Raw genomic sequence first — 57,671 nt, 5'->3', positions numbered from 1 at the left:
GCTGCAGTGGCGATACTACAAGAAGGTAATCGTCAGCGTGCATACTCTATTGGCGACAAGCTGGAGAGCAACTCACGTGTCAAGGTGGTCGCCATTCAGGCTGACCGCGTTGTATTGGATCAGGATGGTCAACGGCAGTATGTAGAGTTGGAACCGATTAACGCTACAGTGTGGTTAGCGCCCGCAGCGCCAGAAGTATCCTCCATCGCTGAATTACCGCAAAGAATCAGCCTGGACAGGCCGAATATTACTTCCCTGATAGGAAAGGACCTAGTTAGTTTCGTTAGCGACTCATCTACCTTCGAACGGTTCGCTCAGTTACAACCCAACGTTGTGAATGGTAGGCTTAACGGCTATCGGCTGCTTCCAGGGAGTGATACGCGACTGTTCAAGCAATTGGGCCTGAAGTCAGGTGATCTGATTACACATGTAGCCGGTATTGATATATCCGATCCGCAGAATATGCCTCGATTAGTTGCTCTGGTGCAGACGGAACGCTGGATAAAGGTTGGCATCAGCCGGGGAAGTTTGGTCAAGGATATCGAGGTCGATCTCGGTGCACTTTAATACTGGTTGATCGCTTAGCAATAGGTAGCAAGGATGGCTTGGAAAAGATGGGGTATTCTGGTGTTTCTGTTCATGCTGATGGGCTGTACACCGGGCGGTATAAAACAGGCAGGATTACATTCCTCCTCTGATGATCAGCAATTGTACCAGCAGGGGCGTGAATTGATGGAGGCAGAAGATTATCCGCAGGCGGCGGTGCGCCTATTGGCACTTCTGCGTCAGTATCCGCTGAGTCCCTTACGTCAGGATACACAGCTTGCTCTCGCCTTTAGCCAACTGCAACTAGGGCAGTCGAGAGAAGCATTCGAGCTGGCCCGTGAGGTGATAAAGAACAGCAATGATTCACAACAGCTGGCCTATGCCTACTACCTGCGTGCGAATGCGCGTTTGGCAGTGAGCCCAGCACCTTCAGCCCAACAAGTCGAGAAGGCAACATTAGATCTGACTCAGGTAACCGATCGGCTCGGAGAAAATATTTATCGTTCGGCTGCAAAGGAATTAAGGAACAAACTCTATCACGCGTCTGCCGCCCGTGAATTTATGGCTGCGAAACAGTCATTTCGGCGCCAAGAGCCGGTATCTGTCTTAAATCGCTGTCGCTATTTGATCGAGCATTACCCGCAGAGCGACGAGGTAGTAAAGGCGTTGGCACTGATGGTGGATGCTTATCGCCAGTTAGGTCTGGATGATTTGGCTAGTAGCACGGACGCTATTCTCCAGCAACGTAAGGCCCTTTCGTCAGCGACCAGCAATAGATTTTAAACTGCACGCTGGTTAACATGGGTTAAGAACTTAAAACTATTACATGGATGTGATTGTGTTTGTACTCTTTTGGTTCCGCCTCCTCCGTTACCTTCCTATCTCGCTTTTTCTATTCCTGAGTATCTCTGTGCAGGCGCAAGAGTACAGTCTTGATATGCGTGATACCGATATTGTGGAATTTATTGCCACCGTCAGTAAGCTTACGGGCAAAACCATCATTACCGACCCAAGAGTCAAGGGTAAGGTTACGATCCGCAGTCCTAATTCAATCAGTGCCGAAGAGCTGTATGAAATCTTTCTGGTGCAGCTCGGCGTCAACGGTTATGCAGTGGTTAGTGTCGGCGACAATCTACTGAAAGTGGTACCTCAACCGGCCGTTAAACTAGAGGGTATAGAGGTACAGGGCGACAGCAGCGAAGCACCGAAGGCCAGCGAGAACATCGTGACGCGGGTTGTGCAGGTCAATAACGTAGATGTGGGAGCGCTGGTCCCCGTGCTGCGTCCGCTAGTGGATAACCAGACCGGTATTATTGCGCCCTATCCGGCCTCAAACGTGATTTTGATTACCGACCGGGAATCCAATGTGCGCCGTCTGCTTGAGATTATCGCGAGAGTCGATAAGACCGAAACTGAGGATACTGAGATTATCCAGCTTAAGAATGCCTCGGCCAGGGAAGTCAGCCAAACACTGACCACGCTAATACGTGAACAGATGAAAAGTGGGGAAGGTTCCCGTGCGGCGCCGATGATTGCGGCTGATACTAGAACCAACAGTTTGCTGATACGGGCCGACGAAGCGGGCCGGAATTATTTGCAGCGTATTATCAGACAACTTGACAACGAGGTGAAAACCGATAGCAACACCCGTGTTTACTACCTGAAATATGCCAAGGCTACCGATCTGGTCACAGTATTGGAAAGCATTGGTAACTCCATTATCGAGGGAGATAATCCGCAAGATCAAAGAAGCTCAGCGAATCGCGAAAACATCCATATCAAGGCGCACGAAGCGACCAACAGTATTGTAATGTCCGGTAGCCCCCGGGTAATCATCAGTTTGAATCAGGTTATTGAACAGCTGGATATCCGGCGTGCTCAAGTAATGGTCGAAGCGATAATCGTCGAGATGTCGGAAACGCGAGCCAAGGAATTGGGGATTCAGTGGCTGCTGGGTGGGGAGGATAACGGACGCTTTGGCGCCGCCGGCACCAACTTCAGCAACTTGGGCAACAGTTTGAACGCGCTGACAGCAGAAGCGTTAGATGATACCAGTGGTTTGGCTTCTGCTTTGTCCGGGGTTGAGGGGGTCTCATTCGGAGTGGGACGAGTAGATTCATCAGGGCTCAGCTTCGCAGTGCTGTTGAAAGCGCTGCAGAACGATAGCGACTCTAATATCCTGTCCACACCCAGTTTGGTGACCATGGACAATGAGGAAGCGTCGATCCTGGTAGGACGCGAGGTTCCGATCGTAACGGGGCAGACTATTGGTGATAATAACAGCAATCCTTTCCAGACCATTAGTCGAGAAGATGTAGGGATCAAACTAAAGGTGACGCCCCAGGTAAACGATGGTAGTGCGGTGCAGCTCAAAATCGAGCAAGAGGTCTCCTCGCTGACCGGTATTACTGCGTCCGACATCATCACTGATAAGCGTGAGATCAAGACGGCAGTAATGGTGGACGATGGCGCCACTATTGTCCTGGGCGGGCTCATCGATGACGATGTTCAGGAAGTCAGTGACAAGGTTCCTGGGCTGGGAAACGTTCCCGTTGTCGGCCGTCTATTCCGCTCCGATTCCAGCCAGATCAGCCGCCGTAACCTGATGGTTTTTATCCGCCCTACTATTATCCGTGACCGGCGAAATATGACGGAGGTCACGAGCAGCAAATATAGTTATCTTCGTGCACGTCAGCTACTGGACAATGATCGTTCCATTCAGCTATTCCCCGGTGAATCGCCGACGGTACTGCCAGAATGGGCAGGTATGGGTCCCAGTTCAATCGATATACTTCCCCCTCCTAAGCGGTAGCGACAATGTCGGAAGCGATTGATTTCAATGACGTAGATGGGAGTGCAGAGTTGCCGCTGAAACGGCAACTGCCTTTCTCATTTGCCAATAAATATCGGGTGTTGGTGGAGGATAAGCATGATGGGCAGCCTTTGTGCCTTATTACCGATCAGACCCCGCTGGCTGCTATTTTAGAGGTGCGCCGTTATCTGAATATTGAGCTGCCGCTTGAGCAGGTGAGTAGCGAACATTTGGAGCAAAGGCTGGGGCAGCACTACCAGCAGAGCTCTCAAGCCAATATACAGTTGATGGAGCAGCTCGGAGAGGAGGCCGATCTGTTTAAACTGATTGAAGAGCTGCCGGAAAGTGAAGATCTTCTTGCCGCTGAAGGCGATGCCCCGATAATCCGCCTGATTAATGCCCTGCTCAGTGAGGCGATCAAGGAGGAAGCGTCGGATATCCATATCGAACCGTACGATAAATGCCTCTCCGTGCGGCTGCGGGTCGACGGCGTATTGCGAGAAATTCTATCGCCAAACTACAAACTGGCGCCGTTGCTGATTTCGCGTATCAAGGTGATGGCAAAACTGGATATCGCAGAGAAACGTGTGCCTCAGGATGGCCGTACCGCACTGAGGATTGCCGGACGAGCTCTCGATGTACGTGTCTCCACTCTACCGTCCAGCTACGGGGAACGGGTGGTGATGCGTCTGCTGGACAAGAGAACGGCTCGACTTAGCCTGGGTGATCTCGGAATGCCTATCGATATCTATAGACACTTCAAGCAGTTACTACTGCAGCCCAATGGCATCATTCTGGTTACGGGACCGACCGGGTCGGGAAAAACCACCTCCTTATACGCTGGTATCGGCCTGCTCAATGAGCGCTCGCGTAATATTCTGACCGTTGAGGATCCCATCGAATATGCTATCGATGGTGTGGGCCAGACTCAGGTCAATCAGCGCGCAGGAATGACCTTTGCGAAAGGATTGCGAGCGATGCTGCGCCAAGATCCTGATGTGTTGATGATAGGTGAGATTCGTGATTTAGAGACGGCCGAGGTTGCCATACAAGCCAGTCTCACTGGCCATCTGGTGCTGTCCACCCTGCATACCAATAGTGCAGCTGGGGCAATCACCAGGCTTCGCGATATCGGCCTTGACGCTTACTTGGTTGCATCCAGTCTTAAGGGAGTAATGGCGCAGCGTCTTGTTCGGCGGTTGTGTCATCACTGCCGTGAGCTTGGGGTGATCAGCAATGACGAAGCTGCATTGTTGAATGCCCCCAGTCTCGAAGGTGAGAGTTGCTTTCATAGCCGGGGCTGCAAACAGTGTAACGGAACCGGTTACCGTGGTCGGGTAGGTGTTTATGAGCTAGTGATGATGGACGGTCGCCTAGCTGAGTTGATTAACCAACAGGCCGGCGAAGTGCAAGTTCGTCAGTATCTTTCCGGTCGTATGCGTTCTCTTATGGATGAAGCCCATCCCATGATACAGCAGGGAATCACATCAGTCGCAGAGGTACTGCGCACCATACACACCGAGTCGTTATGACAGCTTTCAACTATCGTGCACTAACTCGTGAAGGGAAAACCAGTAAGGGGCTGGTCGAGGCCGACTCGCCCCGCCAGGCACGGACACTGTTACGCGACAGGGGATTAATGCCTACTTTGGTGGAGGAGGTGGGGCGAGGCCAGACCGGTAGCGGGCTTACTTTCCGCCTAGAGCGGCAGTTAGCAGGACGGGATGTGGCCCTCTTTACTCGGCAACTAGCGACGTTGCTCGACTCTGGTTTACCATTGGAGGAAGCACTGTACGCCATTACCCGTCAGACCGATAACGCCCGGCTGAAAAGCATAGTATTGTCCGTACGTGGGCGGATACTCGAAGGGCATAACTTAGCCTCGGCATTGTCAGAGTATCCCCGGAGCTTTAGCGAACTGTATCGCGCGATGGTGACCGCAGGTGAGGAATCGGGACACCTTAACGAGGTCTTGTTGCGGCTGGCTGAGTATGGGGAACGCTTACAGGTGATCCGAGGCAAGATGCAGGTCGCTCTGATATACCCGGTGATACTGACACTGGTAGCTATCGGTGTTATCGCATTGCTGATGACATATGTGGTTCCTAAGGTTGTAGAGCAATTCACCTATGCCGAGCAAACCCTGCCTTTGCTGACGCGAATTTTGATTGTGATCAGTGACGGACTGCAACAATGGGGGGCAGTTATCTTGGCCGCGTTGGTTGGCATGGCACTGTTCTGTTACTGGTGGCTGAGCAATACGAAACGGCGATCGGCATGGCACCGTCTGCAGATGAAACTCCCCGTTATTCGTACGTTCGTGAACGGACAACAGTCACTTCAGTTCGCCCGCACTCTGGCGATACTGGTTGGTAGTGGCCTGGATTTGCTGCAGGGTCTCAAAGTGGCAGCTGGGCCTATGACCAATCTGTATCTGAAACAGGCGGTTAAAAAAGCCTCCCGACTGGTACGTGAGGGGTGTTCTTTATCCAGAGCGCTCGAGCAATCGGGGCCATTTCCTCCTCTACTGGTCTACATGATTGCCAACGGCGAGCAGAGTGGCGAGTTGGAGAGAATGCTAGAGAAGGCGGCGGAAGCGCAAGAAACCGAGTTTGAGACGAGAATATCCTGGTTGCTTGGATTATTCGAGCCTGTATTGATCTTGGTAATGGGGGTGATTGTTCTGGGTATCGTACTGGCTATCCTGCTGCCGATCCTTGAACTTAACAATCTGACGGCTTTATAGGTGGGATTATTTTGAAAAGGAAATTCAAACATAGTGGCCAGCAAGGCTTTACCCTGCTGGAGATTATGGTCGTAATTGTCATCATGGGATTGCTGGTCGCTGTTGTCGCACCCAATGTACTGCAGAATCAGGACAAGGCGATGGTGGAGAAGGTGCGTACGGATGTGATGCTTATGGAACAGGCTCTAGATATGTATAAAATGGACAACTTTGTTTATCCCACCACTGACCAGGGATTGGACTCGCTGGTTGCTAAACCGGAAAGTGATCCGATACCCAAACGTTATAACGCAGACGGTTATATAAAGCGGCTGCCTAAAGATCCTTGGGGTAATCCATACCAGTATTTACAGCCGGGGCAGCACTCTAAGGTAGATATCTATTCTCTGGGCGCTGATGGAGAGCTAGGTGGAAAGGGCATTGCCGCCGATATTGGTAACTGGTGATCAACAGGGATTTACGTTGCTGGAGCTGATGCTAGTGGTACTGATCATCGGTCTAGTAGCCGTAAGCGTATCGTTGGCACTTCCAGATACAGCCGCGAAAAGGTTGCAGCAGGATGCCCGCCGGTTAGAAGCCCAAATCGCTTTAGCCACCGAAGAAGCGATCTATCGGAATAGCGACTACGGGTTGTTATTTGGTGAACGTAATTACCGCTTTCTGCACAGACGCCAGAACAGTTGGAGTGAGGTTGAGCCAGATTCCCGGTTGCAAGGAGGGGCTCTGGATAGCGAGACCGAACTGGAGCTGATTGTCGGTGGTGTACACGTCAATAGGGCAAATGAACCCCAGATTTTGATTCTGAGCGATGGCCAATTGACCCCTTTTGAGTTGATGCTATGGCATGTCGGCCTTGATCATGGCTATCGTATTTCAGCCAGCTTCGGCGGTGATGTGCGACGGTTTGAAGTGCCCGCCGAATGACTCGAATAAGGCAGCGTGGTGTCACTTTGTTAGAACTCCTGGTCGCGCTTTTCATATTTGCCGTTGCAGTTGGCGCCTTACTGAAAGTGTTGGGGGAACAAGCACGTATCGTGGAGACGTTGGAACAGCGCTACTTTGCGCAACTAGTGGCTCACAATCACCTCGCTGAATTACGCCTGCAGCAAACATGGCCCGCTTTGGGCCAGCGTAATCAAAAACGGAGTTTGGCTGGGTTGGATCTCAGGTTGGTAGAGGATGTAACGGAAACTGACGATCCAGCTTTGCGTCGGGTGGCTACCCGTGTCTATTCCGCTGATGCAGATCTCTCCAATGAGTCGCCCCCGCTGGCTGAGATACAGGCTTTTATGGGAGCCACCCCATGAATAGACAGTCATGAGGTACCAACATGGGTTCACTCTATTGGAAATGCTGGTGTCAGTAGCGTTGCTGGCACTTCTGGGACTGGCTGCGATGCTTACTCTCGGTGCTGGAGTGAAAAGTGAACAGGCTGTTGGGGATAGTATTGACTCCCTTCAGCGGCTTCAAAGTACTCAGCAGTGGCTGAGACGCGACCTTGAGCAGATAGTGTTTCGTGCAGGGCGTACCGATCTTGGGGAACATCGCCGACAGCCTCTTATCGCAAACTTGGACGACGAAGGTGAATCTGAAGGCGTGTTACTCGATTTCTATAGGACGGGACGACGCATTTTAAGTTACCAGGTTCCAGTCTCCCAATTGGAGAGAGTTCGTTACAGGTTTTCGGAAGGGCGGTTGTATCGTGACAGTTCTCCCTATCTGGAAGCCCCAGCTCACGAGCGTTGGAATGAAGCGGTACTTATGGAGAATGTGAAGGATCTGAAACTGAGATTTTATTATGGTCAGAACTGGCATGACGGCTGGGCGGGCGGGATGAGCAATGGAATCTTCGCTTCTGAGCTACCGAAAGCCGTCGAAATCTTGATTGATACCGAGCGCTATGGCGCGGTGTCACAGACGCTGCTGCTACCCGAGGGACTTTGATGGCGGTGACACGGCATCATCAGGAAGGTGCGGCCCTGATAGTTGTTCTCCTTATACTGGCGTTGATTACTGTTATCGCGGCTAATCTCGGCTCCAGTTTGCAACTTAGTATCCGACGGGCCGAAAACCAGCAGGAGTACCAGCAAGCCTACTGGTATGCTCAAGGAGGGGAGCGGCTGGCACGGGAGCTGATAGAGTCTGCTCTGACGAATGATGGACGTATACATTTGGGTCAAGCTTGGGCGAGTTCGATGCTCAGATACCCCGTAGAGGGAGGGCTGATTCGGCTCAGCATTAAGGATCGACGGACCTGTTTCAACCTCAATGGGTTGGCGTCACTCAATACCCCACACAGTGCGGATTCTGAAGCGAACGAAGGTGGAGCAAGCCGCCATTTGTCGGCTCTACTGAGTCTAATGGAGTTCGAGCCGAGAGAGGTTGAAGCTATGGTGGAGCCGTTACGTGATTGGCTAGACAGCGATACACTGCCGACGGGCTTTCATGGCGCAGAGGATCTTTACTATACGAGTCGAAAGCCTCCCTATCTACCGGCAAATAGCCCGCTAGTCTCGATGAGCGAACTTAACTATATCAAGGGTTTTTCCAGTGCGGGAAAAAGTTTAAACGACGACGAACTGGAGCGGCTCTCAATATTGGGGCAAATGCTTTGTGCAGTACCGAGTGACCGAGTTACTATTAATTTAAATACGCTCCAGCCTGAAAATGCCGCTGTGTTGGCTGCTCTATTTAAGGATAAAGTTTTGTTAGAAGATATAGATGAATGGCTGGCGCACCGTCCGAGCGGAGGGGTTGGAAACGTAGAGGAGTTCTGGAGCATGCTAACTGAGGGAAAGAACGATGTTAAGGATCTTGATGTGGCTGTCAAAGAGCACCTCAGCGTAAGTTCGGACTTCTTTTTTGCCAGAGTAGAGGTGAATTACCGCAACACCCGGTTGTTAATGTATTCCAATATCCACGTTCGTGATGGAAAGACCTATGTCTATCAACGTCAGTATGGCGAGTTGGAGAGGTGGCCAGATGGCAATTCTGGCAGCAAGCGAGCTAAAGGAGCTGGTTGGTGGCCAGGAATGAGATAATGCTGATGTGGGGCAAGGGCTATCCAAATCAACCGATTGATTGGTTGATTTGGAGTAGGGCTGGCGCTCGCCAACTAGACAGCGGACGGCTGCAGAGTGGGAGTGAGCTAACCAGTCTGCGGAATTTAGCGCTTTTGTACCCCTGCTATCTGCTGCTGCCGCAGGAACAGATACTCTCTACTTCGGTTTCTCTGCCTGTAAATAGTCGCGCTGCACGTCGAGCCATCCCCTTTCAATTAGAAGAGCAGCTTTGTGAAGACCCGGATCAACTGCACTTTGCCCAGGACTCCAGTCCAAGAGAGGGGCATTACGCGGTACAGGTGGTATCGCGTTCCCTGATCCAGGGTTGGCACGAACTGATTTCGTCCACGAACATGCCTATTAAGGGTGTTTTTGCCGATGCACAATCGCTTGAAGGCAAGGCCAAGCAGTGGTCTAAGCTAGAATTAGAAGACCGAGTGTTATTGAAGTTCGATCAATGCCAGGGAGTTGCACTGACGCGAGATGGACTGCATCAGTTGGTCCCAATGCTGGAACGGGCTGCTCCTATACAGACGTTAGACGTGAATCAGGATGAGTCACCTCTGGCATCTATGGCACGCTACCTGAACCTGGAACAGGCCATAAATCTGATGCAGGGAGATTACAAGTTACGAGATCCTGTGCGTGAGCTGATTAGCCATTGGCGTATACCCGCACTACTAATGATGCTGCTTGTCTTGATCAGCTTTGCGCAGTTAGCAGTGGATAACTATAGGCTATCCCGTGAGAAGGAATCTTTCGATCAACAAGTTGAAGCCCTTTATCGCGAGACCTTCCCTGATGCTCAACGGATAGTGAATCCTCGTGTCCAGATGGAAAGACGGTTAGAGCAGTTAAGGCGTAAGCAAATGGGGTCACCCCTTCTGCAAGTTTTGGATACAAGTGTACCCGCGTTTCAGCAATATCAGGATGTACGGATGGACATGCTCCACTACGATGCCGAGGGTAGGCGCATAGCACTTGAAGTGAAAAGTGATAATGCGGGAAGTATCCAGCAGCTTAACGAGCGCCTCAATGTAGAGGGTGTGAATAGTCAGTTAGGGCAGTTTTCAAGTTCTGCAAAGACAACTAAAGGGCGTATTACGGTCACGGAGGTTCGTTAATGTTTAGCGCTTATTACCAGAGCCTAGAGGAAAGGGAGAAGCTGGTGTTGTGGCTAGGGGGCGTGTGTGCCTTGGTATTGCTCGCTTACCTAATATGGCGGCCTTTGTCTGAGAGTAATGAGCATTTGCTGCAACAAGTCGCTGAAAAACGCGCCCTTGCCGCATGGATGGAAAGGGCAGCAGAAGAGGTTCTACATCTGCAAGTAAATGGTACTTATGTTCAGCATTCAAATGTACCGTTACAGCGACTAATTACACACAAAACCAACGAACTAAACCTGAAACCGGCCCGGATGCAAAGCAAAGGTGAAAGCGAGGTTCAGCTATCATTTGATAAAGCCAACTTTAATATGGTTTTGACTATGATCGACAGATTACACGTAGATGGGGTTATCTTGAAACAGGCCAATGTACGTGCGACAGATATGCCTGGTCGGGTGAAGGCTCAGCTCACCTTTGGCCGTTAGGGCTGAAAGGAATTCAGTCCTCGATCCCTGTACTCACTATTGGTGTTGCCAATTTATTTTGTAATGGTAGTATCGCTTGAAGGCTTTCAAACCTCGCAAAGGATTGTGAATTTTGTTGGAGTGTCTAGTTTTTATATTAGACTCTCTATTCTTATTGTTCGGCGACGAATAAGGATGTTCAGATGAAGCTGGAAATATCATACGTTAGTGGCAGCCCTAGCCCCATTTCGAATATATCATCTCAACCGAATACCTGGCTCAGATCGCATTCTTCAATATACTTACTCCATGCCGGTTTAGTGTTGCGCTCTATCGATCAAAGCTTTCAACAACAAAATCCAGATTCCGGGAAGCAAGCAAAGAGCCTTGCCTACTGATATTTAATGCCTCTTACATGGCGGGTGTTAAGTCTTCTGGTCAGCTAATCTTGGCTGACCGGTAGTATAAATATAAGGTCATGAACTCATTTAGATAAAAATGGGCATATCGACTCATAAATCACACAATACTGGATTGAAGGAACCTAACCACTTTCTATAGGTGCATTGGGTGGAGCGTGATTTATATAACGCGTTAATACTTTAAAAGGATTTAATGATGAGCAAAATGCTTCGAATTGCATCGGTCACAGGGCTCCTGCTTGCAGGGCAAGGCTTTTCGTCGATCGCCAATGCGGCATGTACGCTACAGTTTACATCACCCAGTGATGGTACAACCGTCAGGTCATCTACTATCACCGTTTATGGTCAAGGTGGTGCAGATGCTCAGCATGGTGACTATGGTACCGTTACCGCCACCCTAAACGGCACCCCATTTTTCAATTACTCAGGATCTTTTACAGCTGCCGTCAGTTTCCTGGAAACGCGTGGAGTGTCCGTTAACCTGAAAGAAGGTAACAATTTCTTTTCAGTATCAGGAAGTGCCGGCGGATGCAGTGCAACGGATAGCATGCTCCTGTTCTACGACCCTGAGGTCACTCTAGGGAAGAATAAAGGTGAGCCCGAGACCCTGGCCTGTGATGCCCCCAGTAGCTCACGGGGGAATCCCATCAACACTGCAATCGGTAACAAATTCCAGAGGGAAGAAGACTATCGTGCGAATGGGCCGTATCCGCTGTTCTTTGCTCGGCATTACAACAGTGTGGATGGTTACTGGAGACACAACTATTCCACACGCCTGAACATCACGAGTGGACTCATCACATTAGTCCTCGCTGATGGTCGTGAGTCGGCATTTACTGTTACTGGCAGCACGATCACTCCCAGCCCGGCAGAGTTGGGAACCTTGGAACAAACCGGAACTGGGTGGCGATATACCTCTTCCAGGCAGGACGTTTTCGACTTCGATAGTCAGGGGCGTCTCACTCGGATGGCCAATATCAACGGACAATTTCATGTGCTGACCTATGGTGCAACTGATGTACTGGTAGAAGATACATTTGGTCACCAGTTGACGTTCACTCAGGATGAACACTTCCAACCGCTTTCGTTGGCCACTAGCTCTTTATCGACCACTTACACCTACAATTCGTCACGCCTGACTCAGGTTACTACCCTGGCGGGTGGTCAGACGCTCGAGCGCATATTTCACTACGAGAACGCTACTTACCCGCAATTCCTGACGGGTATTACCGATGAGCGGGGGGTACGTTATGTCACCTGGGAATACGATTCATCGGGACGTGCTACTAAAAGTGTTCATGCAGACGGCGCTGATGAGACCAGCATCGTTTATAACACCGATGGTTCGGTGACTGTCACGAATGCGCTTGGTCGTGAAGTGACCTACCACTACGTCGTCATTGACGGTGTGAAGCGTATAGCATCGATAGATGGCGAGCCAACGCCTAATTGCCCTGCCAGTAACTCCAGCTACAGCTATGACACCAGGGGTTTACTGACAAGCAAAACAGATGAACGCGGGATTGTAACCGTTTATCAATACAACAGTCGCGGACTGGAAACGAGTAAAACGGAAGCAAGCGGTACCCCTGAGGCACGGACAATCACAACCCAGTGGCACCCGACTTTGCAGCTACCGGTCATGATTACCGAGCCGCAGCGAGTCACTGAGATGACGTATGACGCTACCGGGCGACTATTGAGTCAGGTGGTGACGCCGCAGCCCTGATAGTTTTCAAACCTGAACACTATCGGAGCTGCCATCCAGGGTGGATATGGCATACAAGGACAATACGTGAGGAATGACACTATGATGAAGCATTTGGGCACGCGCCTGCTGGGCGGCGTTTTATTACTGGCGCTAGGTGTCAACACGGCGCACGCAAATCGCAGCTGGACTTACACCTATCATCCCGATACTGCCGGGACAAATGGCCCGATTCCCGGCCAGATGGCAACAGCTGATGGCCCCCGTACTGATGTGCAAGATGTCACCAGTTACGACTACGATGGGCAAGGCAACTTGATCCAGGTGACCAATGCTCTTGGCCAGGTGAGTGAGATCACTGCGCATGATGCCGATGGACGCCCTCTGACATTGGTTGACCCCAACGGGGTATTAACGACGCTGGCCTATGATGGCCTTGGCCGACTGATTACTCGCACCACCGCCGGCGCCACCACCGGTTTTACATATGATGCTATCGGTAATCTGACCGGTATCACCTTGCCCGACCAAACGACACTTACCTACCTCTACGATGATACCGGTCGTGTGAGTGCCATTGCTGACTCGCTTGGCAACCGTATCGAGTATGTTTTAGACGCCGCAGGTAATCGAGTCGAAGAGCGTATTCTGGATGCAAATGAAAGTCTGCGTTATACCCGTGCTCAAGTATATGACGAACTCTCGCGTCTCCTTGAGGTGGTGGGGCTCAATGGCAGTCAGCAACGGCAATATGACTTAAATGGCAATCTGGTCCAAGCCATCGACGGGGAAGCCAACACGACTGCGCATGCTTTTGATGCCCTTAACCGGCTTACACAGACAACAGACGCCTTGCAAGGGCAGACATTGTATTCATATGACAGTCTGAACCAGCTGACATCCGTGTCTGATCCAAATGGCCACACCACCCAGTATGTTTACAATGGCTACGGTGACAGGGTGCAGCAAATCAGCCCTGATACGGGGACAACGAGCTACACCTATGATTCCGCCGGCAACCTGACAGGAGAGACTGATGCTAACGGACAGCAAACCCATTACGCGTACGATGCACTCAATCGTCTGACCGAGATCGAAGACCCTTATGATCCGAGTCAGACGATAACCCTGACTTACGATGACCCCAACGCAAGTTATGGTATTGGTCAACTCACCAATATCACAGGGCCGAACACAAATATCAGTTACGATTATACAGCGCGAGGATTGAAAGCCAGCGTTACCCACGTACTGGGTGGTATTGCCCAGACCATTGGGTATGGATACAACGACGCCGACGTCTTGTCTTCAATCACCTACCCGAGTGGACGGGTCGTACTGTTTCAGCGAGACGCTGTGGGGAATATTGAGTCTATCTCCACAGTCCAGGGCGGTGTGACGACAACGCTGGCCAACAGCATTACCCATGCCCCCTTCGGGCCCGTCAGTGGGTTGACCTACGGCAACGGGCTGACGCTAACCAACACATACGACATCCAATACCGGCTCACCGATACTCAGGTCGGCCAGTTACTCGACCGGAATTACAGCTTTAATGGCAACGATGATATTACGGGTGTCAATCGGGAGGTCAGTGGTCAGTTAGTCTTTGATTATGACCCTCTGCGTCGGCTGGAATATGCGCAAACACCCTCCACTATCCTAAGCTGGACTTACGACAGCAACGGAAACCGCTTGAGTGAAACAGCTGGCCAGTCGGTGGATACGTACTACGTCGACAGCTGGAGCAACCGTCTGCTCGAGATCAGTGGTTCAACGCAAAGTATTTACACGTACGACGCGAATGGCAATGTACTGAGTAAAGGTGGCCTGAGCTTCAGCTACGACCGCTACAACAGTCTCACCAGTGTGAGCGGCACGGTAAGTGCAACCTACACGTACAATGCTAATCGTCAGCGTACAAGCAAGACTGTTAATGGCCAGACCACCTACTATCTGTACAATCAATCTGGGCAGCTGCTGGCCGAGCTTGATCATAGCGGGCAAACAAAAGTGGAATATGTCTGGTTGGGCACACAACCACTGGCGGTGATTCATTCAGGCCCCGCTTCAGCCGTCGTATACTACATACACACTGATCATCTCAATACACCACAGGTCGTGAGTGATAATCAGGGAACGGTGGTCTGGCGGGCGGACTATGATGCATTTGGGCAAGCATCTGTTGCCCCTGGGAGTATCCTGACATTCAACCTCCGCTTTCCTGGCCAATATTTTGACAGTGAAACGGGGCTACATTACAACTACTATCGGGATTACGACCCCAGTACGGGGCGGTATATTCAGAGTGATCCGATTGGGCTTGAAGGCGGGCTGAATACTTATGCCTATGTTGGGGGCAATCCACTATCTTATGTTGATCCTGAGGGGCTTCGAGGGCTACCGAATAGTGCTGGGAGAGTAGGAGGTGGGGCATCCCCAATTTTCGGCGGTGGGGCTGCTGGTGCCTTACCTTCTCCAAATGGCTCGTCATATGACGATTATGACTTCTACAACTGCTCTTCGAGCCCCTATACGGACAGGAGTTCGCCAAGGACAGGTCGGACATATTCACCAAGGGTTAATAGAAATGGAAACTTAGTATTCTCGGAAGGTGGATCTGGGGCTCATGATGATCGAGTGCCAACTTCTGAAGCCCCGTACCCCAATAATCCTGATAACTCTGATTTTGACCGAATCAATGGTGGGAAGGGCGCAAAGCTGAACCCGGAGGATGGTTCCGTTTGGGAGCGCGATAAGTCACAGCATGGTAGCCGTCAAGGTGACGGGTCTCAGTGGAAGCGATGGCCAAATAAAAGATCGTGGGAAAAAGGTGAAAAGCCAAACAGTATCTGGCCTGATGGGAGAATTAGAAAATGAGTAAAGCCGATTCTGAACTTTTCTTTAGCGTGCTGCTTGAGAGAGTCCTTCATTGTTGGCCGGAATCTATTGATGTGAAGCAGTTGCACGTAGATGAAAGTCGCCCGGATTTGTATGTAGTGAATGGTTTGGGAGCTATGGGGGATTCAATAGCTGAAGGGCTTGATGGCGAGATTGACGCGGTGCTCGTGACTGTGCTTTGTGATGCAGTTACCTCAACCGTCCGTTCTGCAGCACTATATTGCACGGAAATTGAGCCAGCACTGTTGCGGCCAGATAAAGTGCGTGAAAACTTTGAAAAGCGACTACATCGAGCTGAAACTGATTCCGATCTTGGGTGGAAAGAGGAGGATATATTGCTGATAAAGCGCTATTTCTTTTTGAATAATAAACGGGGCCAATAAGATAAATGGGGCCAGAATAATTTTTTCATTCTGGCCATCGGAGCCTGCACACCTTTCCGGTTTCGGTGTACATGCTTGGCCAGCTCAGAAGGTGTGGGAGCCGATGAAAGTGACAGCCTCTCCTGATCTGGCGTTAACGGCTGTGCCAAATTGCGGTGCGGCCGGGGGAGATTGCCCCACCAGTTGATTCTTCAACTATTTACCTCCCTGTCAATTCTCGAAGTGAATTAGCTGGGCTACTCTGTCCAGCAGCTCATCCAAGTGTTAGAGGGGGGGCAAAACTCTGTACCAGCCAGCCTCATAGGCTGATGTGGAGACCTTTTGGCGCAAAAACGTGATAAATCTACGCAGGAAACTGTGGGGTGGTACGATGCGAATGGCAATGTACTGAGTAAAGGTGGCCTGAGCTTCAGCTACGACCGCTACAACAGTCTCACCAGTGTGAGCGGCACGGTAAGCGCAACCTACACGTACAATGCTCATCGTCAGCGTACAAGCAAGACTGTTAATGGCCAGACCACCTACTATCTGTACAATCAATCTGGGCAGCTGCTGGCCGAGCTTGATCATAGCGGGCAAACAAAAGTGGAATATGTCTGGTTGGGCACACAGCCACTGGCGGTAATTCATTCAGGCCCCGCTTCAGCCGTTGTGTACTACATACACACCGACCACCTCAATACACCGCAGGTCGTGAGTGATAATCAGGGAACGGTGGTCTGGCGGGCGGACTATGATGCATTTGGGCAAGCCGCTGTTGCCCCTGGGAGTATCCTGACATTCAACCTCCGCTTTCCTGGCCAATATTTTGACAGTGAAACGGGGCTACATTACAACTACTATCGGGATTACGACCCCAGTACGGGGCGGTATATTCAGAGTGATCCGATTGGGCTCGACGGTGGATTGAACACGTATGGTTATGTAGAAAATAATCCGTTGATTTATAGTGATCCGTTCGGGCTTCTACGTTGGAGAGGAACAGCGACAAGTGTTGGTGTAGTTGGTGGAGTAGGAGCTACAGCGACACGCTATCAAATGACTTCAGATTGGGTAGACGGAAAGAGAGCGACTGTTACCGCTATCGGAGTTGGACCAGCTCTAGGTGTGAATGCTAAACACGTTGTTCACGCAGTTTCGGTATTCGAGACATCGGCGGTAGATTTCCGATACTGCAATGAGGGCGCTGTTTGTTGTAGCGATTAATCTGTATTAGTTCAGACTTGATCTGACACCTGCCCTTGAAGAAGGGAGGGTTACCGACTTTGATGAAAGTGACCAAACAAGCATCGAAGTCGAAGAGGTAACCCTCATGATTCAGAGTAACGAACGTATCATCAAACACAAGCTCGGATTGCTCAATCTCGCTGAGGAGCTGGGCAATGTGTCGAGAGCCTGCAAGGTCATGGGGCTGTCCCGTGACACCTTCTATCGCTACAAGGCTGCGGTCGAGGAAGGTGGTGTCGATTCCTTGTTCGATAAAACACGGCGTAAGCCCAATCTGAAGAACCGTGTTGATGAGCAAGTCGAAGCGGCGGTTGTCGCCTATGCAGTCGAACAACCTGCACACGGACAGGTACGAGTCAGCAATGAACTGCGTAAGCATGGCGTATTCGTCTCAGCCAGCGGTGTGCGCAGTATCTGGATTCGACACGGCTTGGCCAACTTCAAACAGCGCCTGGCGGCTCTGGAGGCCGAAGCCGCTGAGAAAGGACTCGTACTGACGGAACCCCAGGTTGCTGCTCTGGAACGCAAGAAACACGACGATGAAGCTTCTGGTGAGACCGGGACCGCTCACCTTGGCTATTTTGGCTCACAGGACACTTTCTACGTCGGCACGCTGAAGGGTGTCGGACGTGTCTATCAACAGACCTTCGTGGATACCTACTCAAAAGTAGCGTGTGCGAAGCTCTATACCACCAAGACGCCGATCACCGCCGCAGACTTGCTGAATGATCGTGTGCTGCCATTGTTCGAGTCACACGAGTTGCCTCTGCTGCGTATCCTGACCGACAGGGGAACCGAGTACTGCGGCAAAGCGGAGCAGCATGATTTCCAGCTCTATCTGGCGATCAACGACATTGAACACACGCGGACAAAGGCCAAATCACCGCAGACCAACGGCATCTGTGAACGCTTTCACAAGACGATCTTGCAGGAGTTCTACCAGGTCACATTCAGGCGTAAGCTGTATGACAGTATCGAAGCGCTCCAGACTGACCTGGACGAATGGATCAAGTACTACAACACTGAGCGTACCCACCAGGGCAAGATGTGCTGTGGACGCACCCCAATGGAAACCCTGCTGGATGGAAAATCGGTTTGGTTGGAGAAGAAACTGAACTGATTTTGACCTGACAGTCACTGCCTGAAAAGTCGGTAACTGTCAGATCGAGTCTGGATTACTACAATTAATCCAATCCGTCAGCGCCCAGGCTCTTGAGATGTCGTTTGCGTAGGGCACTGCATACGCCCACTCTCGGATCATGGTTTGTATAAAGCGCTCCGCCTTGCCGTTCGTTCTAGGTGTATAAGGACGCGTATATACATGCTTGATGCCTTCTCGCTGCAACACCGCATTGAAGCGACGAGATCGATAGGCCGGGCCGTTGTCGGCCATCAAGCGTTTTACCTCAACACCGATATCACGATAGGCCGCGAGAGCGTTTTCAAGAAAACGGGCTGTGGTACCTTGCTGTTCATCGGGTAAAACCCGTGCAAAGGCCCAGCGACTATGACCGTCGATACAAATATGGACGCACTCATAACCGGCGCCTCGCGTGTTTTGGCGACGGTTGTTCGTCACGCGGTGCCCGGGCTTGTCGAAGCGAGGTAGCTTCTTGATATCCATATGCAACATGTCACCCGGCTTGGGGTGCTCGTAGCGCTGCACAGGTTGCACCGGCTCCAGGTGTGACGCGCGATTTAGCTTCAGCCGACGCAAGACCGCTGTCACGGTGGAGTACGCCAGATTCAGTGCCTGTGCGATCTGCTTGGCGGTCCACTTGAGTGTCAGGCGCATTTTCCGAATCAGTTCAATCCACGGCTCAGGAATTTGTGCGGGTGAAGAGCGTGGCCGGCTGGATGCTGACTCCAACCCTGCTACTTCCGACTCTCGATAACGAGCAAGCCATTTGTACACGGTGTGCGTGCTGATACCAAAAGTGCTGGCAATGTCTCGCACCGGCTGCAGCTGACGGAGGGCTCGATAAACGATCAGGGCTCGAATATAAGGCATTTTTGTGAGGGTTGTTCATGTCGGTTGGTCTGTGCTGTTTGTTTGGCGATATAGCATCTCGAACTTAACCGGCGTGAACAACCTCCTTAGCGCCCACAGCTAGCGGTCAGCAGCAGGAACCAGCTAACCGAGTGATCGGTTGGCACCCTGTAAAGGGAATCCTATTTCTGAGTCGCGAAGCTCGAAGGGAGGGAAGGAAGTCAAAATTTCACTTTCGAATATGGGCTGACTGAGTCCGAAGCCTATGGATTTGCGCCCAATGACTGACGCGGAGATAGCCGAGCGATTGGATTTGGATGCTGTGGCAAAGCACCTGGAATCAGAGCAAGTGCCGGGTGCGGCTAGAGGACCTGGAGCGCCCAAGTAACCCGTCTACATCAGTATTCAGGCAGTTATTGTGAAAGAGGTAGTTGCCCAACCAGCTACCTCTTTTTACTTAGAAATCGAGATCGTCAAAGTCGTGAAGCTTCTCGGACACAGCCCTTCGATTTCTCCTTTTCTCCGCCAGCAGGCGCATTTCAGCAAGCTCTATATCCAGCACGTCCGGGTGCTTCTCTTTAATAAATGTGATCAGCAGGCCTGTCGGATTACCGATCGTATCGGGCTTGGCATCCATGCTGCATTGAACCAGGTGCACGCATTTTTCAATGTGCTCAAAGCTGTAGCCTTTAGCCAGTGCCGGTATCGCCTTCTTGCTGACGCCATACTGGAGCAACATGTCGGTAGATTTGGCAATCTCTTCTTCTGAAGGAAGGTCTTTCACTGCTGCAGGTGAATTTTGAAGCTTCTTCGGCAGGGCCTTAATACATACAGTGCCTTTGTTTCGCTCATTCTTTGAACGAGGTTCTAAATGTATCTCCAGCCGACAATCCAGCATATCGACCACAATGTCCCCACCTTCAAACGATGTCCACGTCTCCCAGTCCTTATTGCTATCCTTGCTGAACAGCCCCAGAAACTTCTGCAGCATGCGATTGAACTGTGTCCGGGATCTGGCATACACCCGGTTCCATTCAGCTGCAGACATGCCTGGCTTTCTAAGCGGAAACTCAAAATCGAACACCTGGCTGAGTCCTTCCCAAAGCTCAAATGACCAACCGCCCACCCTTCTGAAATTACGAGCCCACGTCCAGAAGAAGTGATTCAGTGCGATCGCAAAAGAATCACTCATGAGTGTTCGGCTCGAGTTTTGGATCAGAAATGCGGCCAGATTCTCGATGCGCTTTTCGTCAGCGTCACTATTCGCCCTGCGCTCCAAGTCTTTTTGTACGTCAGGAGTGAGCTTGAAGCGTATTGCCGTAATCCTTCGCCCTTTCCTGGTTTCCTTGTAGGTTGCCTGGTGTTGAGAGAACTGAGTCATGGTGTCTTGCGCCAGGTACCGAGCAAATTCACCTGGTGCTTCCTCGGTTTCCATGATCAAGGCTTCTGCTGTCACTTGGGTATCGCGCCAGCGCTCAATCATGCGGGACATGTCATAGACCTGCGAGGAGAGATCGGTAAAGCCAAGATGCTCTGCGAGTGCTTCGGGCGTCAGTACAAACCAGTCATCAAGTGGTGCGCCTATACGCTTACGAGCACGGATTTCGATCAGGCACCAACCCAGCAGTATGGAAAACTTGAGATCGTCCTGCTTGGACATAACGGGGGTATCAGTGCCCTCGAATGTACGTGCCGTCATTTCAACAGTCGTAACTTCACCGCTCGGTGTGCGTACTTCGGTCGTGCGCGAGTACACGGTTATAGGGCGGCCGTCGGCATGGTGTGACGCGTGTGGGCGACTTCGGTGCAGTGCCTGGCGCCTCATATCCACCAATCGCAACTCACGATCAGCTTCAGCTGCCTTCGCCATAGGGCGGTGCCCTGACATATCGATAACAGCATTAACGCGAACGGGCTCAGTAACAGGCTTATCTGGCGTGAAGGGGTAATCAATAACATTGATCTTCGGCTTTGCTCCACGGCGAGGTACAAGGGTGCGCATAAGGCCATACCCCTCTAACTCCTGAACGACCCTGGAAAACACGGCCGTGTTGTGTACTGTGCCTCTGCGGATCACCTCTTGCCGGGTGACAAAACGATAGTCTTTGATCTCTTGCTCGTTCTCTTCCGGGTCACACAGCGCCTGAAAGACCTTACCAACGGGCTCTACTCCGCGGGCAAACCGCTTATCGAAACTATCGATCATGTTGGCAATCGTGCGGACCTCTGCTGAAAAGTCCGGGTTCTTTAGCGCATCAACCAGTGTATTCGAGTACACGAAAATAGTGCCTTGCTTCACTGGCACATAGAGATTTGCTCTTGCTGATAGAGAGACTTGTTCGGTGCCCTGGGAATCGATCGACCTGGAAACCAGTTCGTAAAAGTCATCGCCCAATAAGTCACTCATTCTCGCACTTCCGTTATTGGCTAAATCAGGATCACCCTCACTGACCGCCGCAAGAGGCTGTTCTGAGAGGGTTTTGTCTTGTTAACCCTGAACTTTAGCACCATTTTAGTTATGTGCACCAGATTGCCTGTACAAATTGACACTTAAGCACACCAACTCTACCTATACACCTTGGCCGTATTGCGCACCGTACTTACCTATACAACACGGCCATATAGTGCACCAGTTTTACCTACACATACCGGCCCTGCTGTGCACCACAGCCGCCTACACATTTCGGCAGTTACGCGCACCGAAACCGCCTATACACGTCTACCAAGCAGTGCACCAGCATTGCCTATACAGATCGGCTTAACTGTGCACCATAACTACCTGTACGAATTGGCTTTTATGTGCACCAGATCTGCCTGCACAGTTAGACAATGGAGTGCACCAGTACTGCCTATACATATTGGCAGAACCCTGCACCAACGATGCCTATACAGAGTGACCAAACAGCGCACCGCTCGCGCCTATACATCCCGGCTGAGAAGCGCACCAGCTTTACCTATACAAACCAACCTTGAGTAGATCATCAGCCCTCAGGTACAGACAGGTACCAGCACTGAAATACCCTTCACACAAACGCCTCCACAATGCGAAAGGCCCCTATCTATAAGGCTTTCAGCTTGATCACCCGTTTTGATATGCCTCATGTCTTCCTTGTGCACCATGTTTAAAAAGATGGTGCGCTACAGGCGGAAGAAAGTGGTGCGCTACAGACACATCAACATAAGAAAGCAGGCAATGTGGTGCGCTTAAGGTGCATGCGAGGTGGTGCGCTGTAGGTGGTAGTTGGTGCGCTACACACAGACCCTGGTGCGCTACAGCTGTTTGGCGGTGTGCAACGAGTACGGAGTGGTGCGCTATAAGTGGCAGGTGGTGCACTAAAGGCAAATAGTCCAGAGGGCCCGTATCTACAAGGTTTCTACTACTATCAACCATATAACCAACTAACCATGAAACCACTTAACAGATATAACCAACACCATAGCTCATCGCTTAGTGCTGACACCCAAGAGGCGCTGAATGTTGATTTATTCTTTAGGTTGGATTTCTTCAGACCTCCAGACTAGACCCTGGAGCATCACACTGTTGATCACCCGGAATGGTACGAGCGCGAAACCCGACCTCACTCCCGTAAACAAAAGTGGTGCGCTACAGGCACTATCTAAAAGTGGTGCACTACAGGGGGGAAAGGGTGTGGTGCACATAAGGCAAGCGGTAGCATTGAAAGAGTGGTGCACATAAGGCAAGCGGTAGCATTGAAAGAGTGGTGCACTAAAGGCACTGGCTAGCATGCCATCCAGCAGGCTTATTCATCATGACGTGGTGCGCTGAAGGCATGAACGAGTCGAGTCGTGTAAAAAATGGTGCGCTGAAGGTGCCTGGTGGTGCGCTGAAAGCAACAGCTGGTGCGCAAGGAGCTGGTGGTGGTCCGCTGTAGATGAAGAGTGGTGCACTAAAGGCAAACACCCTCCAGCATCTATGAATACAGGGATCTTACCCTAAGCAACCATTAAACCAGACAACCACATAACTTTTCTAACCAACATGCAGAAGTGAAGACTTTGAGACGCCTTAGAGAGGCAAGATACCGAAGGCCTAAGTCGTTACAGGGTAACCGTCCGGTAACCACACCTTGACTACCCTGAGCCATCAGTACTTGATCCAGCGCAAGTTGATGCTCAACAGGTGTGCAGATGTTCACGATTATCCGTATGGTCAGTACCTGACAGAGGGCCATGGAGTGCCAGTGCTCTCAGGATGAGAGCCTCTGTCACCTTTCAAGGATGTGTCGGAGGCTGCAAGGACGCAGCGGAACTCCCCGTCTTTTCATGCACCAGGTGACCAGTGCTGCGGCAGCAGCTCGTGGATCGCACTGGCTTTCTGGGTTGGCAGTCGTTCCAAGATGTCCTTTAGATAAGCATAGGGCTCATGGCCATTGAGCTTGGCTGACTGGATCAGACTCATTATCGCGGCAGCCCGCCGGCCACTGCGCAAGGAACCTGCGAACAGCCAGTTCTTCCGACCCAGCGCCCAGGGCCGGATCAGGTTCTCCACCCGGTTGTTATCGATCGGCACCGCCCCATCATCAAGGTAACGCGTCAGGGCAGCCCAGCGCTTCAGACTGTAGTCCAGCGCCTTGGCGGTCGCTGTTCCGCTGGGCACTTTCGTGCGCTGCGCCTGCATCCACTGATGGAGCCCGTCCAGTATCGGTTTGGATCGGCTTTGCCGGACCCTGTGCCGCATCTCGCTTGAGAGCGACGCGGCTTCACGTTCGATCTCATAGAGTTGCCGGATCTGTTCGACGGCCTGGCCGGCGATCTGACTTTTACCGCTGACTTCCAGTTCCACGAACTTGCGCCGGGCATGGGCCATACAGCCGATCTCGGTAACCCCTTTGGCGAAGCTGGCCTTATATCCGCTGTAGTCATCACAGACCAGCTTGCCGCTCCACTCACCGAGCATATCGCGGGCGTGCTGTCCGCCCCGTCCAGGCGTGAAGTGGTAGATCACCGCGTTCAGGTCAGAGAACGCGGTGCTGGCGTAGGCCCAGATATAGGCTTTATGAGTTTTCTTCTTGCCGGGCGACAGCATGGGTACCGGTGTCTCATCCGCATGCAACACCGCTTCCGTGAGGAGCGTATCGCGCAACGCATCGACCAGGGGCTGTAGCTGTACGCCGCAGACACCGATCCATTCGGCCAGGGTAGAGCGCGGCAGTGCGACGCCGGCACGGGTAAAGATCTGTTCCTGTCGATACAGCGGCAAGTGATCAGCGTACTTGGCGATCAGCACCTGGGCGAGCAAACCTGAGGTCGGGATACCCTTGTCGATGATCTGTGCCGGCATCGGCGCCTGGATCAGCGTCTCGCACTGATCACAGACCCACTTGCCCCGGATGTGTTGTTCAACGGTGAACACGCCGGGCGTGTAGTCGAGCTTCTCACTGACGTCTTCGCCGATGCGCTTGAGCTGGCAGCCGCAGGCACAAGCCGTATTGTCCGGCTCATGATGGATCTCGGTACGAGGCAGCCCTGGCGGTAAAGGTAAGCGCAGTGTGGGCGAGCCTCACCGAACACGTTAATGACCCGAGCCAGGGCTGTATCCGGTCCCGCCCGCATATCCATGGGTTCGGTGGCTAACCAGATCTCATCAATACGGATCATCGCAGCAGATCCTGCAACCAGCGCAGACAGCGATCACCGTCAGCCAGAGGCCAGTTTACGACGACACTGCCATTGGCTCGTGGGATCTCGATACGGATACTGTCGCCGGTACCCGTTGATGGCGGCAGTGCTGAAGGAGCTGGTAAGGGAATCGGTAAAAAGGCAGGCGGTGCCAGTTCCGAGTGCTGCTGCCGAGCGGCGTGGATCCATTTATGGACCAGGTTGGCGTTGAGGTTATGCTTCAGAGCGATCCGGGCAACCGAAGCATTGGGTTGCTGGCAGTCAGCAACGATCCGGGCTTTGAACTCGGCGGTGTAGCGGCGACGCTTATTGGGGGCTTCCGATACGCTTGGCAGTGTCATAACAGGTGTCCACTTAAAAATAGGTGGACACTATCGCCAGTGGACGACCGGTGGCTCAAGATGGGTTCGCCAGACGCTTACGTTACAGGTTAACGATACGCCAAAGGTAGACTTACCTGACAACAGGAATATCGCTCCACCGGGTTGTATAGGCAGGTGATAGATAATCCCGCTTCATTGACCACTCCTTCCGAGTACCCTGACCAGCAAGGAATACTTTGCCTTTACCACTACAGTTAATCTGGTCGATCACTGACATCAGAGCCTTCGAATTGGGCCTGGAGCTGGATTGATCGAACAGGCCTGGCTGGTAAACGTTAGGCTCATAGAAGTCGGATAGCATGATGCCCCCCTTCATGTATCGGTATCCATCACGCCAAGACGCTTTCAACAACCGTATAGCCGCTTCGACTAAGTCCCGAGTATCGTCAGTTGGTATTGGTATATCCTTGTAGCTGGACGATCGTGCATGGGCGGCCGTCTACGGTTGCCAGGTTGACGTCTTCTCCTCCTATCTGTTTCACCTTCCATTCAAATACGCAGAATGAATTCCCATTGAGTACTCGGGTTGACTGACACGCATTATTACTAATAATGAGTCGTGTTCCCCTTTATCAACACTACACCTTTTTTTGTGTGTTGGTTCAGCCCCCATAAAAGGAACTACAACCTATGAGTGGAAATTTTTCCCACAAACCTGCCATGACTACGCTTTGTATCCTTACCGGGCTTACCGGATCACTTGCTGTGCTGTGCTCCTCTTCTCTACACGCCAGCTCAGACTCACTTGCGGGTACCTGGGCGGGTTCATATAAATGTGGGCAGGGCCTTACAGCTGCCACTCTAAAGGTTGTTGGCTTTAATGGCTTGTCTGGCAATGCTGAGTTTAGCTTTGGCAACCTTCCCGGTAAGCACAATGCTGCTCAAGGTAGCTATACACTTAAGATTTCAAAGACATCTGAATTGTCCTATCAACTTACCCCTATAGCTTGGCTTGAGCGCCCTAATGGCTATTCAATGGTTGGCTTTAGGGTTCAAATGAATGGTCCCGGAACCGAGTTATCCGGCACAGTTGATACACCACAATGCACAGAGATCAATCTTTCCAGTGTTGCCAGTGGCAACACATTTTCAGGCAGTTCCACTGCCCAGCCCAATCAGAAGCATTCAGTTTTTTCATCAGCTTCGAGCAATAAAGCCGTTTTGCTCACCGCTACCAATGAGGCTGAAGGGGTGTGGCTTGCGTCAGTGCCTTCAACAGATGGTCCCTTTCAACGAAAGGTACCACTTGAGCTAACTCTCACGGAAATGGGTGGCAAGCTGGAAACTCATGGCGCAATGAATACCTGTGCGTGGGTGATTTCCCCCACCACACCTAAAGGCGCTCAGTCATTTGATGCGTTCGCTTACAGAGGCAAGTGTCGTGACGGAAGTGTTAAATTAGGTCTTTCAGAAGGAAGACTTTTGCTCAAAGGTGATATTGAGAATTTACCTAATACAATTAGCTTTAACAGGTCTATTGGGGCTGAGAAAGTCACTCCTGCCAATACGAGCCCAATCAAAGTACTCGGTGTCGGGTTAGGTGATTCTATAAATAATCTTCTGCAACTTTCAGATGCTCCCCTGAAGCTGTATTCAGCTTCAAATGAGTCACAAAGTACTGCACCCAGATTTGCTCTTCCGGTCATGCCATTAGAAGGTACAGTGCAAGTCGTCGCTTGGCCGGCAGAAAATTATCCTGAGGCTCATGAAGATGTATTGGCTGCTTACACAGGTACCTCTGATCGCGATTCAATCATCGCCATGCAACGGTCATTTAGACCTGCACCAGGTAAAGCTCCGTTGGTGGATACCTATACCCGAGCCATTCTTGACAGTCTGGGTGAGCCATCCTCCGAGCAACTTAAAGGGCGCTCTCAAACATTGACATGGCATTTCGATTCAGATGGCTTGCTCATGCCAGATACTATGCTGAATCGCTGTAAGCCGAAAACGCTTCCGGGTATTGAGCCCTTCGGGGCAAGCATTGAGGCACATTATAATTGGTTTGATAATCGATCAGCACAAGGCCTGCTCTCTGATCAGAAGATCACTCAAAACCTCTTTCCCTCAATTATGTGTTACCAGTCAATTTCGTACTCAATATCATCTAACGATGACGGCACGATCAGACGAATGACAGTACAGACATTTGATCATCAATCTCTGGCAGCCCATGTATGGGAGAAGCAAAAGTCTTATGCCAGCAAAGTCATTCGCCGTGAGCTTGAGCAAGCTAAACACGCACGATCGGCTAAGCCGAGATTGTGAACGAACAGCTAATTGATTCATATGGAAGGATGTCAGGATGACCAGGTTCGGAATAATTGTTTCGATGTGTTTGATCAGCGTTGGCTGTGTAGAAGTTACCTCAATTCCAGCGGCTTCCCAAGCCAATACCTCCTCCTCGTCTACCATTGATCAGTCGGTACTCGATGACCTCGAAAGAGATATTAGGTCGATGGTAAAGACGATTCATGAGAGCCGTATCAAAGACCGAGTTACTAGTGGTAATCAGCTGGACAAGTTTAGGTTAGAAGGGCGACTAATTGACTTTAATGACGAGATCAGAGATCCCTATACTGGAGAACTTTATGATTGCAGCGAGGTTGTCGTTCATTACCGGTTCAACGTTCATAGCAGCAAGTATCTTCACGGGAACCAATGGGAACATACAAGAAACGTGGATACATACTCCCGCACTGATGAAATATGCACGTATAGCGAGTCTGGTAGAAACACCTATCGTCCTGGCCGCGCCATTAAGCGAAAAATGTGAAGCGATAGCATCGCATAGCAAACAGTAGGCACTGAGACCACTTGTTGTATTAGCGGTTGACTGTCAGGTGAATACCGTCACAACACAGATCATGACTAGTTGTAGGTGCTAAAGAGGTTGTTCACGCCGGTTAAGTTCGAGATGCTGGTTATAGCCAAACAAACAGCATAGAACAATCGATATGAACAACCCTCACAAGAATACCCGGACTACGCCTCGTATTCGAGCCCTGACCGTTGATCGAGCCCTCCGTAAGCAGCAGCCGGTGCGAGACATTGCCAGCACTTTTGGTATCACACGCACACCGTATACAAGTGGCTTGCTCGTTATCGAGAGGCTGGTGAGGCTGGTCTTGAGTCAGCATCCAGCCGTCCCCATGCCTCACCGAGGCAGATGCCGAAACAGTGGATTGAGTTGATTCAAAAACAGCTGTACTGCGATAAATATACAGTTTGAAGTGTACTCAATGAATTGGGGATCTGCAAAACCCCTTGTGTTGAAGTTGGTATGTTATGGTTGCAAATAAATGACTATGTGGTAAGGGACATTGCTGTAGGAAAGCTTTTCTTCACTTACCGGGGCTTTTTTGTAAAAACTGAAATTTGAAAATATTTTCTACATATTGAAAAAGGATAGGGGCGTAGGTGTCCCGTGACTCGGTTCCTGGGACACCTCATTATCTATCGTGGCGATATAGAAGCTGAATTCATCGGTTGATATAAACCTTCTATTTCTTTTTTCATCTCCAAGCGAGCTTCCATCACCTTCTGCAGACCTGACTGAAACTGCTGGCTGGATATGGAAGTCGGAGCAAATGACAGCAGGTTCGCCAAACCTTTTAAGTTTTGCCCCAAATTATGCTCGAAACGGGTCATCGTATGGGACACAGCCTGTCCTGAAATGGGCGCATTCTTCACGATATGGCGCGCCAGGCTGCCAATACGGTTCACCTCTGAAGCCATTTGATGAAGCTGTTCAGCCGTTTGCGGCTGGCGCATATAATCCTGCAACTGGTTTCTCGCAAGCTTCGCCAGTCGATCCTCGACGCTGCCAGGATCTGAGGCCACGAGCGCATCTTTGAGCAACTGAACCATGGGCAAGCCTGATGAGTGCTTAGCGGACAAGCTTGTGTTCGCCAGCACATGTTCCATGAATTGCTTCATGGCTTGAAGCTTCTCTTCGTTACTGGCGCCTGCCGGCAATGAGTGACCAGCCAGACTCTTTGCATTACTAAATCGATCCTGCAGGTCGGGCGTGAAGCGGACTGATGAGATGTTCACAGCAACAGATGATCGCTCGATACCAGCTGCATTGGCGAAATGAGTACGCACCTGGTCTGAGAGTTGAGCAAGCTTTTCTGTTCCAAGCGATTCACTTACGGTGACTTCAATATTGGGTGACGGGATGAGGTTGATACCAGTCAGTTGCTGGAATCGGGCAATCAAGTCATCTTTGAATAAACAGGGCGGTACCTGGTTAACCAGCTCCGAAAACTCAGCTGCTACAGACACCAGTCCTTCACGGTCGTTTGTCTTAACACCATCCATGAGTGTTCGGAACACGAATTGACTCAGAGGCATGGAAGTTTCCAAACGATTCGCGAAAGCCTCCGTTCCTTGGCTGCGAATGAGTGTATCGGGATCTTGATCGTTATCGAGTAGGCAAAATCGGAACCGGCGTTGGTCGTTGATGAAGGGTAGGGCGACTTCCAGAGCACGTTTAGCTGCTGTAATGCCAGCCTTATCGCCATCAAAACAAAAAACGACTTCATCGGTATGCCTAAGCACCTTCGCCAGTTGCGTATCCGTGATAGCGGTACCCATAGGTGCTACCGAATAGGGTAGTTCTGCCTGGTGCATGGCGATCACATCCATGTAGCCTTCAACGATGGCGATGCGATCAGGGGAGCGGTTAACCTGCAGTGTTTCATACAACCCGTACAATGTATGACTCTTGTGAAACAGGGCTGTGTCAGGTCCGTTCAAGTATTTGGGCTTCATTCCATCCGGAGCCCTTCGTGCGAAGGTAACAGTTTGCCCCCGCTCATCACGTACCGGGAACACCAAACCATTGCGGAAGAAATCGTATAGTTTGGCTTTTTCAGTATCCGTTTTGGGACTGTAGACCACCAAGCCAGCATCACTCATGAGCCTTGCTCGCGCATATCCTCCGAAGCGATCGGCCAGATCTCGCCACTCATCCTTGGCCACTCCAATGCCAAATGTACTCAAAGTCGAAGGTTGCAGGCCTCGTGCCTTGATCATTTCTTGAATGGTTGGATTGGCTTGAGAGTTGCGGTTTTGCTGAAAGTGCATGCTGGCGCGGGACATGATCTCTGCCAGAGTGTCTTTGTGCTGTGAAGCTTTACCTTGCCGGCGCTGAGGCATTTCAACACCTGCTTCATTCGCAACAATCTCTACAGCTTTTGGGAATGGGACCTTTTCCAAATCCATTACAACCTGGAAGACGTTTCCCTTGAGCTCACACCCCCAGCAACGGCAAGTAGACCCGTCTTGAGTGACGTTAAAGCTTGGTGTTTTGTCCTCGTGTACCGGGGAGGGGCATTTAGCAACTTTATTCTTGCCGACTGTCTTGAATGAGACACCGTATTTCCGCGAGACCAACTGATCAATTGGCATCCGTTGTTGCAGGTCATCCAGAAAGTCTTGGGGGATCAGTGAGGATGAATCGCTCATGCCTGACTCCGACTCCGATTGATTGTGATAATTCATATTATATACTGATACGAAAAATTAACCTATCAAGGCGCCCGTTCTGGCTAGCCAAGAGGAAATATTCGTTGATTATCCCAAAACGAGTCATATTTGCTGACTATGATGGAACGATTGATGTATCGGGGTTGCGAGAGGTTTTATCAAAGCTCACGTTCAAAGAATGCAGTGCTGCTGCTGAAGAGTCATGGGGTTTTACCGGGGTCGATGAATTTGATGAGCGCAGCGATCAGCTGATGATCCTGAAGGACTTTGCGCTTATGAATATTCGTCGCGACTACAAAAAGATCAAAAAGACTAAGTTGTCCCGTGCTTGGAAGGCAGAGATAGCCAAAAAGGAGAAGGCGGATGGGATTCGCCTGGACAAAGTGGCACGAGATGAGCTGCGAGAGAAAGTTCGGGCTGAGATGCTGAAAGACATCGATCCACACGAACAGTACATCAAGCTGGCGCTGGAGCTATCAAAAAGCCGCTTGTACGTGATGTCTAGTGTTCCTGCAGATGCTGACTTTGCAGTAAGTAAGCTGAATCAAGCCCTTAGCACACAGGGGGTATCCATCCCGTTTAGTCCTGAACTTCCACCAACCTTAGAAATGACTCTGACCCAGTGGGTCGCTACGCCATCAGCTGCTGATGAGTTTGGGTTCGAGGTGGGCGAAGACATGCAACTGAAAGGGCAGGAAGCGTCAAGTGCCACCTTGAGAAAGCAGCCTGTCGAGACCGCCGAGGTTAGAGAGCACCTGCATGGCGGCAAGTCTGTTCAGAAAGTGAAACTGAGAGTGAAAGAGTCTGGCGTCAGCTTTCAAGTTTCCTCCGCATTAGTTCTTTCGCAAATCGATTTGAAGCCTGTCTGCAAGGATCAACTCAAAGAAGAGCGTGAAAAGCACGATGATGTAGCGGCTGCCAAAGAAGCAGAGGGGCTTATTTGGCTGAGTGAATTAAGCGACCTCGTGACCCGCGTTGAAACCATTCCGGTTCAGTGATCTAGCTCAAATCCATAGTTGTTTACGAAATGCACTTTCATTCTGTATAGTATACCAATATGAACTATTCACTATTTTCATGCATTGCACTCCTGACTTTGCCCGTCATTGTCCAGGCCGAGCCGATCTCACCCATTGGAGGCTTGGAACGATCTCTGTCAGAGATGGAATTGCGACATCAGCACATGACAGAGCGTCAGTGGGGCGAATTCGCGAATACCGGTTCAGATCAGCCTAAAAAGGCTAAAGCAGCCAGCATTTCGAAGTCGTCTGTATTGGAGGGCTATGCCGTTGAGGTGTCACTGGAATCAGGCGACATCGAACAGCAGTTCGACAACTTGGCGCGCCGCTTGGGGTACCGAAAAGGGGTGTGGCAGTTGAGCCCATTCGTTTTGGATAAGCCCAAAATCATTTACGCGAACTCGCGGGAAGAAGCGCTGGCTCAAGTGTTGAACATTTCAGGTCAATCCGGACGCATTGCGATTTATCGTAATGGTGTCGTAGGCGCCGAGCCGAGCTAAGAGGGCAAATTGAACATGAAACGAATGCTTGGCTTTGGTGTGTTAGTTGTATTGGCGACCGGGTGTGTTCCGACTGACGTTGTCTCATTTAGCAGCAGGTCTGCATTACCAGATCGCGTGGTCGAGGTTGATGCCTATTGGGTAGAAGCACCGGCAGGCACTTTGAAAATTGCATTAAGCCATGTTACCCGCGAAATGGGTCTCACACTTTCCTACAACGCAGAGCGTGAATGGGATTACCAAGGAGGCGCCCTTAAGGGTTCTCCAGAAGCGATCGTCAAAGCAATGACCCAAGGTTTACCAGTTACATCAGAGCGTGACGGTAAAACCATCGTGGTTTCACAAAAATGGTCAATCCAACCTGGAATGTCCTTAAAGGGCCAGCTGCAAAGCTGGGCCAGCCAGAGCAATTGGACGGTCGTTTGGGATAGCGAAGACGACCTGACCCCTCAAGTATCCGCTCAGTTCATCGGTAAGTTTGATATGGCAGCTGAACAGCTGTTCCTGTCTCTGCGTGCTGCCGGTAGTGACCTGGAACCTCAATTTTATTCAAACCGGACAGTAGTGGTTCGATAGCATGAATTCATCTCCGATAAAACTCGCCCTGGCTGCTTCAATGGCCATTGGTCTTGCCGGATGCGCCGGTAACACATCGATCGAAAGCATGCCGTTTTTCTCTACCGGGGAAAGCGGCTCAGGTGCGTCCGGACAGTTTGTACGCCATGACCGCCCGTATATTGCTCCCAGCGCAGAGATGCCACGCACGAAGACCGAAGCCAAGCTTGGTCGTGAATGGCACATGATGCCGGGTGATAGCTTGCGCGCTCGTTTGGGCCAGTGGAGCCAACAAGAAGGCTGGCACATGCACTGGAAAGCCGGCGAAAACGAAGACCTGGTAACGGAAGGTCCTATGACCGTGCGTGCAGGGACGTTTGTAGACGCAGTTTCACAGCTGTTTGATGCCCTTCCGCCTGATGTCCCTTACTTCGTTCAGTTGCTGCCCGATCAGCAGCCTCCTTATCTCATCGTTTCAAAAGAGGGCCGATGATGCGTACAGCAGCAACTGCCGTAATTGCGCTGTCCCTGGCCGGCTGCATGCAAAGTGGTATTAAAACCCAAAGCCAGAGTATTGAACGCGATCAGATGAATGCTTCTCAGCGCTTGATGGAGCCTTACACCAAACGCTCCCGCGTTGAAGTGGTTCGTTCTAACTATCTTCCAGTGAAGCGTGTAGCAACAGGTGAAGCTGATAGCGCCTGGTTGAGAAAAATTCGCTACAAAGGTGCACGAGTGCTGGAGCCCACACCATTGTCTTCAATGGTTCGATCGATGGCAGAGCAGGGGATAAATATCACCAGTACGCTGCCCTTGGATCAGTACATGTATACCGGCTTTAGCATCAATGCGACTACCGCTGATGCAGCGCTGCGAATGATGCTGGCTCCTCTGGATCTTGACTTCGAAGCAGATCCGGTCACGCGTACTGTCATTATCAAGTCCCTTCCGTCTCGCACTTGGTATCTGAATCTGGGTAATCGCACCACGGCATTCAATACGAGTGACTCAGGCAGTTCATCATCTTCTATCAGTGATGATGACTTTGACACCGAATCCAGCAGTTCAGATAGCAGTACCGATAGTGATTCTGATGACGGCTCAAGTTCAGAATTCTCCGGTGATAACGGTGTGCAATCACAAGATGACTTCTGGGCAAGCTTGCGGAAAGAAATGCGCGCGCGTTTGACGGTTGTTATGCCAAGTGACCAGAAAACAGCTATGGCAGCGGGTAGTGAAGCTTATCCGGCTCCAGGGCTCCCGCCGCTGGCTCAGGCAGTTCAAGCACAAGGTATGGGTGAGAATGGCCGGTACACCAAGAAGCAAATCGGTCACTTCGCTATTAACCCGGAGACGGGCGCCGTTACCGTTCAAGCACCACATTGGATTTTGGCGTCGCTTGACCAGTATTTCGAGCGTGTAAAGGACATGTATAACACCGACATCTCCTTTGAAGGGCAAATTGTGATGGTGTCATCCGATGATGCTCACAGCGAAGGCATTGATCTGCAGGCGTTCGCAACGGTCGCGGATAAGTGGGGCTTCTCTCTGGCAAACAACGCTTTGGGTGGTTTGACTGTCAGTCTGCCTACATCCGGTAATGGTTTACCGAATATCGCTGCACCTGGTGCTATCGCTGACACAGTGTTTGGTGTTACCGGTCTCAACGATAGCCTTCAGCTGTTCAACGCTTACCTTCAGTCAGTGGGTAAAGTGTCTGTTGTGCAGCGTCCCATGCTAACAACAACGTCCGGTGTACCTGGTGAATTTTCGCGTGTAACGACTCGTCGTTATCAGACTTCCAGCCAGACTACAGCTGCATCGGAAGGTGGTAGCACTGTAGGTACACAAAACAGCCTGGTACCCATTGAGTTCGGTACCAATCTTCGCATTAACCCCCGTTATGACGTCGAAACAGGCTTGATCCGTGCTCAGATCGCGCTGGATCAGACTCTGGAAACAGGTACCCAAAACTTCAAACAGGCGCTCAATACCACTACCGGTGGTGTCTACGTTCAGGAAACAGAAGTACCGATTGAGACCCAATACCGACAGGTTTCAGAAGTGCTGCTGCGCGATGGTGACTTGATCGTATTGGGCGGTCATCAGGAGACTACCGACCGTCTGAACGAGTCTGGTATCCCCGGCAAGTCAGGTCCGATGGGGGGCATCTTCGGGGTTAAGTCCAATAACCAAACAACGACAACGTATTACTTTGCCCTTCAGGTCAAAGTAAACCGTCACTGATTGGGGTAGGGCATGAACCGTCAACAGGGCTTTACCCTTTTAGAACTGGTTTTGTCGATCTTCCTGTTGGGGGTTCTGACAGTAGTGATCGCACCCAGTCTATCTCTGCTGAATACTGCACAAAGTCAGGAGTACCGCAGCCGTACCATGCTTTCCTTGGAGCGCGCGGCAGGTGCAATGATGGAACATGTCCGCCTGAATTCAGCACAAGGGCGCCTGCCGGCACCGTATACCGGTGATGACTTCTTCAACACCTTGATTGATCCCACTCCAGACGTGGGAAGTGAATCTGAGCAGCTGATGATGTTGTTTCGTCAGGCAGGGCTCGCAGCTAACGAAATCAACACGGATGGGTACGCCTCTCAGCGTATCCGTAAATACCAGATGTTGAGCAGCATGATTCAGGAAGTGCCTTTTGCCATGCAAACCGGCGACCTGGTAGAGCTGAGATACGACTTTGGCGTGATCTATCAGACTACCTGCCCATTGGCTGATACCGGCTGCAACACCAATGCCCGGTATGGAGACGCAAGTACTCCCGTTCTGACGACTGCCAACTACAACACTTGGGAACCTGCAGGTGATGATTTTGGCGCAGTATTCATTTCGACATTACCCATTCAAAAAGCCCGAATGGCCGAGACCTATCGACGTATCCAGAAAATACGCTCGGCCTTAGCCAACTGGAACAATGCCAGCCGCCTTCAAGCAGCTGCTAACTCTACTGACAATTTTTATCCCGACCCCTTCCCTACAGGGGCGAATAACCTGGCGGGTGCAAATGAAGCCACCAACCAAGGGTGCAGAGACGGTTGGTATGACTTGTCTGAGACCACAAACAATGTGCTTCCCTGGCTAGGCCTTAGCCGAGCTGAGTACGGCGTCACAGCCTGGGGTGCCATTGTCGAGTATTGCCGCGACTACGTACCGGCCACCTCATCAACTGAGCCCGTTTTCTATGCAGCCTTGCGGTTGCACCGTGCCGTAAGCCTTGGACTCGATCCAGCCGGCTCCGACCCCTTCAACATCGTAATCACACTGTAATCGACCTTGGAGTTGACCCTAATGAAACGTACATCCATGAACCTGAGCATGATGCAAAAATCCCGGCAAAGCGGTTTTACGCTTGTTGAGCTGGTAATTGTCATCATCATGATTGGTGTCCTGGCCACCCTTAGTGCTGAATTCCTTGGTGGTGCTGGTACTCACACCGCGAGAGGCTTGGTTCTGTCTGAAACGGCACAGAAAACATCTAGCGCCTGGTATCAGATAAACCGAAGCTGTGGCACTTCTTCAACTATTACCAGCACGACCCTCCTGACTACGGCAAACAGCGGTAATGCACTGAATGTCATTTTCCGTGGCGAAGTCGGTGACGATGGTGTGGCCACTGATAATGAACGCTGCTACCAAAACTCAGGTGTCATTCCGATGAGCAAAGTTGCAACCGGCGGATCTGGTGCTTATGACGTGGCTGGCTACGCGGTAACACTGGCCGGTGGTGGTACTGATCCGTTGACAGTGACCTATGCAGGCGTTCCGGTTGAAGTGGCCCTGCCGCTTTATAACAAGATGTCTTCTGCTACCGGTGCAGCTAATGCGACAAGCTTCCCGACTGCTGAAGACACCACTGATCCGAACCTGCGATTTACCGCGCCGTCTTCAGGTGCAACTGACATCACTCTGATTTTCCAAGGATAAACAGACGTGTGGTCCCTGTTGTTGATTGCGCTGTTTACGTGGTTAGCCGTCGCTCTGGAAAACAGAGCGGCAGACCTGGCCGAGCTTACCAATACCTGGAATCAGAAGCGCCAGGCATTGGTTACGCAGCGTCTTGGCCGGGGGATAGAACAGTGGAGTCAAACGTCAACGGTACTACCTGCAGACTTTGACACCTTAGTGGCAACTGAAGGCTTCGAACATTTGCGAACTTCGGGCAATCGCGACTGGAGCGGCTATGCCGTCACAAACCTGATAAATGACGGTGTTTGGCAGTTCCAGCGCGGAATCATTTTTAGTCTTAGCCCGACCTTCTGGTCTGGTGCCAGCAATGGTTTTGATACCGATAGTTTTCTGGCGGATAACCAGTGCGGTGATACCGCCTTTTCCGATGCCGTGGATTGGTGTGCTGCACCTGGTGCGCGATGGCATATAACCGATCCTCGTCTCCAAATGACTCCCTGGATGGTTCAACAGACTCACCAGCTTGAGAACTTGTTGGATAAATGGGGGCGTTATTACTCAGCCAATGGCGAGTGGCCAGACGATGGCGGCGGCACCCTGAGCTTAGCCAGCGCTGTTGGCGTGTCTGCGTCTAACAATTGCCGTGGCGAAAAAAGCTATGAAGGAATACCCCTGAACTGCGATGAAATCTTTTCGGTAGCAGGTGGGTACCCAGTGCGATATCGACAGTTAAGTGACTCGCGTATAGCACTGCAAGCCAGGCTTCCGCTGCTTAAAGCAGACGGCAACCCATTCTATACAACCGTGTTCTACGACTTGCCGAACTGAGGATTTACGAGTGTCTGAGGCAACATTACTAATGCAGTGGGGATGGAGCGAGGAAGTCGCGCCACCAACTGCTCATAAGCATGCGCAAGACTGCATTAAGTATGCTGGAAAGCTGTCGGGTGAAATCGCTGTGGAGATGGCAAACCTGCCCAGCAATGCGTTGACAGTGCTTGATGAATCCTCGAATACCCCAATCCTTGAGCGGTTGTCTCAGCGTTACCCAAAGGTACGCCGCATCAAGGAACAGGTACTTGCAGTCCAGCAGGCCAGGCCATTCTTCCAGACACTAGAAGGACTGACTGACCATGCTTCGCTGGGAAACCATGCCGTTTACAAGCGAGGAACTGATCTGCATGCGATTGTGCTTGAAGATGCCACGGCAGAGCAGCCGTTCCTGGTATTTGCTGACCTGAATGAACTCGATAAGTGGGAGCAACTTGGACGGCATGAACGTAACCGGTGCCCATTTTACAAGCTAGCCCAGGACGAGGGCGTCAACCTAACAGCAGCACTGACTTCCGACAAAATCTCTATCAGTGATCGCCTCGAACGGCATGAGCGTGATGACGATTCAGAATTGGATGACACGCTACAGGTTTGGAGTGTCAATCAGGCGCGAGAAGCGCACGAAAAAGAGCTTGCTCGCATTCTCACTATGGGAGCAGACAATGATATTACCGATATTGCCTTTGTCCCTGTCCGTGGTGAATACCAAATCCTGTTTCGTAAAGACGGTGAACTGGTAGAGCTAGCTGGTCGAAAACGAATTGAAGCCGGTATGGATAGTCAGGTTTTGAACAAGCTGACCATGCTAACCGGCGCCAACCCGCATCGATCCAAAATGCGTGACCCGGAAGATGGCCAGATGGTGTTCCGGGCCAGTGACCGAGAGTTCTTTATTCGTGCCAGCTTTATCCCCCTGGAGCAGGACTCTTCTACTGGCGAACGTGAAAAGATTTCTATCTCGTTACGTTTGCTTCCCCGTGTTTTAGGTGCTGTAGATCTTGAAAAAATCTCGGTTCCACAAGAGGTCATTCACGAACTCAAACGTGCGACCCAGCTTTCAAGGGGTTTGATCCTTATAACCGGTCCTACAGGCACCGGTAAATCGACCACGCTGGGCGGTATCATGGAGCTTCATCGCCGCATCTTTGGCGATAGTCGTAAGCGATTGATGGTTGAACAACCTGTTGAACGCTGGCTTGAAGGTGTAGAGCAAACCTCCGTTAAAGAGGGTGGTTTTGCTAAAACTTTGCGAGCCATGCTGCGTCATGATCCAGATGTTATTGGTGTAGGTGAGATTCGTGATCGTGAGACCGCGCATACAGTGGTACGCGCAGCTTCCTCAGGTCATTTGGTTCTATCCACCCTACACGCCAATGACACAGTGCTTGCGGTCAAGGAGCTGATGACCCTTGCTGATCATGATCGCTGGTTCACGCTTGTTGAATCTCTTTCTCTCATTCTTAGCCAGCGCCTGGTTCGCCAGTTGTGCCACGAATGTAGCACTGTGCGAGAACCAACAGAGGCAGAAAAAGCCTCCTTGGATTACTACGCGGGCATGATGGGCGAAGAAATTCAAATCCCAGAGAAAGTCCGTGAGCACAACAAACATGGTTGTGAAAATTGTGAGCGAGGCTTCTCCGGCCGCATCCCCGTAATTGAGCCCCTACTCGTGACTCGAAGGGTAAAAGACACCTTGTTGTCACCCAACATGACGTTCACTGATGTGGCGAAGTTTCGTAACACAACCCTTTTGTCTGAAGCCGTGAAACTGGTTCGTGAAGGCAAGATTGAAGTGGGGGACGTAATGATATGACGATGTCACTTCACCAACTGGAAGATGCCGCTGGATTCTTGGGGGACCAGCTTCGAGCCGGTATCCCCTTGTCAGATGTTGTTACTCGTATGGAGTGGTTACAGCCGCGTCATGCTGAAGCCTGGCGGGAAGCTGCTCATAGCATCAGTCAGGGCCATCCACTGTCATTTGCCATGCAGGATCTTTGGCCTGCTCAGATGATTAAGCTCATTGAAGCAGGGGAAATTGCGGGAACGCTACCCAATGTTTTTGAGCAGATCGAAGAGACATGTCAGCTACAAAAGCAACTCCGGGAAATGGCATCAAAACTTCTCTATCCGCTGCTAATCGTTTGCGGTGGTATTGGTGCCTTTGTGTACTTTATGGCTGTTGTTATTCCGACCTTGGCTGAGAATCTCCCAAGCACCTCGACTAACCCGGTATTGGAGGTTGCTAAGTGGATGCAAATGGCTCTTTCGGAATATCACACTGTTGTAATCACGGTAACGGGGGGCGCGATTGCACTGGTTTTAATGTGGTTCAAATCTCCGCAAAACCGCGATGCCGCACTGGGTACCGCTTGCAGCTTGCCTTTAATCGGTCCTGCACTTCGCCAGCTCTATTTCGGACTATTTGCACGCTATCTATCCATGATGACCGGAGCTGGTATCGGTACCGGAACGGCCTTGATGCACTCGCTTTATGCCCTCCCTCAAGCACTCCATACCGGTGTTGAACTCATGGAAGCAGGGATCGAAAGCGGTATGGCTGCAGCTTCAGATCCAAAGCGAACTGAACCTAATGACCCCCGCAGAGACTGGCCATTTTACCTGCCTGTCGCTTTTGCCGTCGCTGAGGAAACAGGTGAGGTTGATGCTCAGATGCGGCGCGCATCTGACAGCATGATCCGCGGTGGCATGCGTTCGATGAAGCGGGTGCTGACCTGGGCTAACACCGCTGCGATGGCGATATCGGCAGCACTGCTAATGATTCCATTGCTTGCGTACTTCTACCAGATGGGACAAACCCTGCACGAAGTCCAAAAACAGCTGTAATCAGGAAAGAATTGTGACGTACAAAGAAGCGGTAAATTCATTATCCCCGCAAAACAGGAAGTGGCTGTTACTGGGGGCTTTGCTGGTTGCCTATTTTGCTCTTTGGGGCATGGGAAACAGGGTGACTGAGCACCTGCAGACAGTCCCAATTCTGGGCGAAAACTCGAACTATTCAGCCAACCGGTTTAACGCGGACGTTGCTACGTTGCACCCGATTGCAGTCAATCCGGATGGGCCGGGTATCCAGCCAAGACAGATCAGCATTGATAAAGCTTTTAGGCCAATGCCAGCCCCTAAGCCCGTGGTCAGTACACCGGCGCCTGAGCCTGTGCCGGCACCTGAACCTGTAATCCAACCGGATCCTCTGCTGGCTGTCGCCGCCAGTATTCGGATCCAATCAATCATGCCGAATGCCGCGATTCTGAACGGTATCTATGTGCAGGTAGGGCAGGCACTGCCAGGTGTCTTCATTAACACAGTGGAAGGTCCAGTCAAAACAACACTGAAAGCTGTTCAGCGCTGTTCCGTGGTCGTCGCTGGCCCTGAGTCTGAAGCTGTCGTGAAAGGATACTGCGGATGAGGGCGTGGCTTGATCAAGTGAGGTATGAGCACCCCCGCATCTGGGTTGGCACTCTCTCGCTGGCTTCCCTGCTGATGATCGGTGCTGTAGCGAAGACGCTCGTGACCCCGGAGGTCAGCCGCTTACTTGGTTTCGACACTCTGGTTGAAAAAACCTACCTGGCACGGGATGCCATTTATTGGTCATGGCGAGCATTTCCGGAGCAGCCAGAAACCCAGCCATATCAGCAAGTCTGGGGGTATATCGATCGGATTGTTGTAACTCCGACTGGGAAGGTAAAGCTCCTGGCCATGCTAGTGGAAGGCAATCAGTACGTTCCACACACACTGACATTAGCCAACGTGGTACCCAAAGCACAGCCCCTGCAAGCCAGTGTTCAGCATGTGCGCCAGCGTGATGCATTGTTCGACATTTTCAAGCATCCAGACGGCGAGCAGGTCATCGTCTGGATTGATCGCCAGCCCTGGAACATCGAGGTGATCAAAGCAGGTGCAGGATCCCCGGATCCGGCTCCGCCTACACGGATCGCCGACAGAGTCTTTGCCACCTACTACTGGCATCGCTTGATAAATCAGATTGACTGACTGGAAGACGGTAATGTTGAAACGAAAAAAAGCTAAGTCAGATAGCAGTGCCGAGCGAACCCCTAAGGTTGCCGGCTGCCCAGTTTTAGGCAATCTGTATCAGCTGGAATCATGCGAGCGTAAGGCGACCCATCTACTCTCCGGGGAGCTGGTTCACCTGACCCTTAACGATACGGTCAGTGACGACAGCTTTGTGCGCCAGCCTGATCGTGTCATGGCACGCGGTGAAGCTGTGCGTGTATGGGTGCATGAGGATGCGATCGAGTGGCAACGTGCAGGTTACAAAGCTCACTTGTCCATCGATACCTGGTTGCGTTGGGGGCGAAACAACTCCAAGCGACATCCGATTGCGCTAGTCACGGGTACACCAGTCACAGACGGTACCGAGAAAACGATGGTGCAGGTACTGGTGTTTCGTGAAGGGAAGCTGGTTTCCATCTCTGAGAAATTCCTTCCGTTCCTTGAATCAACACGGTTCATGCAGAGCATGGTAGGCCTACTGGGTGAAGTGAAGTCGAATAACCGTGCAATTGACGAAATTTACATTGCAGACCCCTTGCCACAAGTGGAGTCAGCGAAGCATTTGGGCTCCCTCCTGCAGGAGGTTAGGACAATTGTTCGACGCCCATTGGTGGATCCTACAAAAAAGCGACTGATGCCGATGCTTTCACTCGCAGCGATTCTGGCTGTGGGGGCAACGGGCTGGCTGATGGGGACCGTGCTGCCCTGGATCAAACTCAGCACCCTTCAAGCGGGATATACGGTTTTGAACAATCAGTTGGGTGCAGCTGAAGTCTCTCAGGCTCGTTTGGACCTTCTTCAGCAACGCCGCTTCTTTATGCAGGAAGTCCCGCCCCAGGTGAAACGGACTCAGAAGCTGATGGACGTATTGCAGCATAGCGCCGCTATGCCTGCCGTTCTGATGCGCCAGGTTCGTTTGGATGATAAGGGCGAGATGGAAATGACCTTTGCGCTGGTGAAAGAGGCCACGCCTGCGACCCTGCAGGGCAAACCGATAGTTGCGGAAATGGCAAGTCGTTCGGGTGTCGCATTGCACCTATCTTCAAAAGGATGGCGTGAGTTGGAAATTAACGGCCGGGGTATGCGCCAGTACGTGATTGAGGGGAATATCGATGACAGCAAATCTAAGTAAATCACGTATCTATCTGCTGGCCACGCTGATTGCGATGGTCATTATGCTGAAAGGCGGGTGGCAGAACTTCAATACGCTAACCGACAAGGTAGAGCAGCAAGAAAAGCTCTATACCGTTCTTGAACGTTGGCAGGCATCTTGGCTTGCTCTCCGTCCGGTTGAAGAACAATACACCAATACGTACCCGGCACTTGAAGATCTTCCCGATGGTTTGGCTCTGTACCAGCTCTTGGACCTGGGCCGGGATGGGCTGCATGTAAACCTGGATGAACTGATCACCAAGCGTGTTCAGCAAGTCAGCCGAAACGGTATTCCTTTGGGTCTTCAGAAAATTTGCGTCAGTGGCCGTCCTGGTTACGTGACCGCGACTGCCGGAACCATGGACCGATTGTTGTCTGGCCTGCAGGCACTGGCCCAGCGCCCGGAAATTCGACTGGGCGCGTTTGAGATCGGAACCAAAGACAAGGGTGTCCAGCCGATCATCAAGCTGGAGGAAGTATGTCTGTTGGCACGCGCCTGATTGCGCCCCTCTTGCTTATAAGCGGTACCGCCATGGCCGGTGACGTCGCCAAGGTCGCCGACTGCATAAACAGCGCCAGCGATCGATACGGATTGCGCCCCATGTTGATTGCCTCAGTGAAAATGCAGGAATCAGGTCAGTCACTCAACGGAAGCATCCTGGGTGACAACGGTGAAAGTGTGGGGCTCATGCAGATCAACAAATGGTGGTGGCCGCGCTTGGATGAATTTGGCGTGAGCCGCGAACAGCTTCAGGACCCCTGCACGAACCTACATGTAGGGTCCTGGATTTTGGCGAGTGAAATTGCTCGTCATGGTATCCCGAATGGCATTGTCAGCTACAACACTGGCTGCTGGCCCTGTCGTTCAAAAGCAAAACGAGAAGCTGGAGAACGCTACGCACGGGAAGTGGTAGCACGCTGGCATAAACTGGAGAGTAAGCAATGGTAATGACACTGAAACGGACTGCTCTTGCGCTGGCAATGGCAGGTACTTTGAGTCTGGGTACTGCTCAGGCCGAAGGGCAGTACAACTGGGAAGTTCAGGGAGATGACTATGTTGGTCAGGCTGATCTAGGCAGTACGGGAGACTTGTCTGCTTTAGAGGTATTGCAGGGTTCAACAGAAGGTGCGCTTGGCAGTACCGCAAGAAATGCTCCCGTTATTGTGGTCCAATCAACTAGCTCAACGAGTGACATATGGGGTGGGTGCTATTTATTCGCAAACGCGAGAATTTTCTACCACTCACCAGCAAACGACACGACAAACTATAAAAACGATGCTGTTGGCTGTGGAACTATATCGGATGGAAAGTTTACAGGATACTACGGTGATATAAGGGCAATGATGCAATTTAAAACAGGAGCACCGTATACCAAAGTAAATAAAGATGCTGACGCATACCTAAGGATATATGCGTGTAAAAGACCAGATAAGAAAATGTGCGGCTACAATTCATCCTTAGGTAGTAAGCCGACTTTGTTTATGTCAGCTAATTCTGGCTCCAGTTATACGACCTTTATGTTCATAGGTGAAGATCTAGTGTTAGACGCAGAGGCTGTCTTGCCAATGCGCTGAATCAACGGGTTGGTGGTAGGCGCTCGTAAAATAAACGGCGTAAATATTTAAATTGATCTAGTTTTCTTTGCTGGTGCTTTGCTGAAGATGGCTCAAGAGCAGTAACAAACGGTAGAACCTGCTGATATGCGTTGAGCTCATCTTCGATATTTGCCATGCCATTTTGGGATGCGTTTCGCATATATAGTGTGTAAACGCTTCCCAGTTCTGTTTTGTCATCAATAGTCAGCGTAGGTATCAAGTCTGAAACTTTTGTCTCAGGCCAACTCGGATCCCCGATGTAGGGGCGTCGATATGTAATCCCATCTACGTAATATCCCCCGTGTACCAACGAATCGATATGAATCAACTCGTGTAGGATCGTAGCTTTCAGTTCGATTGGTCTTGTGAACCCTTGATTAATTGCATACCTCTCAAGCGGTTTGATCAGATGAGGGTACCGACGATACAGCGCCAGCAGATCAGGCCGGTTTTCCATCAGCCATTTGGCACCTTGTTGCTCTTTGGTGAGAGGTACTGCGTCAGGATCCGCATGGGTCTCTATGCTGTTCAGCAGGCCAACCAAGAGTATCCCCAGTTGCAGGAACGATCGCAGTTTAAGGCGGAAATTACGGGACATGAAAAAAGCGGCCGTGTGGCCGCTGAAGAGGGGTCCCCTGGCACGGGGAGACGATGAATCGTGATTGCATGGCATAAGTCAGTATAGAGACATAATTCGATATATAAAATTATGTTTCTTCCGGTGTGTTTAGTACGGAGACGGCGGCTTTCACAAGGACATCGAGTTCGCGCAACCGGGTAACTTTGCTGCTGATTGCACACTGCTGAACGTTGTATTTGATTTCCAGCTCGCGCTGGCGAGTACCGATGGTCAGGTACTCTTTTGCAGCATCGAATACCGGTTTGCTGCGTGTATCCTGCTTGGCCATTTTGATCAAAATATCGATGTACTCGGGATCTTCTTTGCCTTTTGAGAGCATGGGCAACGCCTGGTTGAGATCGATGGTGTTGGGATAATTATATAGCCTAACAATAATATTCGACAGACCAATCCTCTATTTATACCGGTATCTCCCATTCTTGCCTGTAAACCTGGCGAAACCTCCGAACCTCTGCCACACCTGTATAACCGCTTTTGCTTGTCCCTTTATGTGTGAGCCCTGTCTGTACTGTCCACGTTCATGTTGGTGTCATTTCATAATGATCCCTACATGTAATGGGGCCTTAATTGTATTGGGCTCAAATGATGTGCGCGCTTCCCGGGAGAGGTAGTTAGTCCAGGGGTTGAACAGTGCGAGATGATGGGGCATCGTTGCTGGCAACAGGTCTTAGGGAGATACCGGTATAAATAGAGGTATTACTTGCCTTTGCAAGGGTAAAGGCTTTTCGTATAATAATCTAATACGAACTATTACCGGGTGTAGATATGGTTCAGATTAGCGACATTGTGGATACGCTCAATGAGCTGTTCCACCATACGGAAGTCCTCAAAGATTGCCTGCGCCAGAACACGCGTTATGTGTGGTTCGATGGCCTTGATCCGGAAGAAGGTGATAGAGGTACATTCCAGCCGGCAGACGAGCAGACGCTACAGCATGCGATTGATGCCCTGACAGCGTTGGAAAACACGACCGGCCATGATGGCCGTGCTACGTTAAAGCTTAGAGGGGTGCTGTTGTGCGAACCGGTTTGTATTGAACTGGCCGAGACCGTTAATCGCACCCGAATCCAGTTGCGGGGGCAACTGGAAACTCTCTCGAATGAATCCGGGAAAACGAAATCCTTTATTACCAAGCTATCGCAACACTCAGACGTTCGCGCCGTACTCAGCCGTGCCGGCGTTGGTCGCCTAAACAATAAAATGGCGACTCGTGCGATTCCTATCTTGCCTGCTGCAGCCATGCGGATCTCCTACCTGGGGAAGCTATCACCCAGTATGACGCTGATCGATCATCAGCAAGCGGAAGAGTTGATCAAGCCCTACCAGTCCACACAAGCGCAGCGTGACCGGGAAGCACTGGCCAAGTTGACCCCAGGAACACCTCTGCTGGTGCTTAAGCACTATACCCAGCCGGTGATTAAAGCGAATATTTTCATGCCGGCCGAATTCACCGGTGAATTCCATAAGTGCATTCATGCTTCCATCCCCATTCTGTGCCCGTTGCCCGAAGAAGGGCAGCCTTTCCCCAAAATTCATAAAGGTGGCTCGCGTGCCAAAGCAGAGCGGTCCGATCGTCGGGTAGCCCGAAAACCCTACTTGCCGTCGATCCGGGCTTACCTGTATGAAGACGATGCCGATCACCTGATGACGGAGTAAAGCTGCCTATGAACGCCCCCAACCGCCTTCCCCTTGATGAATTGTCTTCTAATCGATACAGTCTTGTCCCGGTTGAGGATTGCCACGGCAATACCGGCCGCTCGGTAATGATCTGTAAAGACGGTATCCCGGTTGCGGGGCCTTTTCCCGCCCAAGGGGAAGGGGCAACCGTCATGTGCCCACATCTGGTGGTGCGCGATGGACGAACAGAATTGTTTGATGTGGCGAATGATAGTCCGATCGATGAGCACGCAGTCGCGCTCATGACGATGTTTCAAAGCGCTGGCATGGCTCCCAAATAAATACCTGGAGAACATAGTGGAAATTCGATCATTACGCGAGTTGGGCCAAGTCAGTCGGTTCCCGAGTCACGACCCGGACCAGTTCTTCCTGGTAGTTAACCATGATGGGACGATCCATTACTCATCTGGGCCCAAGACTCGTGAGCAAGCGCTGCAGTTTATGCAGTTCCTGAAAGAGGGCTATGAAGCCAGCCGGCAGATGCAAGCGAAAGCTGTGAAGGCGGACGAAGACCTTTTGGCGGCTCCTGCTTCGCCACAGATGCCAGCCCTGAAGCGTAGCGGCGAATAGCACCATCAAGCCGTAAAGGGGGCATCATGGCGCCCGGTGTTGTTTTCAATCCATCCAAGTACAGGTCGCAATATGGACAAGGATCTGCAGCATGTTGAATCGATGAATCGTAGACCTTGCTCAGGAGTTAAGCAGGCTTCTCCTGGTACGCCCATGACGGGTAGGGTTCAGTGGTTCAGCGAGGACAAGGGATTTGGCTTCCTACTCTGCGAGGAAGGCACCAAGCACTATTTTCATGCCGCTCACGTTAATGGCTTTGAACTTCCACTTGAAGGCGATCAGGTCATGTTTCACTCCCATCAACGTGGGAACAAGGCACCCTTAGCTAGACACTTAACGATCGTACGCTGTTCCGATCGTCAACAACCATCCATGTCGCGTTCTGCTCCCAATACACCCGCGCAATCCAAAGCGTATCGACTGACCAGCTCAAATACCCAGCCCCCACGCCGCGTAACCAAGCTAGCGCATTGGATGCTTACTAAGCTGCTGCTGGCAAAAGGGCGCTGATTACAATTCACTACCCAGAGCATCTAAAACGTAAGCAAAAAAAAACCGCCGTGGTCGCGGCGGTTTCTCCCAGCAAGCACTTGGTCATAGCACTGTCTGTAGTTCATGTTCCCATGAACCTCTTAGCTGAGATCAGTATAACCAGTTCTAACGCTAACTTGAAGTCTCTAACGCTTTCTAACGGTGCTCTAACGCTCCCTGATAGATACAGCCCCACAACATACTCCGCAGTAAAGTGGAATTATGCGCCTCGTGCATAATACGAGTGGTAAATATTCTTTTACATTCAAATACTTATGGAATATTATGATCGTGTCTGCTAATAAGGCCGTTATTCCGAATTCAGCCCTCGCCTCGGTTTGGTCGCCGGCTGGCGCAGCGAGGGATTATCAACGGCCATGTTCTCATGAACCTCTTAGCTGATGCCTTGACCGAGTTAGGCCAGTAATCGGAAAGGGGTGGCCTTCACATTGGAGGCTTTGTATGGACGTTATCGCCATACTGACCCTGGTGGCCACCGTAGCGCAGCTTGCAGTTTCGCTGTATCAGGTGATCAACAGAAAGCAGTAGAAAACAGAAGGGCGCCCTCGTGGCGCCCTTTCTCGTTACTGAGCGTTCTTGTCATGGAGTCAGTGTAGCGCTGATTCGAGTTTTACTGTGCAGGTCACTGTCTAAGGGTAACTGTGCAGCCTCAATTTGCTGCTGCAGGGACTCACGGCCGTGGGCTGTCAGGCACGCTGGTGAGACGTTTTCTAATTGCTCCAAGACAAGCCCCGGATCTTGCCCATGCTCTCTGATACAGGCATTCACGGTATCATCCTGAACTTTCAGCCAGTTCACCTCACGAGCATTCCCGCCAGCAGCTGCCATGTCTTCAATAGCGAGGGTAGCCAGTTCATAGAAAGTATTCTGGGCTGGTAGTTTTTGCTTTAACGCGGGGACTGCTTTAATTCGATCTTCAAAGGCTTCCTGGTTCTCCAGGATGTCTGATGCAAGACTGTTGAGACTCAGGACGAGGTCATCCAGCTCCAATCCCTCTGGTACCAGAACGTCTTCAGCGAAATCAGCCTCATACGTTGAGCTTAGTGCTTCAACATCGTTTGAGAAATCAGCGAGACGCTGTGCATTGGTAGGGCTGAATGCAGCTGGGAAATGTCGGGCCACGTAATCGAGATCAAATAGATCACGAAACTTGGCTCGTGGCTTCGGGCCATCATGCGCAGCCAGCAGCTTCATATTGATGATGCTGCCGATTGAAGCCACAGAGATACCATGGATGGTACGGGCTTCGGTGTCTTGGGCTAATTCGCGGTGAGATACTTCGACTTTCAGGCTTCGGGGACCAACTGGCGACGTGTATTTGATTCGGTACCGAGATGTTGTGTCGGTGTCCTTTTGAGTAGTGACCTCATTCAGTTTGAAGCCTGCAGGAATGGAATGCTTAAGCGTATTTTCGAGCTTCAGCTTGGTGGAGCAATCGAAGTCTAGGTCTTCGCTGAATCTATCCAGCCCGTAACAGAGAAACAAGGACGTGCCGCCTTTGAGTATGACGGGCTTATCATGCTGTGCCAGGTTACTCAGCACCTTTTTCATTACATCAAAATGAGCGTGTTCTTCCGGGGATAGATGCAATCTGGAGTTTAGCTGCTCAATTTCCATTCCTGTAAACGCCTCCATTGGTCAGGTTCCAGCTTGTCCTTTGCATAGGACAAGAGTGAATACACCTGCTCTTTCTGATCCTGGGTGTGCATCCAGTCATCGAGATGTATATGGTCCAAGGGCTGGTTGCGCTTGGTCGCCACTAATACTAAATCAGCGATGGCCCGTGCATGAGATGCCGCGTAGATCCTGGGGCTCTCATGAGGAACCAACATGCTTTCTACAATTGCTGTTACGTCTTCAATGCCGGCTTCACCCAACCACGGCCGGGTGTCCTCCTGGCAACCGTCACCCATGAGAAAAGTACGCGGCTGGCGCGAACGTGGTGTGAAGGCGCGGGCAAAATGCCAGTCTCCAGTACCTTCAGGCCTTGGTATATTAAGCGCGGCTATGCCACTGATGTACTGTCCTGCAGGCGTAGCTGGAACAACGACCTGGGGACCTGCAGCACAAGCACGCCTGTCCCGTTGCGCTGCATGAGCGGATCGGGGGGATTGCTTGTTGTATCTCTGATCGCAGTCAGGTTTCTGCAGAGTACCCATGGCACACACCGGCTTGGAGGTCTGTTTGTATAAGGGCATTATATAACGTCAATGGCAAGGGCATGAAACTGGGCTTATTTAATGGAGAAGGCGGCTGATGGAAAGGCAAAGCGACTATTCGCGTTTTCAGGTTCAGTGCGTTGACTGGCTGACAGGAGAAGAGGGGCAGTATCTCAGCGTCTACCTGGAAGACATTGGTAGCCAGTCCCAAAAAGAACTCCAGCGCCTTCGTAATGACATCACCACGGTTAATCACCATAACAAGCTGGTGGAACAGGGTAAGTTACCTGGTCCTGTAAAAAGCCCTCCACTTAGATGTTCATTCTGCTTAGAGCCATTGCTGATTCGCACTGCAACCAACTCTACAGACCAGTACCCTATCCACGACCGGCTCCGTGAAGGAGTTTCATCCGACTGCCCTCAACGATCGGGTACCACGCTGCCTGCCTGGCTCTACCGCGCAATCCAACACCAAGGCATACAAGAAGGTGAAAAGCATTTCAGACTTAAGCATTTGCTGGCGCAGCTACTCACCAATGACCCCAATATTGATCGTCAAAGTATCCAGATTGAAAGAAGGCTGAAAGGGTTTGCGGGACTTTGGAGAAAGCCAGATGTGCAGGCCTGGTTAGCATCAGCCAGCACCCAAGTAGCGTTTGAAATTCAGGTTTCTCCGGAGTTGCCATACGCTATCGCGGCACGCCAGTACTTCTACAAGCTCCAGCCCAGCTTGGGGATCCTTTGGATTCTGCACGAGTTTTCGCCGGCTCACATGAATCAGTCGCAGAAGGACATACAAACCCAAAACGAAGACCACATGTTTGCTCTGACTGATACCTGTGCTGATGAGTCCCGGCGACAAGGGAGACTGATCCTGGAATGTTGGCTTCATCGTCCCTATAGGGACGGTAATGTTCTGAAGTATACCTGGGAGAGCCGATTGGTTGGGCTGGATGAGATCTCGTTTCAGGAAGGACGTGCCGTTGTCGATGATTTAAAGGCTGAAGAACAGTTGATCCTGGAAGAAATTGAGCTCAACAAGGAACGTGCACGTAAAAAGGAACAGGCACGTAAAGCTGCAGTGGCGAAAGAAGTGTCAAATATTGCCAGGCCAGAGCCGTCATTGCCAAAACCTCAGCCGGCACCCGATAGCTTTATGAAGAAATGGCAAAACGTAGCCTGGCGCATTTCGTGCCTGCTGCCTGACATGATTTGGCCCTACCTGATTCGGGAACTGGATAATGGATATCCAGCTTACGGTCAATCGTTATCGGTTCCGGGGATTTGGCTTCGCTGCAGAGGAATAGAGCTGTCGCAAACCCAGATTCCTCCATTTGTGCTTAAGGCACTGAGAAGTGCCAATCAGGACAAGCCTGAATGGGATGCACAGTCATGGCCATGGATAACGAATGAAATGGCTAAAGGTTGCAATCGCAGGTGGCTTGGCCCGTTTCATAATCTGTTAAATCAGTCTGGCCGCAGTGACTCTATTGCTCGACAGCGTAACTACCATACTTACCGCGCTGCAATTTTAGATGTTAGACAGCAAGGTATCGTACTCAATGAACATGAGAAGGTGCTGATCAAGTCGATCTGCCCGGAGCTAAACATTCCCCCGCCACGCATCATGGCAACCTTATGGAACGGGCATACCACAGTCGGGTACCCAGTTTATCAAGTGGATACACCCTTTGAAGGCGCACTTCTGGCTCCAGACTTCGCTCAAGAGCAACAGAGTTTCAACTTGGAAGGCATTGAAGAAATGATCAATGCACGAATCACAGAACGGCTGGACTACTCCAGAACGATCCCTATGCCGATGTTGCCTTGGGACGATCCATGGCCAAAACACTACGTAGTTGGTGGGTCGGAACAGTTGAGGGAAAAAATGTTGGAACAGTGGTGGTACCAGCTCCATGGGATCGAAAAAGAGCTGATGCTGATATGAATGTCCCTTTTAGGGATCATCCCGAAAAGTCCATTTCGCTCAAGCTATAAAGAGGTCACTGGAAAGAAATAATAGAGTGAAGGATGGAGCTGCAACGGCAAACTGGATCAGCAAGAAAGGGGTGTGCTTGCCCACCCCTTTTCGCCTACGAATCGTTAAACCAACGTACTCAGCAGAGCAACGGCTTCATTGGCCAACTTAACCCACGTCAACGCCAGAACACTGAGCTGCGTAAGGGTAGCAGTGATCTCTTTGAATTTGATCATTGCGACTTCCTCAGCGGTTACGCACCGCATCACGGAAGCTTTAAGCTTGCAGACAAGCCGCCTTTATACTCATCCACTGGGCCTTCGTACACCACGTAAGAAAACCGACGCTACCACTTCTTAACCAAGGCGTGCTGAGCCGTCGGCACCACCCGTTACAGTCAGCAGGTCAAATCTTTGCTCGCCAAAAAGCGGTAGCGGTTTCTTACCCCGTGATAACCGATATGATGAAAATAATCGTGTGAAATGTCAATTGGTTATATGCTTAAATGCCTGCTTGCTGTTCCTGCAAGCTCAAAGTGACTGTGGGATAGGGCTTTACAATTAGAGAAGTGAATGCTTATACTTGTTTCACCACGTAAGAAAACCGGCGCGTAATTGATACCACTCTTTTACATGCTCTGATCAGAGCTAGCCACCAACTAGTTATGATCGCAATTGACCGCCATAGTGCGGTTTTTTTGTGTCTATTGCCCCTCATTGCTCATTGAAGAGCCTAGTCAAAGCGAAGACCTTCAGGCCTGATCAGATAAAGCTAAAGGCTAGCTTTGCGAACATGATTTCTCTTGGACTAACACCAAGCGGCCTTGGCATACGGCATGAGGGCTACTCAAGTCCATGGGATTTCATGAAGCGAGTCACCTTCTCTCGTATACGTGTTGTTTCAATATCAATTCGATCAAGACGAATCATTGTCACCCAAATCAAATAGAACAGCTGAAGGGAGATCAAACCCAATAAGACGGCTATAACGATCAAGACATTTTCCATAAAGCCTCACGTATTTATCGGTAGTTGAATGAGCGCATATTACTTTCGATTTATCTCCCTCATGATCCCAGATAGATCCAGCCCGAGGCTGTCAGCCAATCGTCCAACATCACTCGGAGGCGCAGGAGGAGCGAAGCTGTTCGCTTTCTCAGCTTTCTTGGCAGTAGCCATGATTTCTAACTGAGAAACTATCGTATCCAATTGCTCAGGCTGTAACGACATCAAAAAATCAACAGAACGCTCATCGTGCATCTTTGATCACTTCTCCCAGGTTATGAGTCTGCTTCATCACTATCTTTAGAATCACCCTTTTGTTGCGACTTATACTCAGCAATTAAGTCTTCCCGTTGCTGGCGCAGAAGATCTGACATCTCATCTTTCATTTCGTTTTTAAATGATTTGAGCATGATCCGGTTTTCCTGAGCCTCAGCTGAAGAACGCTGCAGCTCATCCTTAAGACCATTGATCGTTGCTTCTGCCTCCAGCAGCTCACCACGCAGCTGGGCCAGCTGAATTTCTAGCCTTTGTTTGTCGCCGGCAAGGCTGCTCATTGCATCGATCTGTTGAGCAATCGTCGATTCACTCTCCTGAAGAGACTTCTGTAATTCGAGAACCTGGTGAGCCTTATCTTCTACTTCAGACTCATTTCGCTCGAGTGTAGCGTGCATTTCGAGTCGCTCGGCGCGTAGGCTTCTTCGATCTTCTTCCACGGCACGTTGTTGGTCAACAACGGTTTCCTGAGCGGCAAGCAGCGCATTCTCCCACAACAATTCAAGTGACGTTTTCAGGGCTGGCGGCATTGATGCCGGGTAAACGCTGTACTCTTCCTCATCCCTCCATTCGTTGATGTATTTCTGCACGGTGGCATCACTGCCAGCGGAAATACCAGTGTGGGTACGAACCGTTCTAATCGTTGCATGAATCCCTTGGGTCTTAAGCTCACGGCAGGCTTTGAAAACAACGGTTTTATCCCAGTACTGGCTAGTACGGCCTTTTGGCCGAGTTTCTTCGCTCATGGCACTCACCTCATTCATTGCGCCCCCTGCCCTGTTCTCTGCAGATTCTGGCGCTACAGCTTTAACAAATAATAGTATGTATTGGTGTATTACACCAATACATATAAAGAATAGATAACTGTAAAGATTCAAAAATCTTAATAGTAATGTGCTAATCTCAATCGGAACCGAAGTTGAAGCTGGTAGATGCTGGCTGCCAAAACAGAAAGGAAAGGGCGATGATCGAGAAACACTGCCGCGAATGGATGGACCATGAAATCAGCCTGGCGCAGATGTCGGCTAATGAATGGCAGCTGGGGATGGATGACGCCGGATCACCGGTCGATCAACACTGGTTTTACCTGGTCGATACGCTGGGGGGCAGCATACAGGCGATGGGCGTCAATCGCGCCAGCTTCGACAAGCTTGGCCAACTGAACTCAGGTGCCCGGATCGCTCCGGAGGAATGCGCAAGCGAGATCGTTTCACGGGTACTTGGCGTTGAATCCCAAACTAAGGAGGGCCAGCGCCTGTTGGCCGCGGCTATCACTGCGTATATCCCGCAGACCCAAGCCTATCAGGTATGGCTGGCGCATGCTGGCGAAAAGGATCAGATGCACTTCATTCTGATGATCTATCCTGGTGGCGTACTGCGACCCCAGCCGATCCTATACCCGGGCGCCATAATTCCAGTGCCTGAGCTAATGGCCAACCTAGAAGCAATTATGTCTGCCGACAAAGCCAAGCATCCTGAATGGTTCTGATATGAGTGGGCTCATCACACAAGCGCATCGCCAGTTGCAACAACTCGGAACCCAAAATGGACTGACCGCAGAGGGCGAGGGCGCCAAGCCTCTATTGGACGCTCCATTGAGAGGTGAGCGTAACCCGGCCAACGTATACCTCATGCGGTATGGCGGTACCACGGCCGTGACTTACCGGAATCGGTTAAATCAGTGTGCGGCCCGGCTAGGTGCGCCCAATGGGGATTATGAATGGCTCAACTGGGCGGAGTTCAATGCCCATCGAATTCAGGCAATGCTGCAGGCACTATACGAGCCCTATGTTGAGGACGGCGATTATAAACGCCGATCACCCAACACTATGAATGGGCTACTGGTTACATTGAAAGGCGTGATGAGCCAGGCATTTAAGATGGGATGGATCAATCGGGATACACACGAAGGCATCAGCGACATTAAAGCCTTCAAAGTGAGGTTGGAGCTTGCAGGCCGTATGGCCGATTCTAACGAAACCGCAGCACTGGAGGCCGGTTTCGATACTGTAGCCGAAACACACCCCGCCAAAGCCGCTCGCGACCGGGCTATATTCCGTTTGGCGTTCCTGTCCGGGATTCGTCGCCATGAATTCTCGCTGCTCAACCTGGACAGCTTCAAACCGCAAACAGAACAAATCACCGTACTGGGAAAAGGGGGCAAAATTGCTACCCTGGAGCTGGCGCCGGAAACAACTGAGGCCATATTGGCGTGGCTTCAGTACAGAGGGTTTGAACCTGGTGCACTGTTTACGGCGGTAAGCAAATCTGACAAACCAATACTGAGTCGTCGGATCTCACCATCTGGCATTGGCTACCTGTTCAAAGCTTATTGCCAGAGGCTGGGCATCAACAATCTGACACCACATGATTCCAGACGCACCTACTGCTCGAACGTGCTCGACGTGCCTGGTATAGACCCTAAAACTGCAATGGACATGGCGAGGCACAACTCATTCGATACAACCGCCCGATATGACAGGCGTGGCAATGAGAAAAGAAAGCGTGTTGCTGCTAAGCTGAGCATGCAAATTAACAAACATCAAAAAGATGATCCGTAGAAAAATCTACGGATCAAATACACCCTACACCATTTCACGTAGACTCATAAGGTAGTCAAAATTATCCGATGTGTATTTTCTAACATATGCACTGTTCAATTGATAAAAATCTGATGCTGTCTTAGGGATAGAGTTAAGCTCATCCATTTTATAAATGTATTGTTTTATCAATAAGCTATTTGTATCCCAGAATTCATGTATGCTATCTGATTCTTTATGAAGATTTCCATTATCTAGTTCGGCAATATCATTGCCATTTTTGAAATTATTGATCATCATTTCTAGTGAAAATCCTGAACTAGAAAGCAACGAGTTACTTTCAAAAGCATTATGCGCACTATTTTTTAAAACCGTGTACTGATGATAAAGTTCCTTTTTGAACTCTGAATATGCTCCATCAGCACCAAACCACTTTTCCAGTTGAGTCGTATCGCCCTTCCCGGCCCAGCTTTGAGATGAGTTTATCTGGATATTGTAAAGTTTATCAGTTGGATTGTTATATGTTGAAGTGCTTTCATAAATTAAAACATTGTCATTCATGTTAAAGGTTGACGAAGTAGAGGTAAATCCACTTGATTGACTTGGGTCGATGGGGTGGTTAGCCCAGTCAAACTCCATCTCTTTGACAAGAGACTTAAGCTCTTGTGAAAATTCAATATTTTTCTTTTGCCCCCAAGCTAAAAGGTCTTTTGGAAAATCAACGAGTTCGTCTTTTAATCGTTTTGCTTCATAAATAGCACCACGATGATCTTCAATGAAGGTCTGAATCTCAGAATCCTTACTGGCATCCGGAAAACAATTAAAAACATCAGAAAAAGAAGCAGACCCTGAGTATTCTTCACTAAACTTGCGTGCCAAATTCAAATATGACTTCAGATAGTCATCAGCAGTTGCTTGGCGTTCATTAATGAATTGCTCGTGATATTGAGCAGCACTGTTTCCAATTGAGTCATCTAAAGCGGAATAGGCGCTCCATTGCGATTGAGCTTTTTCGCTCCAATAATCTATAGATACGCTATTAAAATCAAGCCTAGTTGTTACCGTGGTATTTTCACCAATTAGTCCATCAGAAATAAGCTTGTTTGCTTCATTCCTTACAGAATTAATTGCAGAGAAATTCTCAGGTGCTGGCCTGGAGACATATGAATTGTAAGGATTAGCTGATCCAATATTTAATGACATTTACATTCCCTCGCTTTGCATTTATAAATCGAGAATGCAAGTATTGAGCCAGCTTTAATTTCAATAGAATCATAATGTTACAGACAAAAATGGCAAATTCTTGCCGTCCTAACTTAGTGCGCGGCAAGAATTTGCAGTAGAGCAGGGGGGGGAATTCGTTATGATTTATCTATGCATTGCATCAAAGAAGATTTATTGCATCAAAGGATGTACCAGTCGAGTCAACCAAAAACTCAACGAAGTAATCACCTCCAAGATAGAAATTCTCAATATAAACCAAGTCATCAACAAATCCATCTTGTGCATCAGCTACATCATAGAAAACGATATCGTTCCCATCCTGGAAGTAGCCAATTTCTGAAAATGTTTTATCAGTAAACTTCAATACATCATTACCACCTCCAAAGCCTCCCCCAGTCGAAAGGCCGAGATCTTCATTAATCGTGGTAACACCTGAGTCGGAATTGAATTTAACTACACGGGAATTCAGATAATAAGTGCGACACTCATGGTTGAACGGCGAGAGGTAGCCAACTGCTGACAGTGGTACGCTTCATCTCGCCAAAGGTAGAAG

The 57,671-nt window shown here is 50.6% G+C and carries 55 protein-coding genes and 2 pseudogenes (1 of these 57 running past the window's edge); 43 read left to right on the top strand and 14 right to left on the bottom strand.

What is annotated here, in order from left to right; genetic code table 11:
• The 17 genes from gspC to BW956_RS21115 form a co-directional block, all read left to right on the top strand.
• Positions 1-567 carry the 3' portion of a type II secretion system protein GspC gene (gene gspC / locus BW956_RS21195; protein WP_076466315.1) on the top strand. 324 nt of this gene lie to the left of the window's left edge, so only the last 567 of its 891 coding nucleotides appear in the window; the start codon falls outside the window, past its left edge; it ends in the stop codon at positions 565-567.
• Positions 568-600: 33 nt separating this feature from the next.
• Entirely contained in the window at positions 601-1,329 is a 729-nt protein-coding gene (locus BW956_RS21190; RefSeq protein ID WP_076466313.1) for an outer membrane protein assembly factor BamD, read from the top strand.
• A gap of 154 nt (positions 1,330-1,483) precedes the next feature.
• Complete coding sequence (gene gspD / locus BW956_RS21185) at positions 1,484-3,358, top strand: type II secretion system secretin GspD (RefSeq protein WP_244894401.1); 1,875 nt, start codon at positions 1,484-1,486, stop codon at positions 3,356-3,358.
• A 5-nt stretch (positions 3,359-3,363) separates the two neighbouring features.
• Positions 3,364-4,890 (top strand): type II secretion system ATPase GspE, encoded by a 1,527-nt coding sequence (gene gspE, locus BW956_RS21180; protein ID WP_076466311.1) that lies wholly within the window; start codon positions 3,364-3,366, stop codon positions 4,888-4,890.
• On the top strand, positions 4,887-6,104 hold the full coding sequence (gspF, locus tag BW956_RS21175) for a type II secretion system inner membrane protein GspF (RefSeq protein ID WP_076466308.1): 1,218 nt from the start codon (positions 4,887-4,889) through the stop codon (positions 6,102-6,104). The genes gspE and gspF overlap by 4 nt, the downstream gene beginning before the upstream one ends.
• Before the next feature lie 11 nt (positions 6,105-6,115).
• Positions 6,116-6,550: a type II secretion system major pseudopilin GspG gene (gene gspG, locus BW956_RS21170; protein WP_276327842.1), complete on the top strand. Its 435-nt coding sequence runs from the start codon at positions 6,116-6,118 to the stop codon at positions 6,548-6,550.
• Positions 6,513-7,028 (top strand): type II secretion system minor pseudopilin GspH, encoded by a 516-nt coding sequence (gspH, locus tag BW956_RS21165; protein ID WP_083703192.1) that lies wholly within the window; start codon positions 6,513-6,515, stop codon positions 7,026-7,028. The genes gspG and gspH overlap by 38 nt, the downstream gene beginning before the upstream one ends.
• On the top strand, positions 7,025-7,411 hold the full coding sequence (gene gspI / locus BW956_RS21160) for a type II secretion system minor pseudopilin GspI (protein ID WP_076466302.1): 387 nt from the start codon (positions 7,025-7,027) through the stop codon (positions 7,409-7,411). Before gspH ends, gspI begins: the two co-directional genes overlap by 4 nt.
• A 10-nt stretch (positions 7,412-7,421) precedes the next feature.
• Positions 7,422-8,048: a type II secretion system minor pseudopilin GspJ gene (gene gspJ / locus BW956_RS21155; RefSeq protein ID WP_076466299.1), complete on the top strand. Its 627-nt coding sequence runs from the start codon at positions 7,422-7,424 to the stop codon at positions 8,046-8,048.
• The gene (gene gspK / locus BW956_RS21150; protein WP_076466297.1) at positions 8,048-9,145 is read left to right on the top strand and encodes a type II secretion system minor pseudopilin GspK; all 1,098 of its coding nucleotides are present in this window, start codon (positions 8,048-8,050) and stop codon (positions 9,143-9,145) included. Before gspJ ends, gspK begins: the two co-directional genes overlap by 1 nt.
• Positions 9,127-10,290 (top strand): type II secretion system protein GspL, encoded by a 1,164-nt coding sequence (gene gspL, locus BW956_RS21145; protein ID WP_175612059.1) that lies wholly within the window; start codon positions 9,127-9,129, stop codon positions 10,288-10,290. Before gspK ends, gspL begins: the two co-directional genes overlap by 19 nt.
• Entirely contained in the window at positions 10,290-10,757 is a 468-nt protein-coding gene (gene gspM / locus BW956_RS21140; protein ID WP_076466292.1) for a type II secretion system protein GspM, read from the top strand. The genes gspL and gspM overlap by 1 nt, the downstream gene beginning before the upstream one ends.
• A gap of 597 nt (positions 10,758-11,354) precedes the next feature.
• Entirely contained in the window at positions 11,355-12,887 is a 1,533-nt protein-coding gene (locus BW956_RS22690; RefSeq protein WP_244894400.1) for a DUF6531 domain-containing protein, read from the top strand.
• An 81-nt stretch (positions 12,888-12,968) separates the two neighbouring features.
• Complete coding sequence (locus BW956_RS21130) at positions 12,969-15,746, top strand: RHS repeat-associated core domain-containing protein (protein WP_076466290.1); 2,778 nt, start codon at positions 12,969-12,971, stop codon at positions 15,744-15,746.
• A complete protein-coding gene (locus BW956_RS21125) occupies positions 15,743-16,150 on the top strand; it encodes a hypothetical protein (protein ID WP_076466287.1) in 408 nt (135 codons plus the stop codon). The genes BW956_RS21130 and BW956_RS21125 overlap by 4 nt, the downstream gene beginning before the upstream one ends.
• A 321-nt stretch (positions 16,151-16,471) precedes the next feature.
• Positions 16,472-17,356 (top strand): RHS repeat-associated core domain-containing protein, encoded by an 885-nt coding sequence (locus BW956_RS21120; protein ID WP_076466284.1) that lies wholly within the window; start codon positions 16,472-16,474, stop codon positions 17,354-17,356.
• 106 nt (positions 17,357-17,462) lie between these two features.
• Complete coding sequence (locus BW956_RS21115; protein WP_076466281.1) at positions 17,463-18,497, top strand: IS481 family transposase; 1,035 nt, start codon at positions 17,463-17,465, stop codon at positions 18,495-18,497.
• 39 nt (positions 18,498-18,536) lie between these two features.
• Here BW956_RS21115 and BW956_RS21110 read toward each other — a convergent pair whose 3' ends face one another.
• Positions 18,537-19,388 carry an IS481 family transposase gene (locus BW956_RS21110; protein WP_076466279.1) on the bottom strand — a complete coding sequence of 284 codons (852 nt, stop codon included), beginning with the start codon at positions 19,386-19,388 and terminating at the stop codon, positions 18,537-18,539.
• Between the two features lie 436 nt (positions 19,389-19,824).
• Positions 19,825-21,774, bottom strand: coding sequence for a hypothetical protein (locus BW956_RS21105; protein WP_076466277.1), 1,950 nt, complete (start codon positions 21,772-21,774; stop codon positions 19,825-19,827).
• 1,363 nt (positions 21,775-23,137) lie between these two features.
• Here BW956_RS21105 and BW956_RS22810 point away from each other — a divergent pair.
• On the top strand, positions 23,138-23,260 hold the full coding sequence (locus tag BW956_RS22810; protein ID WP_276327841.1) for a hypothetical protein: 123 nt from the start codon (positions 23,138-23,140) through the stop codon (positions 23,258-23,260).
• Between the two features lie 389 nt (positions 23,261-23,649).
• On the opposite strand, the pseudogene tnpC reads toward BW956_RS22810, so the two are convergent.
• The 3 genes and pseudogenes from tnpC to BW956_RS22820 all read right to left on the bottom strand — a co-directional run.
• Positions 23,650-24,873 (bottom strand): annotated as a pseudogene (gene tnpC, locus BW956_RS21100) (IS66 family transposase); the annotation flags it as partial.
• 109 nt (positions 24,874-24,982) lie between these two features.
• Positions 24,983-25,348, bottom strand: a complete 366-nt coding sequence (tnpA, locus tag BW956_RS21090) for an IS66-like element accessory protein TnpA (protein WP_076466274.1) — start codon at positions 25,346-25,348, stop codon at positions 24,983-24,985.
• A 112-nt stretch (positions 25,349-25,460) separates the two neighbouring features.
• The gene (locus BW956_RS22820) at positions 25,461-25,793 is read right to left on the bottom strand and encodes a DUF4113 domain-containing protein (RefSeq protein ID WP_139327273.1); all 333 of its coding nucleotides are present in this window, start codon (positions 25,791-25,793) and stop codon (positions 25,461-25,463) included.
• 227 nt (positions 25,794-26,020) lie between these two features.
• Here BW956_RS22820 and BW956_RS22355 point away from each other — a divergent pair, with 227 nt between their 5' ends.
• Together BW956_RS22355 and BW956_RS22955 are read left to right on the top strand one after the other, a co-directional pair.
• Positions 26,021-27,658, top strand: coding sequence for a hypothetical protein (locus BW956_RS22355; protein ID WP_139327268.1), 1,638 nt, complete (start codon positions 26,021-26,023; stop codon positions 27,656-27,658).
• Positions 27,659-28,478: 820 nt separating this feature from the next.
• Positions 28,479-28,622: pseudogene (locus tag BW956_RS22955) on the top strand (leucine zipper domain-containing protein); the annotation flags it as partial.
• Positions 28,623-28,846: 224 nt separating this feature from the next.
• Here the strand turns inward: BW956_RS22955 and dnaG are convergent.
• Positions 28,847-30,862 (bottom strand): DNA primase, encoded by a 2,016-nt coding sequence (dnaG, locus tag BW956_RS21065; RefSeq protein ID WP_076466267.1) that lies wholly within the window; start codon positions 30,860-30,862, stop codon positions 28,847-28,849.
• Between the two features lie 104 nt (positions 30,863-30,966).
• On the opposite strand from dnaG, the gene rdgC reads away from it, so the two are divergent.
• The 16 genes from rdgC to BW956_RS20985 are packed head-to-tail and all read left to right on the top strand — an operon-like array spanning position 30,967 to position 44,480.
• Positions 30,967-31,881, top strand: a complete 915-nt coding sequence (gene rdgC / locus BW956_RS21060) for a recombination-associated protein RdgC (protein WP_076466264.1) — start codon at positions 30,967-30,969, stop codon at positions 31,879-31,881.
• A 59-nt stretch (positions 31,882-31,940) separates the two neighbouring features.
• Positions 31,941-32,402 (top strand): hypothetical protein, encoded by a 462-nt coding sequence (locus BW956_RS21055; RefSeq protein ID WP_076466261.1) that lies wholly within the window; start codon positions 31,941-31,943, stop codon positions 32,400-32,402.
• A gap of 15 nt (positions 32,403-32,417) precedes the next feature.
• Positions 32,418-32,978, top strand: coding sequence for a toxin co-regulated pilus biosynthesis Q family protein (locus tag BW956_RS21050; RefSeq protein ID WP_083703188.1), 561 nt, complete (start codon positions 32,418-32,420; stop codon positions 32,976-32,978).
• A 1-nt stretch (position 32,979) separates the two neighbouring features.
• A complete protein-coding gene (locus BW956_RS21045; protein WP_083703187.1) occupies positions 32,980-33,450 on the top strand; it encodes a TcpQ domain-containing protein in 471 nt (156 codons plus the stop codon).
• Positions 33,447-35,204 carry a type II secretion system protein GspD gene (locus BW956_RS21040; RefSeq protein WP_076466253.1) on the top strand — a complete coding sequence of 586 codons (1,758 nt, stop codon included), beginning with the start codon at positions 33,447-33,449 and terminating at the stop codon, positions 35,202-35,204. Before BW956_RS21045 ends, BW956_RS21040 begins: the two co-directional genes overlap by 4 nt.
• Positions 35,205-35,216: 12 nt before the next feature.
• A complete protein-coding gene (locus BW956_RS21035; RefSeq protein ID WP_076466250.1) occupies positions 35,217-36,248 on the top strand; it encodes a type II secretion system protein in 1,032 nt (343 codons plus the stop codon).
• 21 nt (positions 36,249-36,269) lie between these two features.
• The gene (locus BW956_RS21030) at positions 36,270-36,905 is read left to right on the top strand and encodes a type II secretion system protein (protein ID WP_083703186.1); all 636 of its coding nucleotides are present in this window, start codon (positions 36,270-36,272) and stop codon (positions 36,903-36,905) included.
• 6 nt (positions 36,906-36,911) lie between these two features.
• Positions 36,912-37,715 (top strand): hypothetical protein, encoded by an 804-nt coding sequence (locus BW956_RS21025; protein WP_076466245.1) that lies wholly within the window; start codon positions 36,912-36,914, stop codon positions 37,713-37,715.
• A gap of 10 nt (positions 37,716-37,725) precedes the next feature.
• Positions 37,726-39,534 carry a GspE/PulE family protein gene (locus tag BW956_RS21020; RefSeq protein WP_139327267.1) on the top strand — a complete coding sequence of 603 codons (1,809 nt, stop codon included), beginning with the start codon at positions 37,726-37,728 and terminating at the stop codon, positions 39,532-39,534.
• Complete coding sequence (locus tag BW956_RS21015) at positions 39,531-40,568, top strand: type II secretion system F family protein (RefSeq protein ID WP_083703185.1); 1,038 nt, start codon at positions 39,531-39,533, stop codon at positions 40,566-40,568. The genes BW956_RS21020 and BW956_RS21015 overlap by 4 nt, the downstream gene beginning before the upstream one ends.
• On the top strand, positions 40,513-41,148 hold the full coding sequence (locus BW956_RS21010; protein ID WP_139327266.1) for a hypothetical protein: 636 nt from the start codon (positions 40,513-40,515) through the stop codon (positions 41,146-41,148). Before BW956_RS21015 ends, BW956_RS21010 begins: the two co-directional genes overlap by 56 nt.
• Positions 41,145-41,732 (top strand): hypothetical protein, encoded by a 588-nt coding sequence (locus BW956_RS21005; RefSeq protein WP_076466235.1) that lies wholly within the window; start codon positions 41,145-41,147, stop codon positions 41,730-41,732. The genes BW956_RS21010 and BW956_RS21005 overlap by 4 nt, the downstream gene beginning before the upstream one ends.
• Positions 41,733-41,745: 13 nt before the next feature.
• Positions 41,746-42,885: a hypothetical protein gene (locus tag BW956_RS21000; RefSeq protein WP_076466232.1), complete on the top strand. Its 1,140-nt coding sequence runs from the start codon at positions 41,746-41,748 to the stop codon at positions 42,883-42,885.
• Positions 42,866-43,405, top strand: coding sequence for a hypothetical protein (locus BW956_RS20995; protein ID WP_076466229.1), 540 nt, complete (start codon positions 42,866-42,868; stop codon positions 43,403-43,405). The genes BW956_RS21000 and BW956_RS20995 overlap by 20 nt, the downstream gene beginning before the upstream one ends.
• Positions 43,384-43,854, top strand: a complete 471-nt coding sequence (locus BW956_RS20990) for a lytic transglycosylase domain-containing protein (RefSeq protein ID WP_083703184.1) — start codon at positions 43,384-43,386, stop codon at positions 43,852-43,854. The genes BW956_RS20995 and BW956_RS20990 overlap by 22 nt, the downstream gene beginning before the upstream one ends.
• A complete protein-coding gene (locus tag BW956_RS20985; protein WP_076466226.1) occupies positions 43,848-44,480 on the top strand; it encodes a hypothetical protein in 633 nt (210 codons plus the stop codon). The genes BW956_RS20990 and BW956_RS20985 overlap by 7 nt, the downstream gene beginning before the upstream one ends.
• Position 44,481: 1 nt before the next feature.
• Here the strand turns inward: BW956_RS20985 and BW956_RS20980 are convergent, their stop codons facing one another.
• The gene (locus BW956_RS20980; protein WP_076466223.1) at positions 44,482-45,099 is read right to left on the bottom strand and encodes a hypothetical protein; all 618 of its coding nucleotides are present in this window, start codon (positions 45,097-45,099) and stop codon (positions 44,482-44,484) included.
• A gap of 109 nt (positions 45,100-45,208) precedes the next feature.
• Entirely contained in the window at positions 45,209-45,460 is a 252-nt protein-coding gene (locus tag BW956_RS20975) for a hypothetical protein (RefSeq protein ID WP_076466220.1), read from the bottom strand.
• A gap of 446 nt (positions 45,461-45,906) precedes the next feature.
• Here BW956_RS20975 and BW956_RS20970 point away from each other — a divergent pair, with 446 nt between their 5' ends.
• The 4 genes from BW956_RS20970 (at position 45,907) to BW956_RS20955 (ending at position 47,898) form a co-directional block, all read left to right on the top strand.
• Positions 45,907-46,797, top strand: coding sequence for a hypothetical protein (locus BW956_RS20970; protein ID WP_076466218.1), 891 nt, complete (start codon positions 45,907-45,909; stop codon positions 46,795-46,797).
• An 8-nt stretch (positions 46,798-46,805) separates the two neighbouring features.
• Entirely contained in the window at positions 46,806-47,099 is a 294-nt protein-coding gene (locus BW956_RS22350; protein WP_139327265.1) for a hypothetical protein, read from the top strand.
• Between the two features lie 16 nt (positions 47,100-47,115).
• Positions 47,116-47,388, top strand: a complete 273-nt coding sequence (locus tag BW956_RS20960) for a hypothetical protein (protein ID WP_076466213.1) — start codon at positions 47,116-47,118, stop codon at positions 47,386-47,388.
• A 72-nt stretch (positions 47,389-47,460) separates the two neighbouring features.
• Entirely contained in the window at positions 47,461-47,898 is a 438-nt protein-coding gene (locus tag BW956_RS20955; RefSeq protein ID WP_217695160.1) for a cold shock domain-containing protein, read from the top strand.
• Between the two features lie 621 nt (positions 47,899-48,519).
• On the opposite strand, the gene BW956_RS20950 is transcribed toward BW956_RS20955, so the two are convergent.
• Together BW956_RS20950 and BW956_RS22345 are read right to left on the bottom strand one after the other, a co-directional pair.
• Positions 48,520-49,557 carry a nucleotidyl transferase AbiEii/AbiGii toxin family protein gene (locus BW956_RS20950; protein ID WP_175612058.1) on the bottom strand — a complete coding sequence of 346 codons (1,038 nt, stop codon included), beginning with the start codon at positions 49,555-49,557 and terminating at the stop codon, positions 48,520-48,522.
• Positions 49,539-50,099: a hypothetical protein gene (locus tag BW956_RS22345; RefSeq protein WP_139327264.1), complete on the bottom strand. Its 561-nt coding sequence runs from the start codon at positions 50,097-50,099 to the stop codon at positions 49,539-49,541. Before BW956_RS22345 ends, BW956_RS20950 begins: the two co-directional genes overlap by 19 nt.
• Positions 50,100-50,196: 97 nt before the next feature.
• On the opposite strand from BW956_RS22345, the gene BW956_RS20940 reads away from it, so the two are divergent.
• On the top strand, positions 50,197-52,047 hold the full coding sequence (locus BW956_RS20940; RefSeq protein WP_076466205.1) for a DUF6035 family protein: 1,851 nt from the start codon (positions 50,197-50,199) through the stop codon (positions 52,045-52,047).
• Between the two features lie 1,076 nt (positions 52,048-53,123).
• Here the strand turns inward: BW956_RS20940 and BW956_RS20935 are convergent.
• Positions 53,124-53,336 carry a hypothetical protein gene (locus tag BW956_RS20935; RefSeq protein ID WP_076466202.1) on the bottom strand — a complete coding sequence of 71 codons (213 nt, stop codon included), beginning with the start codon at positions 53,334-53,336 and terminating at the stop codon, positions 53,124-53,126.
• Between the two features lie 20 nt (positions 53,337-53,356).
• Entirely contained in the window at positions 53,357-54,100 is a 744-nt protein-coding gene (locus tag BW956_RS20930) for a DNA-binding protein (RefSeq protein ID WP_175612057.1), read from the bottom strand.
• Between the two features lie 218 nt (positions 54,101-54,318).
• Between BW956_RS20930 and BW956_RS20925 the strand changes: the two genes are divergently transcribed.
• Both BW956_RS20925 and BW956_RS20920 read left to right on the top strand, forming a co-directional pair.
• Positions 54,319-54,843, top strand: a complete 525-nt coding sequence (locus BW956_RS20925) for a hypothetical protein (protein WP_076466197.1) — start codon at positions 54,319-54,321, stop codon at positions 54,841-54,843.
• Position 54,844: 1 nt separating this feature from the next.
• Positions 54,845-55,915: a tyrosine-type recombinase/integrase gene (locus tag BW956_RS20920; protein WP_076466195.1), complete on the top strand. Its 1,071-nt coding sequence runs from the start codon at positions 54,845-54,847 to the stop codon at positions 55,913-55,915.
• A 24-nt stretch (positions 55,916-55,939) separates the two neighbouring features.
• Here BW956_RS20920 and BW956_RS20915 read toward each other — a convergent pair whose 3' ends face one another.
• Together BW956_RS20915 and BW956_RS22340 are read right to left on the bottom strand one after the other, a co-directional pair.
• Positions 55,940-57,097, bottom strand: coding sequence for a hypothetical protein (locus BW956_RS20915; RefSeq protein ID WP_076466192.1), 1,158 nt, complete (start codon positions 57,095-57,097; stop codon positions 55,940-55,942).
• A 181-nt stretch (positions 57,098-57,278) separates the two neighbouring features.
• Positions 57,279-57,482, bottom strand: coding sequence for a hypothetical protein (locus BW956_RS22340; protein ID WP_139327263.1), 204 nt, complete (start codon positions 57,480-57,482; stop codon positions 57,279-57,281).
• Positions 57,483-57,671 lie beyond the last annotated feature (189 nt).

The organism is Marinobacterium stanieri (assembly GCF_900155945.1).
GTDB lineage: Bacteria > Pseudomonadota > Gammaproteobacteria > Pseudomonadales > Balneatricaceae > Marinobacterium > Marinobacterium stanieri.
The sequence above is the reverse complement of the archived record's forward strand: the minus strand, read 5'-3'. Positions and strand labels throughout refer to the sequence as shown.

Excerpts from the sequence above, each read along its gene's own strand:
- BW956_RS21190 (WP_076466313.1), top strand. The coding sequence starts at position 601 with ATGGCTTGGAAAAGATGGGGTATTCTGGTGTTTCTGTTCATGCTGATG.
- gspD (WP_244894401.1), top strand. The coding sequence starts at position 1,484 with ATGCGTGATACCGATATTGTGGAATTTATTGCCACCGTCAGTAAGCTT.
- gspE (WP_076466311.1), top strand. The coding sequence starts at position 3,364 with ATGTCGGAAGCGATTGATTTCAATGACGTAGATGGGAGTGCAGAGTTG.
- gspF (WP_076466308.1), top strand. The coding sequence starts at position 4,887 with ATGACAGCTTTCAACTATCGTGCACTAACTCGTGAAGGGAAAACCAGT.
- gspI (WP_076466302.1), top strand. The coding sequence starts at position 7,025 with ATGACTCGAATAAGGCAGCGTGGTGTCACTTTGTTAGAACTCCTGGTC.
- gspJ (WP_076466299.1), top strand. The coding sequence starts at position 7,422 with ATGAGGTACCAACATGGGTTCACTCTATTGGAAATGCTGGTGTCAGTA.
- gspK (WP_076466297.1), top strand. The coding sequence starts at position 8,048 with ATGGCGGTGACACGGCATCATCAGGAAGGTGCGGCCCTGATAGTTGTT.
- gspM (WP_076466292.1), top strand. The coding sequence starts at position 10,290 with ATGTTTAGCGCTTATTACCAGAGCCTAGAGGAAAGGGAGAAGCTGGTG.
- BW956_RS22690 (WP_244894400.1), top strand. The coding sequence starts at position 11,355 with ATGAGCAAAATGCTTCGAATTGCATCGGTCACAGGGCTCCTGCTTGCA.
- BW956_RS21130 (WP_076466290.1), top strand. The coding sequence starts at position 12,969 with ATGATGAAGCATTTGGGCACGCGCCTGCTGGGCGGCGTTTTATTACTG.
- BW956_RS21125 (WP_076466287.1), top strand. The coding sequence starts at position 15,743 with ATGAGTAAAGCCGATTCTGAACTTTTCTTTAGCGTGCTGCTTGAGAGA.
- BW956_RS21115 (WP_076466281.1), top strand. The coding sequence starts at position 17,463 with ATGATTCAGAGTAACGAACGTATCATCAAACACAAGCTCGGATTGCTC.
- BW956_RS21110 (WP_076466279.1), bottom strand. The coding sequence starts at position 19,388 with ATGCCTTATATTCGAGCCCTGATCGTTTATCGAGCCCTCCGTCAGCTG.
- BW956_RS21105 (WP_076466277.1), bottom strand. The coding sequence starts at position 21,774 with ATGAGTGACTTATTGGGCGATGACTTTTACGAACTGGTTTCCAGGTCG.
- BW956_RS22810 (WP_276327841.1), top strand. The coding sequence starts at position 23,138 with ATGACGTGGTGCGCTGAAGGCATGAACGAGTCGAGTCGTGTAAAAAAT.
- tnpA (WP_076466274.1), bottom strand. The coding sequence starts at position 25,348 with ATGACACTGCCAAGCGTATCGGAAGCCCCCAATAAGCGTCGCCGCTAC.
- BW956_RS22355 (WP_139327268.1), top strand. The coding sequence starts at position 26,021 with ATGAGTGGAAATTTTTCCCACAAACCTGCCATGACTACGCTTTGTATC.
- dnaG (WP_076466267.1), bottom strand. The coding sequence starts at position 30,862 with ATGAGCGATTCATCCTCACTGATCCCCCAAGACTTTCTGGATGACCTG.
- BW956_RS21055 (WP_076466261.1), top strand. The coding sequence starts at position 31,941 with ATGAACTATTCACTATTTTCATGCATTGCACTCCTGACTTTGCCCGTC.
- BW956_RS21050 (WP_083703188.1), top strand. The coding sequence starts at position 32,418 with ATGAAACGAATGCTTGGCTTTGGTGTGTTAGTTGTATTGGCGACCGGG.
- BW956_RS21045 (WP_083703187.1), top strand. The coding sequence starts at position 32,980 with ATGAATTCATCTCCGATAAAACTCGCCCTGGCTGCTTCAATGGCCATT.
- BW956_RS21040 (WP_076466253.1), top strand. The coding sequence starts at position 33,447 with ATGATGCGTACAGCAGCAACTGCCGTAATTGCGCTGTCCCTGGCCGGC.
- BW956_RS21035 (WP_076466250.1), top strand. The coding sequence starts at position 35,217 with ATGAACCGTCAACAGGGCTTTACCCTTTTAGAACTGGTTTTGTCGATC.
- BW956_RS21030 (WP_083703186.1), top strand. The coding sequence starts at position 36,270 with ATGAAACGTACATCCATGAACCTGAGCATGATGCAAAAATCCCGGCAA.
- BW956_RS21015 (WP_083703185.1), top strand. The coding sequence starts at position 39,531 with ATGACGATGTCACTTCACCAACTGGAAGATGCCGCTGGATTCTTGGGG.
- BW956_RS21005 (WP_076466235.1), top strand. The coding sequence starts at position 41,145 with ATGAGGGCGTGGCTTGATCAAGTGAGGTATGAGCACCCCCGCATCTGG.
- BW956_RS21000 (WP_076466232.1), top strand. The coding sequence starts at position 41,746 with ATGTTGAAACGAAAAAAAGCTAAGTCAGATAGCAGTGCCGAGCGAACC.
- BW956_RS20995 (WP_076466229.1), top strand. The coding sequence starts at position 42,866 with ATGACAGCAAATCTAAGTAAATCACGTATCTATCTGCTGGCCACGCTG.
- BW956_RS20990 (WP_083703184.1), top strand. The coding sequence starts at position 43,384 with ATGTCTGTTGGCACGCGCCTGATTGCGCCCCTCTTGCTTATAAGCGGT.
- BW956_RS20985 (WP_076466226.1), top strand. The coding sequence starts at position 43,848 with ATGGTAATGACACTGAAACGGACTGCTCTTGCGCTGGCAATGGCAGGT.
- BW956_RS20980 (WP_076466223.1), bottom strand. The coding sequence starts at position 45,099 with ATGTCCCGTAATTTCCGCCTTAAACTGCGATCGTTCCTGCAACTGGGG.
- BW956_RS20975 (WP_076466220.1), bottom strand. The coding sequence starts at position 45,460 with ATGCTCTCAAAAGGCAAAGAAGATCCCGAGTACATCGATATTTTGATC.
- BW956_RS20970 (WP_076466218.1), top strand. The coding sequence starts at position 45,907 with ATGGTTCAGATTAGCGACATTGTGGATACGCTCAATGAGCTGTTCCAC.
- BW956_RS22350 (WP_139327265.1), top strand. The coding sequence starts at position 46,806 with ATGAACGCCCCCAACCGCCTTCCCCTTGATGAATTGTCTTCTAATCGA.
- BW956_RS20955 (WP_217695160.1), top strand. The coding sequence starts at position 47,461 with ATGGACAAGGATCTGCAGCATGTTGAATCGATGAATCGTAGACCTTGC.
- BW956_RS20950 (WP_175612058.1), bottom strand. The coding sequence starts at position 49,557 with ATGGAAATTGAGCAGCTAAACTCCAGATTGCATCTATCCCCGGAAGAA.
- BW956_RS22345 (WP_139327264.1), bottom strand. The coding sequence starts at position 50,099 with ATGGGTACTCTGCAGAAACCTGACTGCGATCAGAGATACAACAAGCAA.
- BW956_RS20940 (WP_076466205.1), top strand. The coding sequence starts at position 50,197 with ATGGAAAGGCAAAGCGACTATTCGCGTTTTCAGGTTCAGTGCGTTGAC.
- BW956_RS20935 (WP_076466202.1), bottom strand. The coding sequence starts at position 53,336 with ATGCACGATGAGCGTTCTGTTGATTTTTTGATGTCGTTACAGCCTGAG.
- BW956_RS20930 (WP_175612057.1), bottom strand. The coding sequence starts at position 54,100 with ATGAGCGAAGAAACTCGGCCAAAAGGCCGTACTAGCCAGTACTGGGAT.
- BW956_RS20925 (WP_076466197.1), top strand. The coding sequence starts at position 54,319 with ATGATCGAGAAACACTGCCGCGAATGGATGGACCATGAAATCAGCCTG.
- BW956_RS20920 (WP_076466195.1), top strand. The coding sequence starts at position 54,845 with ATGAGTGGGCTCATCACACAAGCGCATCGCCAGTTGCAACAACTCGGA.
- BW956_RS20915 (WP_076466192.1), bottom strand. The coding sequence starts at position 57,097 with ATGTCATTAAATATTGGATCAGCTAATCCTTACAATTCATATGTCTCC.